Raw genomic sequence first — 57,010 nt, 5'->3', positions numbered from 1 at the left:
GTGCGTCTGCGCGACCGGCTTGATGATGGTCTCGTCGACCGACACATGCCCGGGCAGGGCGAGGATGTCGGTCATCACCTGGGCGACGTCGTCGGCCGAGAGGGGGTCCTGCACGTCCTTGTAGACGGCGTCGGCCTTCGCCCGGTCGCCGCCGAAGCGCACGAGGCTGAACTCCTCGGTCCACACCATCCCGGGCGCGACCTCCATCACCCGGATCGGCTCGCCGTGCAGCTCCAGCCGCAGCACGTCGACGAGCTGCTTCTCTGCCGACTTCGCGGCGTTGTAGCCGGAGCCGTTCTGGTACGCGACGGTCGCCGCGATCGACGTGACGACCATGATCTCGGCGTAGCCGCCATCGGCCGTCGACGCGCGCAGCAGCGGCAGCACCGCGTCGATGACGCGCTTCGTGCCGATCACGTTCGCCTCGAACATCCACCGCCAGTCCTCGATCGTCGTCTCGCCGAGCGGCGCCGCGCCCTTCGCCCCGCCCGCGACCTGCACGAGCCCGGTGGGGCGGAACGCGGCAGCCGCGTGGGCGAGCCGCTCGATGTCGGCCTCGTCGGTCAGGTCGGCCGAGAGCACCTCGCAGCCGGTCTCCGCGCGCAGCGCCTCGAGCCGCTCCGCCCGGCGCGCGACGGCGAGCACCGTCCAGCCGCGCGCGACCGACTGCCGCACCACCGCCTCCCCGATGCCGCTCGACGCCCCCGTGATGATCAGCCGCTTCTCGCTCATGCCGCCATGCAAGCATCCGACGGCCGCCCGGCGCCACTCGGCGGCCCCGCCCGGCAGGACCGCGCCCGCGCCCGAGTGTTACGCCGCGCGTCGCACCCGCCTGGCGCGCAGCGCCCGGACGGCGCACGCTGGAGCACGACCTGAGCCCCAGCCCACCCGAGGAGACCGCGATGAGCGACTGGAAGTTCGAGACCCTGCAGGTGCACGCGGGCGCGCAGCCCGACCCCACCACCAAGGCGCGCATCACGCCCGTCTACCGCACCACCTCCTACGTGTTCGACAACGCCGACCACGCCGCCCGCCTGTTCGGCCTCGCCGAGTTCGGCAACATCTACTCGCGCATCATGAACCCGACCAACGAGGTCGTCGAGCAGCGCATCGCCGCGCTCGAAGGGGGCAGCGCCGCCCTCCTCCTCGCCTCGGGCCAGGCCGCGACCACCTACGCGATCCTCAACATCGCGAACGCCGGCGACCACATCGTCTCGTCGTCGTCGATCTACGGCGGCACCTACAACCTCTTCCACTTCACGCTGCGGAAGCTCGGCGTCGAGGTGACCTTCGTCGAGGACCAGGACGACCTCGACGAGTGGCGCCGCGCCATCCGCCCCAACACCAAGGCGCTGTTCGCCGAGACGATCGGCAACCCGCGCATCAACCTGCTCGACATCGCGGGCGTCTCGAGCGTCGCGCACGACGCCGGGGTGCCGCTCATCGTCGACAACACGATCGCGACGCCGTACCTCATCCGCCCGCTCGAGCACGGCGCCGACATCGTCGTGCACTCGGCGACGAAGTTCCTCGGCGGCCACGGCTCCGTCGTCGCCGGCGCCATCGTCGACGGCGGGCGCTTCGCGTGGTCGGCGTCGGACAAGTTCCCGGGCCTCACGACGCCCGACGAGTCGTACCACGGCGTCACCTTCACCGAGGCGCTCGGCGACGCGATCGCGTACATCATCAAGGCGCGCGTGACGCTGCTGCGCGACGTCGGCGCATCCTCCTCCCCCGACACCGCGTGGCAGCTGCTGCAGGGCATCGAGACGCTCTCGCTGCGCCTCGACCGCCACGTCGCGAACGCCACCGCCGTCGCGCAGTTCCTGCAGGCGCACCCGCAGGTGACGCAGGTGCACTACGCGGGCCTCCCGTCGAGCCCGTGGCACGAGCGCGGCCAGCAGATCGCGCCGCGCGGCACCGGCGCGGTGCTGTCGTTCGAGCTCGCCGGCGGCGTCGAGGCGGGCAAGGCGCTCGTCGAGTCGCTCGAGCTCTTCAGCCACCTGGCGAACATCGGCGACGTGCGCTCGCTCGTCATCCACCCCGCCTCGACGACCCACGCGCAGCTGACGCCCGAGCAGCAGCTCACCGCCGGTGTCACGCCGGGCCTCGTGCGCCTCTCGGTCGGCATCGAGCACGTCGACGACCTCATCGCCGACCTCGGCCGCGGCCTCGACGCGGCCGCCGCGAAGGCGGCGGAGCTCGACGCGGCCGCGGCCTGAGACCGGGCGGAGGCGGGCACCCGTGGACTGGCAGCTGAGCGACGACGCCCAGCCCGCCGCCAGGGTGCCCGCCTCCCGGCTCGTCGACCCCGCATCCACCCACGCCGCCGCGACCGACGCGCGCCCCGTGCCGGTCACGGGCGCCTGGCGGCCCGGCGACGACCCCGGCGACCGGCGCTTCGCCCGCATCGGCGACCTCGCGGTCGAGGCGGGCGGCACGGTGGCGGATGCGGTGCTCGCGTACGAGACGTGGGGTCGCCTCGACGAGCGGCGCGGCAACGCCGTGCTCGTGCTCCACGCGCTCACGGGCGACAGCCACGTCCGCGGCCCCGCCGGCCCCGGGCACGCGACCGCCGGCTGGTGGGAGGACGTCGTCGGCCCGGGCCTCGCGATCGACACCGACCGGTTCTTCGTCGTCGCCCCCAACATGCTCGGCGGCTGCCAGGGCTCCACCGGGCCCGCCTCGCTCGACCACGACGGCGTCGAGTGGGGCTCCCGCTTCCCGCGCGTCACGATCCGCGACCAGGTGGAGGCGCAGCGCCGCCTCGCCGACGCGCTCGGCATCGAGCGCTGGCACGCGGTCGTCGGCGGCTCGATGGGCGGCATGCACGCGCTCGAGTGGGCGATCGAGCACCCCGAGCGCGTCGACAGCGCGGCGCTGCTCGCCTCGAACGCGGCGACGAGCGCCGACCAGATCGCCCAGAACACGCTGCAGATCGAGGCCGTCACGACCGACCCGGGCTGGCTCGGCGGCGACTTCTACGACCTGCCCGGCCACGCGGGCCCCGCGCGCGGGCTCGCCCTCGCGCGCCGCATGGCGATGCTCGGCTACCGCTCGCCGCACGAGCTCAACGAGCGCTTCCGGCGCGAGTGGCAGTCGAGCGTCGACCCGCTCCACGGCGGCCGCTTCCAGGTCGAGTCGTACCTGGACGTGCACGGCAACCGCTTCACGCGCCGCTTCGACGCGGGCTCCTACGTGCGGCTCGTCGACGCGATGAGCACGCACGACGTCGGGCGCGGCCGCGGCGGCGTCGAGGCTGCGCTCGAGCGCGTCACCTCACCGGCGCTCGTCGTCGGCATCACGAGCGACCGCCTCTTCCCGGTCGCCGATCAGCAGCGGCTCGCGGCCGGGCTCCCCACGAGCGTCTCGGGCCCCGAGCCCGTCGTGCTCGAGAGCGGCTTCGGCCACGACGCCTTCCTCATCGAATCCCGCCGCGTGGGCGACCTGCTCGCGACGCTCCTCGGCTGAGACGGCGAACGGCCCGCGCCGCGCGGCCCGCAGCAGCATCCACACCGCGCCGACGAGGATGCCGACGTGCACGAGGTTCCGCACCGTGAGCAGCAGCACGGCGGCCGGATGCGCGACCACGAGCCAGTCGTAGGTCCAGGGGAACTGCACCTGGGTGAGCACCGCGACGAGCGCGATCGCCCCGACGCCCCGCCAGTGCCGGCGCGCGCCCGCCTCGGCGAGCAGCAGCGCGGGCACGACGAGCCACAGCACGAACTGCGGCGAGCCGACCTTGTTCGTGACGATGAGCGCAGCGACCATCGCCACCGCGAGCCACACGATCGCCTCGCGCCCGTGCGAGCGACGCACCGCGATCGCGCCGACCGCGCACAGCAGCACCACGACCGCCACGAGCACCGGCGTCGCGAGCGCCGAGACCGTGCGCACGCCGTCGCCGCCCACCTGGAACGTCCAGATCTGGCGGTCGAAGAACACGAGCGCCTCGTCGACCGTCGCGGCCCACATGTACGGGGTCGCCGCGATCGCCTCGATCTGCAGCCCGCGGTCCTCCTGCTGCGTCAGGAACGACAGCGGGTGCTCCGACCCCAGCAGGAGCGCGACGCCCAGCACGCCCGCCGACACGAGCGCGCCCGCGGCGAGCACGCGCATCCGCTCCCGCCGCGCGATGAGCATCGCGAGGTAGAGCACGCCGGGCCACACCTTCATCCACGCCGCGACGGTGAACGCCGCCGCCGCGATGCCCGGACGGCCCCCGCGCAGCACCGCGAGGCCGATGATGCAGACCGCGACCGCGACCGTGTCGATGCGGCCGAGCGCGACGGGACCGAGCGCGAGCTGCAGCCCGAGCCACGTCCACGCCATCGTGCGCCCGCGCGGCACGTCGAGCAGCATGCGCAGCGCGACCGCGTCGAGGGCCGTCACCATCAGCATCCACACGAGCGGCAGCGCATCCGGGCCCAGCACGTCGGCCACGAGGATCGGCGCCCACGCCAGCAGCGGGTACACCCACGGCACGTCGACCCCGAGCCACTCCCCCTGCTCGCCGCGCTCCACCCACGACGGGTAGACGTACAGCACGTCGCCGTAGGCGTCCGAGACGCTCGGGATGGAGAGGATCGCGAGCAGCGCGTGCACGCCCCCGAACGCGAGCCACAGCCACGCCCGGTCGCGCGTCAGAAGAGCCTCCTCGTGGCGTCGCGAACCTCGCCGACGAGCTCCTCGATGATGTCCTCGAGGAACAGCAGGCCGGTCGTCGCGCCCTCCGCGTCGAACGACCGCGCGATGTGCGCGCCCGTCGAGCGCATGATCGCGAGCGCGTCCTCGACGTCCGACTCCTCGTAGATCGAGGCGAGCTGGCGGATGCGCTTGGCCGGCACTGGCTCGTCGGCCTCCACGTCGTCGGCCCCCAGCACGTCCTTGATGTGCACGTAGCCGGTCGGGTGGCCCTCGGCGTCGGAGATCACGTAGCGCGAGAAGCCGCGCTCGCGCACCGCCGCCTCGACGTCGCCGGGCGTCGCGCCCGCGGGCAGCGTGACGATCTCGTCGAGCGGCAGCGCCACGTCGCGCACCCGGCGCTCGGTGAACTCGAACGTGCGCGAGATGGCGCCCGTCGGGTCGAACAGCAGCCCCTCGCGCTTCGAGGTCTCGACGATCGTCTCGACCTCGTCGATGGTGAAGGTGCTGGACGCCTCGTCGACCGGCTCGACGCGGAAGAGCCGCAGGATGCCGTTCGCGACCGCGTTCATCACCCAGATGACGGGCTTGAACACGCGCGAGATGAGCACGAGCGGCGGCGCGAGCAGCAGCACCGCGCGGTCGGGCACCGAGAACGCGGCGTTCTTCGGCACCATCTCGCCGAGGACGACGTGGAGGTACGTGACGAGCAGCAGCGCGATCACGAACGCCACGACCGAGACGACCTCGGGCGCGAGCCCGGTGAAGGCGAGCGGCCCCTCGAGCAGGTGGTGGATCGCCGGCTCGGAGACGTTGAGGATGAGCAGCGAGCAGATCGTGATGCCGAGCTGGCACATCGCCAGCATGAGCGAGACGTGCTCCATCGCCCACAGCGCGAGCTTCGCGGCGCGGTTGCCGCGGTCGGCGAGCGGCTCGATCTGGCTGCGCCGCGCCGAGATGACGGCGAACTCGGCGCCGACGAAGAAGGCGTTCGCGATCAGCAGGATCACGAGCCAGAGGATGCCCAGCCAGTCCTCGCTCATCGGTGCCCCTCCTCGGTCGCTTCCGGCCTCGCCGTGAACTTCACCCGGTCGACGCGGCGGCCGTCGACGCGCTCGACGCGCAGGCTGCCGCCCTCGATCTCGACCGTGTCGCCGACGACCGGCAGCGAGCCCAGCTCGGCCATGATGAAGCCGCCGACCGTCTCGTAGGGCCCGTCGGGCGGCACGGCGACGCGCGTGCGCTCGAGCAGCTCGTCGGGGCGCAGCGAGCCCGGGAACGTGACCCATCCGGGGCCCTGCACGACCTCGACGAGGTGTCGGTCGTGCTCGTCGGCGACCTCGCCGACGACCTCCTCGATGAGGTCCTCGAGGGTCGCGATGCCGGCGGTGCCGCCGTACTCGTCGACGATGATCGCCATCTGGTAGCCGCGCTCCTTGAGGTCCGACAGCAGCGCGTCGAGGTGCAGCGACTCCGGCACGCGGTGCGGCTCCTCGGCGATCGCGGCGACCGGCACGTCGGCGCGGCGCTCGCGCGGCACGGCGATCGCCTGCTTGATGTGGGCGATGCCCTGCACCTCGTCGAGGTCGCCGTCGATGACGGGGAACCGCGACAGGCCGGTCGCGTGCGCGAGGGCGACGAGGTCGGCCACCGACTCGGAGCGCTCGATCGCCTGCACGCGCGGGCGGGGCGTCATGACGTCGCCGGCGCTCAGCTCCGAGAAGCGGAGCGTGCGCGACAGCAGCGTGGCCGCCCCGGCGTCGAGCGCGCCCTCCATGGCGCTGCGCCGCACGAGCGTCGAGAGCTCCTCGGCGGTGCGGGCGCCCGAGAGCTCCTCCTTCGGCTCGAGGCCGATGGAGCGCAGGATGCCGTTGGCGGAGCCGTTGAGCGCCAGCACGGCGGGCTTGAAGATCGCGGTGAAGGCGCGCTGGAAGGGCGTGACGGCGATCGCCGTGCCGAGCGGCCGCGCGAGCGCGAAGTTCTTGGGCACGAGCTCGCCGACGATCATCGAGAGCACCGTGGCCCCCGTCATGGCGATCACGCTCGCGAGGGGCCCCGCGAAGCCCTCGTCGAGCCCCCACGAGACCAGCACGGGCGTGAGCTGGCGCGAGATCGCCGGCTCCATCGTGTAGCCGGTGAGCAGCGTCGTGAGCGTGATGCCCAGCTGCGCGCTCGAGAGGTGCGTGGACGTCTGGCGCAGCGCCTTGATCGTGCCCTCGAGCCGGCCCTCGCCGCGGGCGCGGCGCGCCTCGAGCTCGGAGCGGTCGAGGTTGACGAGCGCGAACTCGCTCGCCACGAAGAGGCCGGTCCCGATCGTGAGCACCACGCCGATGGAGATGAGGATCGCATCCATCAGCGGATCGGGTCCGGCGAGGGACTATGACTGTCGTCGTTCACCCGGGCATCCTACCTGGGCTCACCACGAGACCGGCAGCGCCTTGCCCTCCTCGTAGCCGGCGGCCGACTGCACGCCGACCCGCGCCCGCTCGCGGAACGCGGGCACCGTGTCGGCACCCGCGTACGTGAACGACGAGCGCACGCCGGCGGTGATCATGTCGACGAGGTCCTCGACGCTCGGCCGCTGCGGGTCGAGCAGGATCGTCGACGACGAGATGCCCTCGGCGAAGAGCCGCTTGCGCGCGAGCTCGTAGGCGTCGAGCTGGCCGAAGCGCCCGAGCACCGCGCGCGTCGAGGCCATGCCCCACGACTCCTTGTACAGGCGGCCCTGCCCGTCGCGCTGCAGCCTCCCGGGCGCCTCGATCGTGCCGGCGAACCACGAGCCGATCATGACGCTCGAGGCGCCGGCCGCGAGCGCGAGCGCCACGTCGCGCGGGTAGCGCACGCCGCCGTCGGCCCACACGCGCGCGCCGAGCTCGATGGCCGTCGCCGAGGTGTCGAGCACCGCCGAGAACTGCGGCCGCCCGACGGCGGTCATCATGCGCGTCGTGCACATGGCGCCGGGCCCGACGCCCACCTTCAGGATCGACGCGCCCGCCGCGACGAGGTCGCGGACGCCGTCGGAGGAGACGATGTTGCCCGCGGCGACCGGCACGTCGTCGCCCACCGCGGCGCGGACGGCCTCGAGCGCCCGCAGCATCCCCTCCTGGTGGCCGTGCGCCGTGTCGACGACGATCACGTCGGCCCCGGCGTCGACGAGCGCCTTCGCCTTCGCTCCCGGGTCGCCGTTGATGCCGACCGCGGCGGCGACACTCAAGCGGCCGGATGCGTCGAGGGCGGGACGGTAGATGTCGGAGCGGATGGCGCCGAGGCGCGAGGCGATCCCGATCGCCCTGCCCTCCTCGACGACCGGCGCGACGTCGACGCCCTCGCGCTCGAGCGCGGCGAACATGGCGCGGCCGTCGACCGCGTCCGCGGGCGACAGGTGCGGCAGGTGCGAGTGCAGCAGGTCGCCGAGCCGCGCGTCGCCGAGCGCCGAGCCGAGCCGCTCCGCCGGGATCGCGCCGAGCAGCGTGCCGTCGGCGTCCTCGACGGCCACCGCGTGCCCGGGCATCGCCGGCACCCGCTCGAGCACGTCCTGCACGACGTCGTCGGCGCTCGCCCGGTGCGGCGACTCGAGCCGCACCGGCTGCGCCTTCACCCAGTCGATCGACGCGACCGTCTCCTCGAGCGGCGGGTCCTGCGTGAGGACCGCCATGCCGCCGCGGCGCGCGAGCGTCGCCGCCATGCGCGGGCCGGTGACCGAGCTCATGTTCGACGCGACGATCGGCAGCGACGCGCTCGTGCCGTCGTCGGGCGACAGGTCGACGCTCATGCGGGAGCCGACGTCGCTGCGGCTGGGGACCAGGAACACGTCGGAGTAGGTGAGGTCGTGCTCCGGCAGGTCGTCGATGAAGCGCATGCCACCAGGGTAGATCCGTCAGTCCTTCGCCTGCCCCCAGTCGTCGACGACCGCGGTCTGCACCGGGAAGTCGACCGGGAAGTCGCCGAAGAGCACGCGGCCGGCGAGCGCCGCCGCCTCGCGCACCGACTCGGCCACCGCATCCGCGTGCTCGACCGGGGCCTGCACGATCACCTCGTCGTGCAGGAAGCACACGAGTGCCGCGCCCTCGACGTCGCGGATCGCGCGGCGCACGCCGGCCATCCAGGCGAGCGCCCACTCGGCGGCGGTGCCCTGCACGACGAAGTTGCGCGTGAACCGGCCCCAGGCGCGCGCCTGCCGGGCGCCGCGCTCGTCGTCGCGCCAGCGCGGCGGCAGCGGCGACGTGCGCCCGAGCCACGTGCGCACGCGCTCGCGCCGCTCGCCGGCCCGCGCCGCCTGCTCGACCGCCGCGAGCGCCTTCGGATAGGCGCGGGCGAGGCGCGGCAGCATCACCGCCGACTCGCCGGTCGTGCCGCCGTAGAGGGCGCCCAGCATGCCGAGCTTGCCGTGCTGGCGGCTGTCGACCACGCCCCGGTCGACGAGCCCCTGGTAGAGGTCGGCACCGCGCCCCGCCTCCGCGAGCGCCTCGTCGCGGGCGAGCGCGGCGAGCGCGCGCGGCTCGAGCTGGGCGGCGTCGGCGACCACGAGGCGCATGCCGGGCTCGGCCGCGACCGCGCCGCGGATCTGCCGCGCGATCTGCATCGCCCCCGAGCCCTCCGTCGCCCACCGGCCGGTGACGACGCCTCCCGGCACGTACTCGATCGCGAGCCGGCAGCGGCCCCGCTCGTCGACCCGCGCCCACCGCTGCGCCCACGCCCAGCCGTTGGCCGTGTGCAGCCGCGAGAGCCGCTTGTACGCCAGCAGCGGCCCGATCGCGGGGTGCTCGAGCTCGCGCAGCTCCCATCGCGCCGTCGAGGACGCGTCGAGGCCGGCGCGCCGCAGCGCCCGCAGCACCTCCTGCGGCGAGTCGGGGTTGAGGCCGGGCTCGCCGAGCGCGGCGCGCACCTCGCCGGCAAGCTGCTCCATGCGCCGCGGCCTGCCGCCGGCGCCGGCGCCGCGCTCGCCGAGCGCCTCGACGAGCAGCGCATCGTGCCTCGCGCGGTCGAACGGCAGGCCCTCGCGGCCGAGCTCGGTCGCGACCACCGCCCCCATCGACTCCGCCCCGGCCAGCATCGCGAGGCCCGTGTCGGCCCCGATCGCGCGCTCCTGGGCGCCGAGCTGCAGCGCGAGCTCGTCGAGCGGCTCGGCCTCGGGCGCGAGCGAGAAGAGGCCCTCGGCGTCGCGGCGCAGCGGGCGCGCCCAGCGCTCCTCGAACGGCAGCCCGCGCGCGTCGGCGAGGATGCGGTGCACGAGCCGCACGTCGCGCGCGCGCTCGATGCGCACCCCGGCCGCGAGCAGCGCCGGCACGACCGCGCGCGCGTCCTGCCAGACGAGGCGCACGCGTGCCCGCGCCAGGCGCTCGTCGTCGGCGATGCGCTGCGCGTCGTGGACGCGCACGTCGACGGCCCGCTCGGCGTCGAGCGTCGCCACCGCCATGCGCTCGCCGTGCGCCAGCGGCACGACCGCGACATCCATGGCCCGAGGCTACGCCGAGCCGCCCACGCGCTCGCGCGCCCATAGCCCCCGTTCACCGGCGTGGTGCACCATGTCCCTGGAGGCAGTGCGATGACCGCGCAGGTGGTGGTGCTCAACGCGACGCTCGAGCCGATCGGCGTCGCCTCGCTGCAGCGCGCCGTCGCGTTCATCGTCAAGGAGCGGGCGCAGATCATGCTCGCCGCCGACGGCACGATCCGGTCGAACTCCCTCGAGCTGCCCGTGCCGCGCGTCGTGGTCTTCAACGAGTACGTGCAGATCCCCCACACCCGGCTGTACGACCGCATGCCGTGGAGCAGGCGGGGCGTGCTCGACCGCGACCGCCGCCGCTGCGCCTACTGCGAAGGGCCGGGCGCGACGATCGACCACATCCACCCCGCCTCGCGCGGCGGCGCATCGACGTGGCTCAACACCATCACGGCGTGCGTGGCGTGCAACGGCGCGAAGGGCGACCGCACGCCGAGCGAGGCCGGCATGCCGCTGCGCTTCGAGCCGCGCGTCGTCTGGCGACGCGAGGTCATGCTGCTCGCCGTCGAGGCCGCCGGCGTCGACCTCACGGAGCTCGGCCTGCGGCACTGAGCGCGGCCGCGGCGCGACTATGCTGGAGGGCGATGTCGCCGCGGACTGCCTGCGGCATGCCCGAGAAGAACATCGGAAGAGGCGATCGATACCGTGTCCAGCCCGGCGGACGACAGTGACTTCGGAGCGAACGAGTGGCTCGTCGAGGAGCAGTACCAGCTCTTCGTGAAGGACAGGGGGTCGGTCGCCCAGTCGTGGTGGCCCATCCTCGAGCGGTACGCCGCGCAGCGTGACGGCGGCGGTGCCGCCACCGGCATGAGCGAGGCGCCGAAGGCTGCGACCGCGACCGCCACGGCAGAGCCGCCGAAGCCCGCGCCGGCGACGGACGCTCCCGCCGCTCCCGCCGCGACGCCCGCTCCGCCGAAGCAGCCCGCGCCGCCGCGGAAGCCCGTCCGTGCCGAGTCGCGCCCCGACCAGCCCGTCGACTCGGGCGAGGGCCAGCGCAACCAGGACGCGCCGCAGGAGAACACCGAGGGCCAGGCCGACACGCCCGCCCCCGCGAAGGCCGACGGCGGCATCGTCGCGCGCACGACGCGCCAGGCGGCGCGACCGAAGCCCGTGCCCGCCGACGCGCCGACCGCGAGCGACAAGCAGGCGGCCAAGGAGGCGAAGCCGACCGAGGAGCCGGTCGTCACGACCCTGCGCGGCATGCCGAAGTCGCTCGCCGCCAACATGGACAAGTCGCTGTCGGTGCCGACCGCGACGAGCGTGCGCACCGTGCCGGCGAAGCTGATGATCGACCAGCGCATCGTCATCAACAACCACCTGCGCCGCACGCGCGGCGGCAAGGTCTCGTTCACCCACATCATCGGCTACGCCCTCGTGCAGGCGCTCAAGGCCTTCCCGAGCCAGAACGTCTACTACGACGAGATCGACGGCAAGCCCGCGATGGTCGCGCCGCCGCACATCAACCTCGGCATCGCGATCGACATGCCGAAGCCCGACGGCTCGCGCGCGCTGCTCGTGCCGAGCATCAAGAGCTGCGAAACCATGGACTTCTCGGAGTTCGTGGGCGCGTACGAGGCGCTCGTCAAGAAGGCGCGGGCCAACAAGCTCGAGGCCGGCGACTTCGCCGGCACCACCATCTCGCTCACGAACCCGGGCGGCATCGGCACCGTGCACTCGGTGCCGCGCCTCATGCAGGGCCAGGGCGCCATCATCGGCGTCGGCGCGCTCGACTACCCGGCGGAGTTCATGGGCTCGAGCCCCGAGCGGCTCGCCGCGGCGGGCATCGGCAAGACGGTCACGATGACCTCGACCTACGACCACCGCGTGATCCAGGGCGCAGGCTCGGGCGAGTTCCTGAAGATCGTGCACGGGCTGCTCGTGGGCGAGCAGGACTTCTACCGCGGCATCTTCGCCGACCTGCGCATCCCCTACGAGCCGATCAAGTGGTCGACCGACGTCTCCGTGCGCGCCGCCGACGAGCTCTCGAAGCAGACGCGCGTCGCGCAGCTCATCAACTCGTTCCGCGTGCGCGGCCACCTCATGGCCGACATCGACCCGCTCGAGTACGTGCAGCGCACCCACCCCGACCTCGAGATCGAGCAGCACGGCCTGTCGTTCTGGGACCTCGACCGCGAGTTCGTCACCGGCGGCTTCGGCGGCAAGCGCTCGGCGCTGCTGCGCGACATCCTCGGCGTGCTGCGCGACACCTACTGCCGCACCATCGGCATCGAGTACATGCACATCGCCGACCCGGCGCAGCGCCAGTGGTTCCAGAGCCACCTCGAGGTGCCGTACGTCAAGCCCACGCACGACGAGCAGATGCGCATCCTGCGCAAGCTCAACGAGGCAGAGGCGTTCGAGACGTTCCTGCAGACGAAGTACGTGGGCCAGAAGCGCTTCTCGCTCGAGGGCGCCGAGTCGATGATCGCGTTCCTCGACGCCGTGCTCGCCGGCAGCGCCGAGGCGGGCCTCGAGGAGGTCGCGATCGGCATGCCGCACCGCGGCCGCCTCAACGTGCTCACCTCGATCGCGGGCAAGACCTACGGGCAGGTGTTCCAGGAGTTCGAGGGCGCCGCCGTGTTCCAGGGCTCCGGCGACGTGAAGTACCACCTGGGCAACCAGGGCGAGTTCACCGCGGCCGACGGCTCGACCGTGCCCGTCTACCTCGCCGCCAACCCCTCGCACCTCGAGGCGGTCAACGGCGTGCTCGAGGGCATCGTCCGCGCAAAGCAGGACCGCATCGGCGACGGCGAGCACTCGGTGCTGCCGATCCTCGTGCACGGCGATGCGGCGAACGCCGGCCAGGGTGTGGTCTTCGAGACGCACCAGCTGTCGCAGCTGCGGGCGTACCAGACCGGCGGCACCATCCACCTGGTCGTCAACAACCAGCTCGGCTTCACGACCCCGCCGAGCGAGTCGCGCTCCTCGACCTACGCGACCGACATCGCGAAGTCGATCCACGCGCCCGTGCTGCACGTGAACGGCGACGACCCCGAGGCCGTCGTGCGGGTCGCCGAGCTCGCGTTCCAGTACCGCCAGGAGTTCAAGCGCGACATCGTCGTCGACCTCATCTGCTACCGCCGCCGCGGGCACAACGAGGGCGACGACCCCACCATGACGCAGCCGCTCATGTACTCGCTCATCGAGGCCAAGCGCTCGGTGCGCACGCTCTACGCCGAGAACCTCGTCGGCCGCGGCGACATCACGAAGGACGAGTACGAGGCGGCGCAGGCCGACTTCCAGGGCAAGCTCGAGCAGGCGTTCATGGAGACGCACGCCGCGGCGACCGGCTCGATGCCCATCGTCACGCCGCACGCCGAGCAGGCGGTCGCGGGCGAGCCCGAGACGACCGGTGTCGACGCATCCGTCATCGCCGCCATCGGCGACGCGCACGGCAACGCTCCCGAGTCGTTCACGGTGCACCCGAAGGTCAAGCAGGTGCTCGACAAGCGCGTCAAGGCGAGTCGCGAGGGGGGCGTCGACTGGGCGTTCGGCGAGCTGCTCGCGCTCGGCTCGCTGCTGCTCGAGGGCACGCCGGTGCGCATGTCGGGCCAGGACACGCGTCGCGGCACGTTCGTGCAGCGGCACGCGGTCATGCACGACCGGCACAACGGCCAGGAGTGGCTGCCGCTCGCGAACCTCGGCGAGCAGCAGGGGCGCCTGTCGATCTACGACTCGCTGCTGAGCGAGTACGCGGCGATGGCGTTCGAGTACGGCTACTCTGTCGAGCGGCCCGACGCGCTCGTGCTGTGGGAGGCGCAGTTCGGCGACTTCGCCAACGGCGCGCAGATCGTGATCGACGAGTTCCTCGCCTCGGCCGAGCAGAAGTGGAACCAGCAGTCGTCGCTCGTGCTGCTGCTGCCGCACGGCTACGAGGGCGCCGGCCCCGACCACTCCTCGGCCCGCATCGAGCGGTTCCTGCAGCTGTCGGCCGAGAACAACATGACGATCGCCCGGCCGTCGACGCCCGCGAACCACTTCCACCTGCTGCGCCGCCAGGCGTACGCGCGTCCGCGCCGCCCGCTCGTGGTCTTCACGCCGAAGGCCATGCTGCGCCTGCGCGACGCGACGAGCGCGGTCGAGGACTTCACGAGCGGCCGCTTCCAGCCGGTGATCGACAACCAGCAGGTGCAGGACGCGGGCGCCGTCACGCGCGTGCTGCTGCACTCGGGCAAGATCCACTACGACCTGAAGGCCGAGCTCGCCAAGCGCGGTCGCAGCGACATCGCGCTCGTGCGGGTCGAGCAGCTCTACCCGCTGCCGGTGGACGAGATCAACGCCGCCGTCGACCGCTACCCGAACGCGCAGCTCGTCTGGGTGCAGGAGGAGCCGCTCAACCAGGGCGCGTGGCCGTTCGTGCACCTCGCGCTCCCCCGCCACCTGCACGGCCGCACGCTCAAGGTGGTCGGCCGCGCCGCATCCGCGAGCCCCGCGACGGGCTCCGCGAAGCGCTCGTCGCAGGAGCTGCAGGCGATCCTGGAGTCCTCGCTCGGCTGAGCATCCTTCGGCTGAGCAACGCCTCAGCGCCGCCTGACGATCCCCGCATGAGTCCGCTCATGCGGGGATCGTCGCTTGCCGCCCCCTCGACGCCGCGCATACTGTGTTCTAGAACGCTGTTATTGCAATCGAGCGGGTGGTGCAGGTGGTGCAGGTGCAGGGAGCGGCCGCTCCGCTCGGAGCCCGCGCGCGAGCGGTCGGGATCACGCTCCCCGGGGCGCAGTCGCCCCGGGCGACCAGCACCCTGACCCGCCGGCTGCAGTGGGAGCGGCGCAGCCGCACCCGCCTCGTGATCGCCGACACTGCCGTCGTGCTCGCCGCGACCCTGCTCGTCGCGCTCGGCGGCCTCGACACCGCCGCCATCGAGGTCGCCGCCTGGCCCGTGGAGCCGGCCCTCGCGGCGCCCCTCGCGACCATGGTCGCGTGGCTCGTCGCACTCGCGGCCTTCCACTCCCGTGACTCCGCGATCCTCGGCGGCGGCGCGACCGAGTACCGCCGCGTCGCCCACGCGACCGGCATCGCGTTCGCCGTGCTCGCGGCCGCTGCGCTCGTCGTCGAGTGGCCGGAGCTGCGGCTGCAGCTGCTGCTCGCGCTGCCGATCGGCCTCGTCGGCCTGCTCATCAGCCGCTGGCAGTGGCGGCGCTGGCTGCTCGCCCGGCGCCGCGAGGGCGAGTGGGCGTCGCGCACCATCATCATCGGCGACCGCGACGAGGTCCAGTACGTGCTCGAGCGGCTCGGCGGCACCCGCGACCTCGCGTACCGGGTGGTGGGCGCCGCGGTCACGGGCGACCCCGGCGACCCGCTCGAGCTCGACGGCCGGCCGGTGCCGGTGCTCACCTCGAAGGCCTCGCTCGCCGAGAGCGCGGAGCGGATGGGCGCCGACACCGTCATCCTCGCGGCGAAGCCGGACGCCGATCCCGAGTACCTGACGCGCGTCAGCAGGCAGCTGGAGGGGACGTGCGCCGAGCTCGTGCTCTTCAGCAGGCTCACCGACGTCGCCGGCCCCCGGATCTCGTTCCGGCCCGTCGACGGCCTGCCGCTCATCCAGGTGCGCATCCCCACGTTCGACGGCGGCCGCCACGTGCTGAAACGCGCGCTCGACATCGTCGTCGCGACCTGCGCGCTGCTCGCGATCGCCGTACTCGCGGTGCCGATCGCGATCGCCATCCGGCTCGACTCCCCCGGCCCGGTGCTGTTCCGCCAGCAGCGGGTGGGCCGCGACGGCCGCACGTTCGGCATGCTGAAGTTCCGCACCATGCACATCGACGCCGAGCAGCAGCTCGAGGCCCTCCGGGCGCAGAACGAGGGCGCCGGGCCGCTGTTCAAGCTGCGCAGCGACCCCCGAGTCACGCGTGTGGGCGCCGTGCTGCGCAAGTACTCCCTCGACGAGCTGCCGCAGTTCTGGAACGCGCTGAAGGGCGACATGAGCGTCGTCGGGCCGCGGCCGCCGCTGCCCGGCGAGGTCACCGCCTACGACGGCACCGTCATGCGCCGGCTCTACCTGAAGCCCGGCATCACCGGCCTCTGGCAGATCAGCGGGCGCAGCGACCTCTCGTGGGACGAGAGCGTGCGGCTCGACCTGCGCTACGTCGAGAACTGGTCGGTCATGCAGGACCTCATGATCATGGTCAAGACCGCCCGGGTGATGGTGCGCCCGGCCGGCGCGTACTGAGGCGGCCCCCGATGCGCATCGCGATGCTCGGCACCCGGGGCGTCCCCGCCGCCTACGGCGGCTTCGAGACGGCCGTCGAGGAGATCGGCTCGCGGCTGGCCGGGCGCGGGCACGAAGTCACCGTCTACGGCGACCGCGCGCATCCACGGCTCGACGAGCACCTCGGCATGCGCCTCGTGCACGTGCCGTCGCTGCCGGTGAAGCAGCTCGAGACCCTCAGCCGCACCGGGTTCGCGACGCTGCACGCGATCGCCGGCCCGCCGCCCGATGCCGCGTTCGTCTTCAACGCCGCGAACGCGCCGTACGTCTCGCTCCTGCGCGCCCGCGGCATCCCCGTCGCGGTGCACGTCGACGGGCTCGAGTGGCGGCGCGCGAAGTGGGGCGGCGCGGGCCGCGCCTACTACCGCTGGGCCGAGTCCCGCTCGGTGCGCACCGCCGACGCGCTCATCGCCGACGCGCCAGGCATCGCCGACTACTACCTCCGCGAGTTCCGGGTGCCGACCGAGCTCATCCGCTACGGCGCGCCCGTGCTGCACCGCTGCTCGACCGCACCGCTCAGGGCGCTGGGGCTCGATGCCGAGCGCTTCCACCTCGCCGTCGCGCGCTTCGAGCCCGAGAACCACGTGCTCGAGATCGTCGAGGGCTACCGGCGCAGCAGCGCGCGGCTGCCGCTCGCGGTGGTGGGATCCGCGCCCTACAGCGCCGACTACACGCGCGCGGTGCGTGACGCGGCCGCCGGTGACGACCGCATCCGGCTCCTCGGCGGCGTCTGGGATCAGGAGCTGCTCGACGCGCTCTACGCCCACGCCTACACCTACGTGCACGGGCATTCGGTCGGCGGCACGAACCCGTCGCTGCTGCGCGCGATGGGCGCCGGCACCGCGACGATCGCCTTCGACGTCGACTTCAACCGCGAGGTGCTCGCCGACGACGCGTGGACCTTCCGTGACCCCGAGCAGCTGGCCGCGGCGCTCGCGCGGGCGGAGGCCGACGAGCCGCTCGTCATCGCCCGGGGCCTCCGCGCCCGCGACCGCGCTGCACGCGCCTTCCGCTGGGAGGACGTCGCCGACGAGTACGAGCGGCTGGCCGAGGAGCTCGCGACGGGCGCGTCGATGCACGGCTTGGGCCGGACAGCCAGGAGGACGGTGCAGAATGCGAGGTGAGGCTCTGAGAGGGGGTCGCGTTGACGCTCCACGAGTACGCCGCAGCGCTGCGGAAGCACTGGCTGGTGATCGTGCTGCTCGCGGCGCTCGGAGCCGGGGCCGGGTGGGGCGTCTCGCAGCTCATGCCTGAGCGCTTCCGTGCCGAGACGACCGTCATGATCATCCCGGCGCGCGGCGACTCGACGACCGAGCTCGTGCAGGGCTCGAACTACGTGCAGAGCCTCGTGGAGACGTACACCGTGCTCGCGCGCTCCCCCGTGGTGCTCGAGCCCGTCATCGAGCAGATGGGGCTCGACGAGACCGCCGCGCGGCTCGCCGCCCGCACCGACGTCGACGCGCCGCTCAACACCGTCGTGATCGAGATCGGGGTGTCGGATGCGTCGGGCGAGCGCGCGAGGGACGTCGCCGACGCGATCGCCGTCGAGTTCGCGGACGCCGTCGCCGCGACCTCGCCGGAGGGCGCGGACGGCGAGCCCGCCGTGCGCGTGTCGGTGATCGCCCCCGCGCGCACGCCGCTCGCCGCGATCGCGCCCAACACGCGGCTCAACACCGTGCTCGGCGGCGGCGCGGGCCTCGTGCTCGGCGTGCTCGCCGCGCTCGGGCTGCGCCTGTTCGGCAGCCGGATGGGCACGGTCGAGGAGCTCCAGGAGGTGCTGGGCGAGACGCCGGTGCTCGGCACCGTCGGCCGCGCCGGCGCGGGCGGCGTCGCCGCGTCGCTGCGCGACCATCCCGGCGGACGCGTCGCCGAGACGCTCCGGCACACGACCGCCGCCTTGAAGTTCGTCGACATGGATCAGTCGCGGCGGGTGCTGCTCGTCTCGAGCGCCGCCGCAGGCGAGGGCAAGTCGTCGCTGAGCGTCGGCCTCGCGCTCACGCTCGCGGATGTCGGGCACCGGGTGCTGCTGGTCGAGGCCGACCTGCGGCGGCCGACGCTCGCCGAGACGACCGGCGTCGAGGGCGCGGTGGGACTGACGACCGTGCTCGTCGGCGACGCGACGCTCGTCGAGGCCGCGCAGCAGTGGGGCCACGCCCGGCTCTCGGTGCTGCCGAGCGGTCCGAAGCCGCCGAACCCCGGGCAGCTGTTCACGAGCGGCAGGCTGCGCGGCGTCATCGAGCAGGCGCGCGCCGCCTACGAGTACGTGATCATCGACGCGCCGCCCGTGCTCGCGGTGAGCGACGCGCTCTGGCTCGCGCCCGCCGCGGACGCCTCCATCCTCGTCGCGCGCGCCGACCGCACGAAGCGCGCGACCCTGCTGCGCGCGATCGCGGCGCTCGACGCGACGCCGGCGACGGTGCTCGGCGTGGTCCTGAACGCCGTCACGCTCTCGCGGAGCCCGTACGACAGCACGTCGTGAGCATGCCCACCTGCCTGTTCGCGCATCCGGGGGCCGAGCTGTTCGGCTCCGACCGGATGCTGCTCGAGAGCGTCGTCGCCGCCCGCGAGCAGGGCTGGCGGTGCGTGGTCGCGCTCCCCGAGCACGGCCCGCTCGTCGATGCGCTCCTCGGGGCGGGGGCGACGATCGTGATCGCGCCCTCGCTCGTGCTGCGGAAGGCGCTGCTGCGGCCGAACGGATGGCCGGCGCTCGTGCGCTCGACCCTCCGCGGCACCGCGGCGGCATGGCGGATCGTCGCTCGCGCTCGGCCGGACGCCGTGTACGTCAACACCATCACGATCCCCCTCTGGCCCGTGGTCGCCCGCCTGCGGCGCGTGCCCTCGATCAGCCACGTGCACGAGGCCGAGGCGTCGGGCTCGCGGCTGGTGAACGCGCTGCTCTATGCGCCGCACCTGCTGTCGCGCCGCGTGCTCGCGAACAGCGCGTTCAGCCTGCGGACGATCGCCGCGAGCCTGCCCGCGCTCGCCCGCAGGGCCGTCGTCGTCGCGAACGGCGTCGCCGCCCCGGCCGACCCCGCTCCCCCGCGCGCCCGCCTCGACGGCCCGCTGCGCGTGCTCTACCTCGGCCGGCTCTCGCCGCGCAAGGGGCCGCAGGTGCTCGTCGCCGCCGCACGGCTCCTGCGCGAGCGCGGCGTCGCCGCGCACGTGGGACTGCTCGGCTCGGCCTTCGCCGGCTACGAGTGGTTCGAGGACGAGCTGCGCGCCTCCGTGCGCGAGGCGGGGCTCGGCGACGCCGTCGCGTTCCACGGGTTCCACGATGACGTCTGGGCGTTCGTCGACGCCTGCGACGTGCTCGTCGTGCCGAGCACCATCGACGAGCCGTTCGGCAACACCGCGGTCGAGGGGATCCTGGCGCTCCGGCCGGTGGTCGCGAGCGACACGAGCGGGCTGCGCGAGGCCGCCGGCGGCTACCCGACCGCGACGCTCGTGCCGCCGGGCGACGCCACGGCCCTCGCGGACGCGCTCGCGGGGATCGTCGAGCGCTGGGACGAGGTCGTCAGCGGCGTCGCGGCGAGCGCGGCCCAGGCCCAGCGACGCCATGCGCCTGCCGCCTACCGTGCGACGGTCTCCGAGGCACTGCGCGCGGCAGCGCAGGCAGCAGCACCGCGAGGGCGAGCGGGAGCGTGACCATCGCGCTTGCGAACGGGCTGAAGGCCACGTCCCACACGCTCCTGATCGCCAGGAACAGCGCGACCGCCGAGATCGCGCCGCTCGCGATCCCGTGGCCAGCCGAGGCCACGACCGCGAGCAGCACGCACAGCGCCAGTGCCGCGCCGGCGAGGCCGTAGATCAGCCAGAGGTCGCCGAGCACGGAATGCACCTCGAGCCCGTTGCCGAACATGTAGTTGTGCACGTAGCCGTTGTCCGGGTCGTAGCCGAGCGCCCACATGCCCTCCGCGCCCAGGCGACGCTCGTCGTAGGTCACGAGGGCTCCCGAGCCGTAGCCGAGCGGCCGTTCGGCGATGAGCGACGCGGCGGCGCCCATCTCGGGGCGCCCTCCCACGATCGCGGTGCCGGATCGGTCGATCTGCAGCTCGGTGCGAGCGCGCGCCGCATCGCCCAGCACCCCCTCGAGGATCGCGGCCTGCACGGCGAAGTAGCCCGCGATGGCGATGACGCCGAGCCGCGCGATCGCGCCCCACGCGCTCCGCGCCCGGAGCACTCCGCCCCGTCCGCGCCGCTCGAGCAGGACGATGGCGGCCGCGATGACGAGCATCGCCGCGAGCGATCGCGAGTCGGCGAGGGCGGAGACGGCGGCCAGCGCGCCCAGGCTCAGGAGCTGCCGGCCCGTACTCGCCCACACCCATGGCAGGCTGAGGACGATCAGCGTCACCGGCACCGAGAACGAGAACTTCCAGACGTTGTCGAGGTTCACCCCCGTCACCGCGAGCGACGCGAGGCTGCCCAGCCCGAAGACGAGCACCAGCCGCTGCAGCCCGAGCACCGACCGCGCCCAGAGCAGGCTGGCGAGCACGAGCGGCAGCGCCAGCACGCGCACGGTCTGGACGGTCCGGAGCGCGTCGCTCACGGCCACGGTCCCGGAGCGCGCTTCGGTGATGATCGCCCCGCTGAGGGCGGCGAGCAGGGCGAGCGCCGCGAGCACGGCGGCTCCGCGGTGCCGCAGCAGGAGTCCGGCCGTCATCGGCAGGATCGCGATCGAGATGAGGAAGCTGATGGGCACGTCGGGCGAGAACCTGTAGCGGATCGCGATGGCGAAGACCACCAGCCCGGCGACCGCGAGCTCGGCGGTCGCGCGCCGTCGGGAGTCGGTCGCGTCGACGCGCGTCCTCGTCTCCAGTGCGTGGGCCATCACTGCGCCGTCTGGGCGGCGCGGCGGTCTCGGAGGTCGCGCGCCACGTAGGAGACGTTCGGCAGCACCTGGCAGACGACGACCGCCGCGGTCACCGCGATCACGCTGCCCGCAGCGCCGAGCACGGGGATGAGCCAGAGCGACATCCCGAGCCCGATCGGGATCATCATCAGCGTGGGCACCACCTGGAACCGCAGACCGCGCGCATCCGTCATGTACATGCCCAGCGGATACTTCGCCGCCTGCGCGGCGACGAACAGCACGAACGCCGCCAGCAGCAGCGGGTCGAGCGTCAGCTTCCCAGCAGACACGAGCTCGACGAGCCACGGCGCGAGCACGGCGACACCGCCGCCGAGCACCAGCCCTCCGCCGAGGAACCAGAGCGCGACGCTGCGCGGCGAGTCCACGCGATCCGCGGCGCGGGCGCGCGCGAAGATCGGCCACAGGGCGAGTCCCGCGGCTGCGATGGTCTGCAGGGCGATGCCGAAGAGCTGGGATGCGAGGTTGTAGTCCGCGAGCTCCTCGGCGCCGTCGAGGTGGCTGATGAGGATGCGCGCGGTGTGCATCGTCGCCGGCAGCGCGAGCATCTGCACGAGCATCGGGAGCGCGAGGTGCATGACCGGCACGCTCGGGGCCTGGCGGAGATGCGGCACCTCGCGTGCGGCGGCGCCAAGCTGCGGCGAGACGATGCGCGCCGCGACCACGAGGCTCGTGGAGGCGACCGCGGCGCTCGCCATGTAGGCGAAGACCGCCAGCTGCTGGCCGGCGGGGACGCCGAGCAGCGCGCACCCGCCGATGAACACCAGGATGAGCGGGGCGGTCAGCGCCTGCGTGAAGATCTGCGTCGTGTTGCGCCCGAGCCCGACCAGCAGGCGAGCGCCGATCGTCAGCGGCAGCGTCAGGCCGAAGATCGCCATGCACGCGGCCGCCACCCAGCCGCCGCCGGACATGAGCCCGGGGCCGAGGATCGCGGGCCACGCGTCGAACGCGCCCAGCAGCAAGGAGGCGGCCGCGATGATGCCGCCCGCGACGAGCAGGATGCGCAGCGCGCTCGTGATGGTGCGCCGCAGCAGCGCGTCCCGGCGCGGATCCTCCGACTCGGCTGCCGCGTTGATCAGCACGGCGGCGATGCCGAGGTCCGCGAAGGGCAGCAGCGCCGGGAGGCTCGCCAGCAGTCCGTACTGCGCGTACGCCTCGACGCCGAATCCGTCGAGGATGATGCGGCTGGTGACGAGGCCGACGATGCCGGTGAGCGCCATGACGACCACCTTCGCGGCTGCCGCCGAGCCGACCTGGTGCCACCGGCCCCGCGTGCGCCGCGCCGGCCGCGCGCGAGTCGCGCCGATCATCGCAGGCCCTCGTACATCCAGTCCTGCGCAGCTCGTCTCCCGTCCGCCGCCGGGAGGTCCGTGACCACGCCCTCCGGTGTCCGAGCGCTCGTGAGGGCACGCACGAGCGCCGCCGCCAGCGCGTCATGCGCGTCTGCCGGCACGACCTCGTGCCCGTGCTGCTGCAGCCAGCTCGCGAGCCCGGTCTCGCTCGTCGTCACCACGATGCACCCGGAGGCGAGGGCCTCGACGATCGGCAGCCCGACCTGCTCTCGCCAGAGCGGCGTGCGCCGAGAGGGCAGCACCAGGACCTTGCTGCGCTCGAGCGTCTCGAAGATGCTGGCGCGGGGCGGGTCGAGCCGCACGACGACGCGGTCGTCGGCCGCCGCCAGCGCCATGGCGGCTGCCGCCCCGGATCCGCGCCCGAGGATGGCCAGCCGCGCCTCGGGCAGCGCGGCTCGGACCGCAGGCCAGACGTCGAGCACTGCGGGGAAGCCCTTGCGCTCCGCCATGTCGCCGAGGAACACCAGGTGCGGCGGGCGCGGCACCGACGCCGGCGCGACGAGCCTCGACACGGGCAGCGCGGGAATCACGCGGTGCTCCGGCCATCGCGCGGGGAACGCCGAGCGGTACACCTGCTCCGAGAGGGCTGTGCCGAACGCGATGCGGTCGAGCACGCGCCATACGATCGGCTGCAGCGGCGCGAGCAGCGCATGCCGCAGTCGTGCCCTGAGCGGCAGGTTGGCGACTGCCTCCGCGAGCGGCATGGCCTCGATCGCGTACGTCACGACGCGAGCCGGACGCTCCCCGCGCACGAGCGAGCGGATGCGGTTGCCCAGCACGGCGCTGAGCGTGCGCAGCGACGCGGCGGCCATGAGCGGCTCACTCACCTCGATGACCGCCACCGGGTGCGACAGCGTCCACCGCAGGGTCCCGAGCGCGCCGGCCCGCTGCACGTCGAGCGCGGCGGCGAGCGCGCGGTCGAAGTCGTAGCGCCGCGCGCGGAACAGGATCGTGACCCGGCGGTCACCGGCGAGCCGCTCGAGGTGCGCCGTGCGCACCTCGTCGTACAGCTGCAGTGCGCGACCTTCGACTGCCTCGACCGCATCAGCCGTCGACAAGGCTCCGGTCGTCGCCGCGTGCTCGCTGTGCGCTGCCATCGGATCGGCCTCGTGACGGCCGGCTCATCCCCCGAGGGCGGGGTCGGAGACGGTGATGCTGTCGAAGGCGACTGCGCCGCCGCCTGGGTTGTTCGGCACGTAGGTGAACACCGACACCGCACCCGCCGTCTGCAGCGCTGCGAGCGAGTTCGTGCCCTCGCGCATCCAGCCCGGCTCCGCCTGACCGACCTCCCACAGCTTCGCCCGCACTGTGGTGGGCGACGTGCCCGTCACCTCCATGCTGAACGCGTACTGCTCCCCCGGCACGATCGTGATCGGCACCTGCAGCATCGGCGCGATCGCCGTCGCCCCGTCCTGCAGCAGGTACAGCCGCACACCGCCATCGGCCTGCAGCCGCAGTCTCGCGATGTAGTTCGTCGAGCCCACCCGGCGACCCACCAGCGAGACGTACTGCGCCTCAACCAGCGAATCCACGCTGAACACCGCATCGATCCGCGTGCTCGCGCTCGACACCCCGTTCAGATCCGCGTACACCGTCTGCGACGTCGACGCCGGGATCGTCATCCGACCCTCGCCATCCGCCACCGAGAACCGGCTCGCCGTCCCCCGCAGGGACCACGGCCCGCCGACATCCGCAGTGCCCCAGCCGTTCGACACCGTCCGGTCGAACCCATCCTGCGCCAGCACACCCGCACCCGGCTCGGCGACCGTGATGGACCGTTCCGCGGTCGCGGTCGCGCCGTCGTCGTCCGTCACGCGCAGCCGCACGGGATAGCTGCCGGCGGCGGAGAACTCGTGCGTCGCGGTGGCGCCGCCCTCGACGAACCCGCTGCCGAAGTCCCACGCGTACGACTCGATGGAGCCGTCGGGGTCGGAGGAGCCGGAGGCGTCCACCGACACGACCAGGCCCGAGCTCGAGCTCGTGAAGGACGCCGTGGGCGCGACGTTCGGCGCCGGTGCGCCGCCGGCGGGGTCGGAGACGGTGATGCTGTCGAAGGCGACTGCGCCGCCGCCTGGGTTGTTCGGCACGTAGGTGAACACCGACACCGCACCCGCCGTCTGCAGCGCTGCGAGCGAGTTCGTGCCCTCGCGCATCCAGCCCGGCTCCGCCTGACCGACCTCCCACAGCTTCGCCCGCACTGTGGTGGGCGACGTGCCCGTCACCTCCATGCTGAACGCGTACTGCTCCCCCGGCACGATCGTGATCGGCACCTGCAGCATCGGCGCGATCGCCGTCGCCCCGTCCTGCAGCAGGTACAGCCGCACACCGCCATCGGCCTGCAGCCGCAGTCTCGCGATGTAGTTCGTCGAGCCCACCCGGCGACCCACCAGCGAGACGTACTGCGCCTCAACCAGCGAATCCACGCTGAACACCGCATCGATCCGCGTGCTCGCGCTCGACACCCCGTTCAGATCCGCGTACACCGTCTGCGACGTCGACGCCGGGATCGTCATCCGACCCTCGCCATCCGCCACCGAGAACCGGCTCGCCGTCCCCCGCAGGGACCACGGCCCGCCGACATCCGCAGTGCCCCAGCCGTTCGACACCGTCCGGTCGAACCCATCCTGCGCCAGCACACCCGCACCCGGCTCGATGACCGTCACGCTCTGCTCGTCGACGTCCGTCGCGCCGTCGTCATCGGTGACGCGCAGCCGCACGGGATAGGTCCCCGCCGAGCCGAACTCATGCGAGGCGGTCGCGGCGCCTGCGGCGAAGCCGGCGCCGAAGTCCCACTCGTACGATGCCACCGAGCCGTCCGGGTCGGACGAGGACGAGCCGTCCACCGAGACCTCCAGGCCCTGCGACTGGATGGTGAACGACGCGCTCGGCGCCGCGTTCGGCACCGGCTCCACCGTCACCTGGGTGGTGGCGGTGCCGGTGGCGCCGTCGTCGTCCGTCACCGTCAGGGTGACGTCGTACGTGCCGGCCGTCGAGTAGGTCTTCGTCACCGACGCCCCGGTGCCCGTCGAGCCGTCGCCGAAGCTCCAGGCGTAGGACACCACCGTGCCGTCGGCGTCGGTGGCGGAGCCGCTGAAGCCCACCTGCAGCCCGTCGACCGAGGGCGTGCCGATCGCGGCGCTCGGGGGCGTGTTGGGGGCGACGCCCGTCGTGCCCGCCTCGTAGTGCGCCTGGACGCGGTCCGCGGAGAGCGGCCGGTCGTAGATCGCGACCTCGTCGAGCAGGCCTTCGAACTGCCTCGATCCCGGCGCGCTGGTCCACGAGTTCAGGTTGTCGTTGGCGATGCGCCAGTAGCCCTGGTACGCCTGCGCGGATGTGACGTCGTTCCGCTGCGCGCGCAGCTGCCCATCGACGTACAGCCGCATGCCCTCGCTGCCGAGGGTCGCCACCGCGTGGTGCCACTCGCCGTCCCGGTAGGTGCCCGGTGTGGTGATGACCTGTACGGACCCGGGGTACACGCCGAAGAGCAGCTGACCGGCGTTGTTCATGTAGAGGTGCCGGTCGTAGGAGGTGGACGAGCCGGTCCGCGCGTTGCCGAATCCGACGAGCTTTCCTCCGCTCGTCGTGCTGGTGCGGAACCATGTCTCGATGGAGAAGCGCTGAGGGCCCGCGATGCGCGTCGTCGACCCGCCGCTGCCGTCGTTCTGCGAGTTCGTGGTCGCCGTGTTGAAGCGGATCGCGGCATCGGCGTCGGAGGCCAGCGCACCCGGTTCGCCGTACGTCATGCGGCCGCTCAGCTGCATGTCGGAGCCGCCGAAGAGGTCGACGGAGGAGCCGCTCGCCTCGCCGAGGCGCCACATGCTGACGACGTCGTCCTGCGCAACGCTCTCGAGGTAGGCGGAGATGGCTCCGCTCGACACCGTCGCGGTCGCCCACTCCGAGCGGAAGACATTCCCACCCGGATCGCGCGCCACGACGCGTACCTGATGCGTCGACCCCGGCTCGAGGCCGGAGATCAGTGTGCGCACAGTCTGGACGTCCCAGAACTTGTTCGACATGGTCTGCTCGCCCACGAGGCCGGCGGTCGTCTCCGAGTCGAGGTACACGCGGTAGGTCAGCGCCTGGTCGTCGCGATCGAAGATCGTCGGGAACGAGACCCGGAGCGAGCCGGGGATGACGGCGCTGACAGACGGCGTCCACCAGGCGTTCGGAGTGATGCCGGCCGCGATGGCGAGCCGATCCTGATCCTGCGAGAGGCGCGGCCCCTGGTTGTCCGGCGCATTCTGGCGCAGGGTGTAGCGCACGAGCCCCTGCTGCGTAGCGCCGTTCACCCGGGGGAACTCGCCGCCGTAGACCAGGTACTGGTCGTTGCCGTCGAGTGCCCAGACCGCCTGGTTCTTGCCGGTGAACGTGCCGATGTCCGTCTGCGGGTACCAGTTGAGGATCTCCGGGCGTGGGCGGCCAGGGTGGTCGGGGTAGCCGTAGATGTCGGGCGTGTTGGCGCCGTGGACCTCGGTGGTGACCGCGGTCGAGTGGTAGAAGGTCCACGGATCGGACTGCGGGAATCCGCCGCTGTTGCCGCAGTAGTGCTTGTGGCTGGCCATGTACACCTGGCCGGCGACCGCAGCCGCGTCGTAGGTGTCGCCGTGGCAGTCCTCGATCCAGACCATCTCGCCGTCCGACCAGCGCGCCTGGAACGCGCCCTCCATGTTGCCGCCGCGGCCGTAGTGCCAGCCGACGCCGTAGAAGTTGACGCCGTCGGTGCTCAGCTTCGTGACGCCCGAGTTGTCGCCCGCGTTGCGCACGATCGAGTTCACGGGCAGCGGCAGCTGCGCGCCGGTGGAGGCGTCGACCATGGACAGCCCGTACCCTGGCTCGCTCTGCCCGCCGGCGACCGAGGTGAAGTTGCCCGAGAGCATCACCTTCGTCGCGTCGGGTCCGACCGCGAGCGCCTGCACCATGCCGTTGTCGACGATGGGGCGGAACGGCAGCACCGCGCCGTTGGAGGCGTTGACCGCGCCGATGCGCGCCCGGGCACTGCCGTTGACGGCGCTGAAGTAGCCGCCCACGTAGACGGTCGAGTTGGTCGCCGCCACGGACTGCGTGGTGCCGTTGATGTTCGGCACCACCGTGGTGCTGAGTGTGTGGCCGGGCAGGTCGAAGACGGCGATGCGATTGCGCGTCTGGCCGTTGACCGCGGTGAACGCGCCCACGACGTAGAGCCGCCTGCCGTCGGGGGAGACCGCGATGTCGTTGACCCGTCCGTTGAAGGAGGGCGCGAAGGACGTGACCTGACCGGTCTGCACGTCGAACGCGAGGAAGTTGCTGCGGGGGATGAGATTGGTGCCGGGGGCCGCGCCTGCCGGGCGGGCGTTCGAGAACTGTCCTCCGGCGTAGGCGATGTTGCCCGCGACGTGCACGTCCCACACCACGCCTTGGTCGATCTGCACCGTCGGCAACGCGTCGGCGGACATGCTCGCCTCGTGGGGCAGTGCCGACGCCTCGAGCGCTGCAGGCTCGATGACCGGATCGGCCGCCACGGCCGCGCTCGGTGCGCTGACCAGGATCGCGGCGCCGACCGCGATCGCTCCGACGGCGGCGACGTGCGTGCGGATCAGCGTGCGGATCGGTGTCGAGGTGCGCATGTGACGTTCCTGTCCTCAGTGCCAGCGGACCGCATCCCATGACACCGTCCAGTAACGGCGTTATCGTACGCCCGGCCATGGACCGCGGAGGGCTTCCGCGCTGAGACTGCGGGAATCCTGAGGTCTCGCGCGCGGCTCAGCGCGCGGCGCCCTCGAAGAGCACCACGGGCTCACCCGCCTGCAGCACCACCTCGATGCCGATGAGGCCGCGCTGGTCGTGCGGCACCGTGAAGAGGTAGACGCCCGAGCTCGAGCCGCCTGCCGGTATCGACGCGGGGAACGCTCGGCCGCCGGGCTCCCGGATCTCGTTCGCCGGCAGCCGGTCCTCGCCGATGTAGAGGTTGACCACGACGACGGGCGTCGGGAACGGATCGTCGCCCGTGTTCGTCGCCTCGACGGTGACTCGGATCGCCGGTCCGGCGATCTCGCCGGCGATGTTGGCCTCGCCGTCGACCGACTCGAGCGACGCCAGCTCCAGCTCGACGTCGGCGGTAGGCTCGACGACCGCGTCCAGCGGCACCGGCGCGAGCGTCTCGGTCGGCAGGGATCCGGGAGGCGACCCCGGGTGCGCCGTCGCACCCGCGGAGGTCGCGGGCGCCGACGGGAGCGCGCTCGGTGCCGCGGAGCCCGACGGCGTCGGTGTCGACGTGGGCGCAGTCGACGGCAGCGATGTCGAGGTGCCGGGCGTCGACGACGGCGAGCCGCTCGCCGTGCCCGGCTGCTCGGCGTCGCCCGCCCCGCTCGCGCTGAGGACGCCCCAGAGCACGAGCCCGACGACCGTCACCCCGCCCAGCACGAGCGCGGCTCGGCCGCGAGGCGTCGACGCACTCCGCTGCTCGCTCGTCATGGGCACACTGTACGTGCGGCGGGTTCAGCGCACGCCAGCCGATTCGCGCACGATTCGCCGAGCATCAACCACGCCTCGCAACGCGGCGCGCACCGGCGCCGGCGACCGCAGCAGCTGTCGGCGCCCGCTTCTGCCGAGCACCTCCCATGCCGCGCCCAGCACGCCGCGCCGCCATCGCCGCACGCCCTGCGCATCCAGGTGCTTGACCGCGAACAGCATGCGGTTGCGGATGTTGTAGTACGTGTAGACGCTCGACTTGCCGCGCCCGAGCTGACCACGCTCGCGGTGAGTGCCGCCCTCGTCGTGCACCGCGACGGCGTCCTCGACGACGCGGAGCCGGCCGCCGCGCTCCACGAGGCGCCGCGACAGGTCCACGTCCTCCCAGTAGAGGAAGTAGTCCTCGTCGAACCCGCCGACGAGCTCCCACGCCTCCTCCGGGATCCACAGGCACGCGCCGCTCAGCCACTCCCAGCGCTCGGCGTCGGCGTGCGCGGCGCGGCGTGCGCGGCCCCGGGTCGCACCATCGGCGACATAGAGATCGGATCCGGCCGACCACGTGCCGCCCTGCGGATCGCGGATCACGGGCGCGAGCACCGCGAGCCCGTCCGCGTCGGCGGCCGCGCGCAGCGCAGCGACCGCGGCCGACTCGATCTGCGCATCCGGGTTCAGCACGAGCAGGTCGCGGGCTCCGAGCGCGCGGGCCCTGGCGACGCCGCAGTTGACGCCGCCGCCGAAGCCCAGGTTGCGCTCCGGCGTCACGACCTGCCAGCCGTGCCGCTGCGCGAGCGCCAGGACCCGCTCCCGCTCATCGGAGGACGAGAGGTTGTCGACGACCACCACCAGCTCGGGCGCGACGCTCCGGGCCGAGGCGACCAGGTGCTCGGAGAGCAGCCCGGACGACGCGTAGCTGACGACGACGATCGCGAGCGGACGCCGAGGCTCAGCCGACATGGCGCATCTCACGGAACCACTTGACCGCCGCCAGCGCCAGGAAGGCCGTCTGCAGCAGGAGCAGCAGCGCGTACGCGGGGAGGAAGAGGGCGGGCCATCCCCACAGCACCATCAGCCAGCACACGACGCCGAAGTCGGTCGGCAGCAGCAGCATCGAGCGCCCGAGCGAGCCTCCGCCGCGCGCGTGGGTCGACGGCACACCCCTCGCACCGCGCAGCAGGTCGTTGAGGATCATGCCGAAGAAGGTGACGGTCGCGACCACCGAGAACGCGATCGGCAGCAGCAGCACCGGCTCCGGGAGCCCGGGCGCGCCTCGGTAGAGCCCGACGAGCAGCGCCAGGTGCAGCGAGGCGATCTTGAGCGCGTCCACGAAGTGGTCGAGCCACTCCCCCGCGAGCGAGCCGCCGCCGCGCAGGCGCGCCACCTGGCCGTCGGCGGAGTCCCACGCATATCCGAGGGCGAGCAGGACCGCCGCGACGATGCCGGTCCAAGACTCGACGGGCGCGACGGCGAGCAGCGCGATGGCGGCGAAGGTGTGCACCGCGCTGATGGCGGTGACCTGGTTCGGCGTCAGGCCGGCGGCGTGGGCCGCGGCGGCCAACGCACGGCCGATCCGGCGGTTGACGTACACCGAGTAGGCGGGCGCTCCCCTGGCGTGCCCCTTCTGCGCCGAGGACAGGCGCGCGTGCGCGGCGCGGATGCCGAGCGTCGCTCCAGTCATGGCTCGCCCTCCACCCTCGTCGCCGGGCGTCTGCCCGGATTGATGTAACGATGTTACGATACTCCCGCGAGTCGGACTCGCAAGCCGCGCAGGTCACGAGAGCGGAGCACGAGATGCCCACAGCCGAGGGTCGGCGGCCGGAGATGACCCGCCTCCGCATCCTCGTCGGCGCGTACGCCTGCGGGCCGTCCGACGAGCCCGAGGCGAGCGCCGGCTGGGCGTTCGCGACCGCGGCCGCGGCGACCCACGACGTCTGGGTCATCACGCGCCGCCGCTTCGCGCCGGCCATCGCCGCGGCGCTCGCCGCCGACCGGGAGCTCGCACGCCACCTGCACGTCGTCGCGATCGACCTGCCCGAGCGCGTCATGGCGCGCAAGCGCCGCCCCCGCGACCTCTACTGGTATTACGCGCTCTGGCAGGCGAAGCTCGCGCGCACCGCGGTGCGCCTCCACGCCCGCCACCGGTTCGACGTCGCGCACCACGTGACCTTCGCGAACGACTGGCTGCCGTGCGGGCTCACCGCCCTGCGCGACGTGCCGCTCGTGTGGGGCCCGGTCGGCGGCGCGACCCGCATCCCGGTCTGGCGGCTCCGCCGCTGGCTCGGCGCCAGGGGTGTCGCGACCGAGCTGGCCCGCACCGTCGCCACCACGCTGCCCCGCGCGATCTTCGGCGACGGCACCGCCCGGCGCGCGGCACTCGTGGTCGCGCAGAACGGCGACGTCGCGCAGCGGTTCCGCCGCGCGCGGCGGGTGGTGGTCGAGCCCAACGCGGCGCTCGACCTCGCGGCGCTGCCGGCACGAGCACGCCGCGAGCCGGAGGGGCGGATGCGCGAGGCCGTCGCCGTCGGACGCCTCATCCCGCTCAAGGGCGTCTCGATCGCGCTCGCCGCGCTCGCCCGGCCCGCGGCCTCGCACTGGCGCCTCACCCTGTACGGCGACGGGCCGCTGCGCCGCGCGCTCGAGGCGGAGGCGGAGCGCCTCGGCCTCGGCGACCGGGTGCGGTTCGCCGGCCACGTGCCGCGCCGCGAGGCACTCGAGGCGATGGCGCGCGCGGACGCGCTGCTCTTCCCCTCGATGCACGACCAGGCGGGCTGGGCGGTCGCGGAGGCGAGCTCGATGGGCACGCCCGTCGTCTGCCTGCCGCTCGGCGGCCCACCGCTGCTCGCCCAGCCCAACGGCTTCGTCGCGAGCCTCGAGGGCGACGTCGTCGCGAGCGTCGTCGAGCAGCTCGCGCTCGCGGGCGACGCCACCGGCGTCCCGCACGAGCGCTGGTCGCGGGAGCGGCTCGCGCCCCTCGTCGACGGCTGGTACCGCGGCGCCGCGAGCCCCGCCCGGCACCGGCCGGTCCGCGTCCTCGAGTCGGTCAAGGCCATCCGTCCCACCACCAACCCCTACCTCGCGCAGCTGCTCGCCGAGCTCGACGGCCGCCCCGATGCGGCCGTCGAGACCTTCAGCTACCCGCGCGCGCTCCTCGGCCGCTACGACGTCTTCCACGTCCACTGGCCCGAGGTGCTGTTCGGCGGGCATCGCACCGCCGGCCGCCTCGCGCGCAGGAGCCTCACGACCCTGCTGCTCGCGCGCCTGACGCTCACGCGCACGCCCATCGTGCGCACGTGGCACAACACCGAGCGCCCCCAGGAGCTGTCGCGCTGGGACCACGCGCTGCTCGACGCCGTCGACCAGCGCACGACCGGGGTCATCCGGCTCAACGAGACGACCGCGGTGCCGCTGCGCGTGCCCGTCCACACCATCCCCCACGCGCACTTCCGGGACTGGTTCGGCGAGCACGAGACGCTGCCGGCGACGCCGGGCCGGCTGGTGTCGGTCGGGCTGATCCGCCGGTACAAGGGCACCGAGCAGCTGCTCCGCGCCTTCCGCGAGTGCCGCACGCCCGGCGCGACGCTGGCGATCGCCGGCAGGCCGACCTCCGACGACCTCGCGCGCACGCTCGAGGAGCTCGCCGCAGGCGACGACCGCATCGAGCTCTCGCTGCGCTTCCTCGACGACGCCGACTTCGTGCGCGCCATCACCGGTGCATCCCTCGTCGTGCTGCCGTACCTGCACATGCACAACTCGAGCGCGGCCCTCGCGGGCCTCTCGCTCGACCGCCCGGTGCTCGTGCCCGACAACGCCGTCAACCGCGCGCTGGCCGACGAGGTAGGACCGGGGTGGGTGCACCGCTTCGAGGGCACGCTGACCGGTGCCGCGATCGATGCCACGCTCGCCGAGCTCGCCGCTCATCCGCCCGCGGAGCCGCCCCGGCTGGCGGCCCGCACCTGGTCGTCGAGCGCCGACGCGCACGTCGAGGCCTTCCGCACCGCGGCGGGGCTCCGATGACGGTGCAGCGCGTCCGCGGGCGCCTCGAGCAGGCCGAGGCGGCGGCCCCCCGCGCCCGGCACGCCGCGCCCCTGGGTCGGCCCATGCTGACCGTCGCCATCCTGACCTTCCGGCGACCCGAGCAGCTGCGCGCCAACCTGCAGGCGGTGAGCCTGCGGGTGCGGGAGGCGCTCGAGGCCGTGGAGCCGCGCATCCTCGTGGTCGACAACGACCCGGTGGGCTCGGCCCGGCCCGTCGTCGACGCGGTGCGGCGCGACGCCGAGGCATCCCACGGCATCCGCATCGCCTATGCGCACGAGGCGCGCCCGGGCATCCCCGCCGCCCGCAACCGGGCGCTCGACGAGAGCGCCGGCTCGCGGCTGCTCGCGTTCATCGACGACGACGAGATCCCCCAGCCGGGCTGGCTCACGGCCCTCGTCGACGTCTGGCGCGAGTCGGAGGCGGATGCGGTGATGGGCCGGGTGGTCGCGCAGCTGCCCGAGGGCGTCGAGCCGTGGGTCGCCTCGAGCGAGTTCTTCCACCGCGCCTCCCGCGAGACCGGCACCCTGCTGCCCGCCGCCGCCACCGGCAACCTGCTCCTCGACCTCCGCTCGGTGCGGCGCGCGGGCCTGCGGTTCGACGAGTCGCTCGGCCTGACCGGCGGCGAGGACACCATCTTCACCCGCCTGCTCGTGCGCGCCGGCGGCCGGATCGTCTGGTGCCAGGAGTCGGTGACCCTCGACCCGGTCGTCCCGGAGCGCACGACGCGCGACTGGGTGCGGCGGCGCGCGTTCGCGCACGGGAACACGCTGCAGCACACGCGGGAGCGACTCGCCCCCACGCCCGCGCTGCGCGTGCGCGCGCGCCTCGGGGGCCTCGCCGGCGGTCCCGCGCGCATCGTGCTCGGCACGGCCAGGCTCGCCTGGGGCGTGTGCACGCGCGACCCGGTGCGGCAGCAGCGCGGCGAGAGCCAGGTGCGCCGCGGGTGGGGCGTGCTGACGGCAGCGATGGGCCACCGATTCGAGGAGTACCGCAGGCGGGAGGCGGAGCGATGAGCGTGGGAGCTGCCGTGCACGGGGTGCTGCGCCGCCACGTGCGGGCGATGGGCTCGGTGGTCGGCGTCGACACCGACCAGCCGGTGGTGGTGCTGACCTACGACGACGGCCCGGAGCCGCCGCAGACCGAGCGGGTGCTCGACGCCCTGGCCGAGCGCGGCGCGCACGCGACCTTCTTCATGCTGAGCGCGAGGGCGCGGCGCCTGCCGTGGCTCGTGCGGGCGGTCATCGCGGAGGGCCACGAGGTGGCGCTGCACGGCATCGACCACCGGCCGCTCAGCGGGCTCACCCCCGAGGAGATCACGCGCCGGACGCTCGACGGCAAGGCCCAGCTCGAGGACGTCGCCGGCGCGCCCGTGCGGTGGATGCGGCCGCCGTACGGCCGGCAGTCGCCGCGCGCCTACCACGCCATCCGGCGGGCGGGCGTGATGCCTGTGCTCTGGGGCGGCACGAGCCTCGACAGCGCCGACACCACGACCGACGGGCGGGTGGCGAGCGCCATGCGCAACGCCCGACCGGGCCTCATCCTGCTCGGGCACGACGGCCGGGCCGGCGTGGACGACGGCGTCGACGACGGCAACATCCCGGCGTTCGACCGCGGCGCGCTCACCGCTCGGCTGCTGGCGGGCTTCGCCGAGCGCGGGCTGTCGGGCACGTCGCTCGAGCGCGCGCTCGAGCGCGGCCGGCCTCGGCTCGGGGCGTGGTTCGCGTGAGGCGCTCGCGTCCCGCCCGTGCGTGCCCTACGCTGATGTAACACTGTTTGCAAACGGAGATCGGAGGAGCGGATGAGCCAGCGCATCGGCTACGCCGCAGGCGCCTTCGACCTGTTCCACGTCGGCCACCTCAACGTGCTGCGGCACGCGCGCGAGCACTGCGACGTGCTCATCGCCGGCGTCGTGAGCGACGAGATGCTGCTGCAGGTGAAGGGCGTCGAGCCCGTGATCCCCACGCTCGAGCGCGTCGAGATCGTGCGCTCCATCCGCTTCGTCGACCGCGTGCACGTCGAGACGGTGCCCGACAAGCTCGACACGTGGCGCGAGGTCGGGTTCACGCACTTCTTCAAGGGCGACGACTGGCGGGGCACCGAGCGGGGCCTGCGGCTCGAGCGCGAGCTCGGCGCGGTGGGCGTCGAGGTCGTCTACTTCCCCTACACGGCGCACACGTCGAGCACGGCCCTGCGGCGCGCGCTCAGCCTGCTCGAGGGCACGGCGGATGCGTCGCCCGCCCTCGCCCAGCACTCCTGAGGCCGGGGGCTACGCCCGCGACGCGAGGAAGCTGTAGACCTCGGTCTCGTCGACGCCCGGGAAGGCACCCGGCGGCAGCGCGGCGAGCAGGTGCGAGTGCGCCCGCGCGCTCGGCCACGCCTGCCCGGCCCAGGCCTCGGCGAGATCGGCAGGCGGCGTGCGGCAGCACGAGGGGTCGGGGCAGCCCGAGATCGACCGCTCCTTCGTGCCCCTCCCCCGGAACCACTTCGCCTGCGCGAACGGCACGCCGATCGAGAGCGAGAACTCCCCCGACGTGCTGCGCTCGGTCATCGCCGTGCACCAGAAGGTGCCCGCCGGCGTCTCGGTGTACTGCTCGAAGGCGTTGACCTTGTCGGCGACGTCGAACACCTCGCGGCTCGTCCAGCGCTTGCAGACCGGCTGCCCCTCGATGGCGCCGGTGTGATCGGAGGGGAAGGTCACGCCGTCGTTCTCGTAGGCCTTGTAGATGATCCCCGACTCGTGCACCTTCTGGAAGTGCAGCGGGATCCCGAGGTGCACGGTCGCGAGGTTCGTCAGCCGGTGCGCGGCGGTCTCGTACGAGACGGCGAAGGCGTCGCGCAGGTCCTCGACCGCGAGCTGCCGCTCCTCCTTCGCGGCGCGCAGGAACTCGACGGCGGTGCGCTCGGGCATGAGCAGGGCCGCCGCGAAGTAGTTCGTCTCGATGCGCTGGCGCAGGAAGGCGCCGTAGTCGGCGGGCACCGAGTGCCCGAGCACGTGGTGCCCGAGCGCCTGCAGGAGCACCGACCGCGGGTCGTGGCCGATGCGGGAGGAGCGCGAGAGGTAGATGCGCCGGCGCTTGAGGTCGGTCACCGAGCGCGTCGAGTGCGGCAGGTCGCCGACGTGGTGCACGGTGAAGCCGAGCCGCTCGACGATCGCCGCGATGAGGTGCTGCGAGAGCGGCCCCGACTGGTAGCCGACCTTCTCGAGCATGCGCGCCGCCGCAGCCTCGATCTCGGGGAAGTGGTTGTCGCGCGCGCGCATCTCGGCCCGCAGCTGCGTGTTGGCGCGCCGTGCCTCCTCGGGCGTCGCGACCCGCTCCTCGGCGACGCGGTCGAGCTCGTCGACGAGCGCGAGCATCGTCTCGAGCACGTCGTCGGGCGTGCGCGGGCCGATGCGCATCGTCGGCAGCCGCTTCTGCTGCCAGGTCGACGACTGCATGGCGCGCTCGAGCCGCAGCTCGAGCTCGGCGCGCCGCGACGGCGGCTCGGTGCCCGTGAGCTGCTCGAGGCTGACGCCGTAGAGGGCGGCGAGCTGCTGCAGCTGCGAGAAGCGCGCCTCGCGCTTGCCCGTCTCGAAGCCCGACAGCTGCGACGGCGCGAGGCCGATAGCGTCGTGCACGGCGTCGAGCGTGAGCCCGGCCTGCTTGCGCGCGTGCCGCAGCGCCTTGCCGAGCTGCAGCGCGTCGACCTGCGTCGGCGCGGGCGCCGAGCGCGCGGGTCGGTCCCAGGTGGCGGATGCGGTGCCTCGCTCGGTCATGCGAGCACCATACGCCAGTTCTGCGGAATCTGGCAGAAGTGATGATCTTCACCGTGCAAATCGCCGCTCGCAGTGCAGTTCTGCACGCACAGTGGTGGCACGACCGGACGCCGAGGGCGCAGGAGCCCCGGCGCGACAGCAGGAGGACACCATGACCGAGCAGCACGACACGACGATGGCCACCGAGGCGGCCGAGCTCGAGCTCGAGTGGGCGGCGGACGCCCGCTGGAGCGGCATCGCCCGCGACTACAGCGCCGCCGACGTCATCCGCCTCCGGGGCTCCGTCGTCGAGGAGCACACGCTCGCCCGCCGCGGCGCGGAGCGCCTCTTCGACCGGCTGCACGCCGACGAGCAGCCGGTGCGCGCGCTCGGCGCCCTCACCGGCAACCAGGCTGTGCAGCAGGTGCGCGCGGGCCTCGAGGCCATCTACCTCTCGGGCTGGCAGGTCGCGGCCGACGCCAACCTGTCGGGCCAGACCTACCCCGACCAGTCGCTCTACCCCGCCAACTCGGTGCCCGCGGTGGTGCGCCGCATCAACAACGCGCTGCAGCGCGCCGACCAGATCGAGCGCAGCGAGGGCCGCCGGGCCGTCGACGACTGGCTCGTGCCGATCGTCGCCGACGCGGAGGCTGGCTTCGGCGGACCGCTCAACGCGTTCGAGCTCATGCGCTCGATGATCACCGCCGGCGCCGCGGGCGTGCACTGGGAGGACCAGCTCGCGAGCGAGAAGAAGTGCGGGCACCTCGGCGGCAAGGTGCTCATCCCCACCCAGCAGCACGTGCGCACGCTCAACGCCGCACGCCTCGCGGCCGACGTCGAGGACGTGCCGACCGTCATCATCGCCCGCACCGACGCCGAGGCGGCGACGCTCCTGACGAGCGACGTCGACGAGCGCGACCGCCCGTTCCTCACCGGCGAGCGCACGAGCGAGGGCTTCTACGAGGTGCGCAACGGCATCGAGCCGTGCATCGCCCGCGGCCGCGCCTACGCCGAGTACGCCGACCTGCTCTGGATGGAGACCGGCAAGCCCGACCTCGAGGTGGCCCGCCGCTTCGCGGAGGGCATCAAGGCCGAGTTCCCCGACCAGCTGCTCGCCTACAACTGCTCGCCGTCGTTCAACTGGCGCAAGCACCTCGACGACGACCAGATCGCCGCGTTCCAGCGCGAGCTCGGCGCCATGGGGTTCCGCTTCCAGTTCATCACCCTCGCGGGCTTCCACGCCCTCAACCACTCCATGTTCGACCTGGCGAAGGGCTACGCCGAGCACCACATGACGGCCTACGTCGACCTGCAGGAGCGCGAGTTCGCGGCGGAGGCCGACGGCTACACCGCCACGAAGCACCAGCGCGAGGTCGGCACCGGGTGGTTCGACCTCGTCGCCACCGCCCTCAACCCGAGCTCCGGCACGCTCGCGCTCGCCGGCTCGACCGAGTCCGAGCAGTTCCACTGATCCGCACCCACGTCAGGAGCCAGACCATGGACACCACGCGCATCCGCATCACCGCCCACGCCCCCGGTCAGGACCGGGTGCTCACCGACGAGGCGCTCGGCTTCCTGCTGCAGCTGCACGACGCGTTCGAGTGCACGCGCCAGCAGCTGCTGCAGGACCGCCGCCGGCGCCGCGCCGCGTTCGCCGACGGCGACAGCCCCCGCTTCCTCGAGTCGACGCGGCGCATCCGCGAGGACGCGAGCTGGCGGGTCGCCCCGCCCGCTCCCGGCCTCGAGGACCGCCGCGTCGAGATCACCGGCCCCATCGAGCGCAAGATGACCATCAACGCGCTCAACTCGGGCGCGAAGGTGTGGCTCGCCGACTGCGAGGACGCCTCGAGCCCCCTGTGGCGCAACGTCATCGCGAGCCAGGTGAACCTGCAGGACGCGATCCGCGGCAGCATCGCCTTCACGAGCCCCGAGGGCAAGGAGTACAAGGTGACGGCCCCCGAGACGCCGACGATCGTCGTGCGGCCGCGGGGCTGGCACCTCGACGAGCACCGCATCCTCGTCGACGGCAGGCCCATGTCGGGATCGCTCGTCGACTTCGGGCTCCACGTGCTCCACAACGCCGACGACCTCATCGCCGCCGGCCGGGGCCCGTACTTCTACCTGCCGAAGCTCGAGAGCCACCACGAGGCGCGGCTCTGGAACGACGTGTTCGTCATGGCGCAGCAGCTGCTCGTGCTGCCGCAGGGCACGATCCGGGCCACCGTGCTCATCGAGACGATCACGGCGGCGTTCGAGATGGAGGAGATCCTCTTCGAGCTGCGCGAGCACTCGGCGGGCCTCAACGCCGGCCGCTGGGACTACCTGTTCTCGATGATCAAGGCGTTCCGGCTCCGCGGGCCGGAGTTCGTGCTCCCCGACCGTGCCCGGCTCACGATGACGGCGCCGTTCATGCGCGCCTACACCGAGCAGCTGGTGCGCGCGTGCCACCGACGCGGCGCGCACGCGATCGGCGGCATGGCCGCCTTCGTGCCGAGCGCGAAGGACCCGGAGGCGACCGAGCGCGCGCTCGCGGCGGTCGCGAGCGACAAGGCGCGCGAGGCGGGCGACGGCTTCGACGGCTCGTGGGTCGCGCACCCCGGCCTCGTCGAGACCTGCCGGAGCGCGTTCGACGCGGTGCTCGGCGACCGCCCCAACCAGCTCGAGCGCACCCGCGAGGACGTGCCCGTCGACGGCGCGGCGCTCATCGACCTCTCGACCACCGAGGGCGACATCACCGAGGCGGGGCTCCGCTCGAACATCGAGATCGGCATCCGCTACATGGAGGCGTGGCTGCGCGGCCACGGCGCCGTCGCGATCCACTCGCTCATGGAGGACGCCGCGACCGCCGAGATCTCGCGCTCGCAGGTGTGGCAGTGGATCCACAACGAGTCGGCCACCGCCGACGGCCGCACCATCACGCGCGAGCGCTGCGAGGCCATCGTCGACGAGCTGGCCGCGGGCTTCGACCGGAGCCCGGGCAACCGCTACCGCGAGGCGATCGCGCTGTTCCGCGAGATCGCGCTCGAGGAGACCTACCCGGCCTTCCTCACGCTCGCCGGCACCGAGCGCTACCTGGGCGACGGGGCCGAGCGGCCGATCACCGGTCCCATCCCGGTGCAGGAGCGCGTCGCGGCCTGAGCGGCGCGGGTGCGGACCGGCGACGGATGCGCGGGGCGGGGTCCGAGGGATCCCGCCCCGTCGCGTTTCGTGTCAGGCGTGGCTCGCCTTCGCGGCCCGCAGGCTCTCGAGCAGCTTCGCTCGCAGCTCCTCGGGGGCGCGGTCCTTGCAGGCGCCCTGCAGGGCGGCGGTCAGCATCTCGCCGACGTGGTGCTCGGCCGAGCACTCCTCGCACTCCGCCAGGTGCGCACGCACATCCGCGGCGTCCTCGGCGCAGAGCTCGTGGTGCAGGTACTCCTCGAGGGCGGCACGGGCCTCGGTGCAGTCCTTCTTGGCCTCAAGCGTCTCGCTCACGGCTTCTTCTCCTTCACGATGGTGTCCTGCACGGCGATGCCCTGCTCCCGGGCGTAGTCGGCCAGCAGGCCTCGCAGCAGCTTGCGGCCTCGGTGCAGGCGGCTCATGACGGTGCCGACGGGGGTCTCCATGACCTCGGCGGTCTCGGCGTAGCTGAGCCCCTCGACGTCGACCCAGTAGACCGCCATGCGGAAGTCGACGGGCACCTGCTGCAGCGCGTCCTTCACGATCCCGGAGGGCATCCGGTGGATCGCCTCGGCCTCGGCGCTGCGCGACGACATGGCGGTGAACGACTCGGCGTCGCCGATCTGCCACTCCTCCAGGTCGTCGAGGGGCGCCTCGAACGGCCTGCGCTGCTGCTTGCGGTAGGTGTTGATGTAGGTGTTGGTCTGGATGCGGTACAGCCACGCCCGCAGGTTCGTGCCCTGCTGGAACGAGTCGTACGCGGCGTAGGCCTTGAGCAGGGTCTCCTGCACGAGGTCGGCGGCGTCGGCCGGGTTGCGCGTCATGCGCATGGCGGCCGCGTAGAGCTGGTCGGCGTACTGCATCGCCTGCTCCACGAAGTCGTCGCGCTTGGCCTCGTCACGCTGCTCGTCCATCGCGGGCGAGTCTAGTGTCGCCGTCGGCGCCATGACCGTCGTCCCTGCCACCAGCCCCTCCTCTGCTGTCGCTGCCCGACCGATAGATTGCAACCGATGAGCCCGCTCGAGCATTCCCGCCCCTGGACCGCGCCGACCGCGACCGCGCGCCTCGACGCCCGCGTGCAGCTGCCCGGCTCGAAGAGCCTCACGAACCGCGCGCTGCTGCTGGCGGCCCTCGCCGACGCGCCCTCGACGCTGCACCGGCCGCTGCGCAGCCGCGACGCGCAGCTCATGACCGCGGGGCTGCGCGCGCTCGGCGCCGACATCCGAGAGGCGCCCGGCGACGGCCGATTCGGCCCCGACCTCGTCGTCGCCCCCGGCCCCGTCGTGGGCGGCGCATCCATCGACTGCGGACTCGCCGGCACGGCGATGCGATTCCTGCCGATCATGGCGGCGCTCGGCGACGGCCGGGTCGCGTTCGACGGCGACCCGCACGCGCGGAAGCGCCCCATGGAGCAGACGATCGAGAGCCTGCGCGGCCTCGGCGTGCGGGTCGACGCCGACGAGCCCCGCCTCCCGTTCACCGTGCACGGCGCGGGCGGGGTGCGCGGCGGCGAGCTCGAGATCGACGCGAGCGCCTCGAGCCAGTTCGTGTCGGCGCTGCTGCTCGTCGCCGCCCGCTTCGACGAGGGCCTCACGCTGCACCACCGGGGCGAGCGGCTGCCGTCGCTGCCGCACATCGAGATGACGCTCGCGGCGCTGCGGCAGCGCGGCGTCGACGCCCGCGCGGTCGGCGAGGCCTCGTGGCGGGTCGAGCCCGGCCCGATCGGGGCGCTCGACGAGCGCATCGAGCCCGACCTGTCGAACGCCGCGCCGTTCCTCGCGGCCGTGGTCGCGGCGGGCGGCCGGGTCGTGCTCGACGGCTGGCCGGACGGGACGACGCAGGTGGGGCGGCTGCTGCCCGAGCTGCTCGCCCCGTTCGGCGCGACGTCGTCGGTCGCCGACGGCTCGCTCACGATCGAGGCCGTCGGCGGCGAGATCCCCGGCGCGACGCTCGACATGCACGCCGCGGGCGAGCTCGCGCCGACCATCGTCGCGCTCGGCGCGCTCGCGTCGGGCCCGGTCGAGGTGACCGGCATCGGCCACATCCGCGGGCACGAGACCGACCGGATCCAGGCCCTCGTCGACGACATCGCCGCGCTCGGCGGCACCGCGACGGCGCTGCCCGACGGCATCCGCGTGGACCCGGCCCCGCTGACCGGCGGCCCGTGGCGCGCCTACGACGACCACCGCATCGCGACCGCCGGCGCGGTCGTGGGCCTCCGCGTGCCGGGCGTCGAGGTCGACGACATCGGCGCGACGGCGAAGACCATCCCGGAGTTCCCGGAGCTGTGGGCCGCGATGCTCGCGGGAGAGCTGGGGTGAGCCGCGCATGAGCTGGATGACCGAGCACGAGGACCCGTACGAGCAGTACGACGAGTCGAGCGTGCGCGAGCGCCCGAACCCGAAGGCCAACCGGCCGCGATCGAAGCAGCGCCCCGAGCACGAGGACGCCGTCACCGGCATCGTCACCGCCGTCGACCGCGGCCGGTACACGCTCGCGGTGCGGATCGACGAGCAGGACGAGGCGATCGTCACCGCCGCCCGCGCGCGCGAGCTGCGCAAGCAGGCGATCGTCGCCGGCGACCGCGTCGACGTCGTGGGCGACACGACCGGCGAGACGGGCTCGCTCGCCCGCATCGTGCGCATCCAGCCGCGCACGACCGTGCTGCGCCGCTCCGCCGACGACACCGACGTGGTCGAGCGGGTCATCGTCGCGAACGCCGACGTGCTGCTCATGGTCGTCGCCGCCGCCGACCCCGAGCCGCGGCCTCGGCTCGTCGACCGCTACCTGGTCGCCGCGCTCGACGCCGGCATCACGCCGATCATGGTCGTGACGAAGACGGATGTCGCCGACCCCGAGCCGTTCCTCGCGAACTTCGCCGGGCTCGACATCGAGGTGTGGCGCTCGTCGATCGACGATCCGCCCGTCGAGGCGCTCCGCGAGCGGCTCGACGGCCACACGACCGTCGCGGTGGGGCACTCGGGCGTCGGCAAGTCGACGCTGGTCAACGCGCTCGTGCCGGATGCCAAGCGCGCCGTCGGCCATGTGAACGCCGTCACGGGCCGCGGCCGCCACACCTCGTCGTCGACGGTGTCGTTCAAGCTCGGCTCCGGCTGGATCATCGACACCCCGGGCGTGCGCTCCTTCGGGCTCGGCCACGTCGCCACCGCGAACGTGCTGCGTGGCTTCCCCGACCTCGCCGAGGTCGCCGAGGACTGCCCGCGCGGCTGCACGCACCTCGTCGACGAGCAGTACTGCGAGCTCGCGATCGCGGCCGCGGACGGCCGCCTCGAGCCGCGCCGGGTCGACTCGATGCAGCGCATGCTCGGCACGCTCGTCGCCGCGCGCGAGCAGCGTCACCAGGAGTGACGCGCCGCCGTACGCTGGGATCGTGACCGGCTACGACGACGACCTCGACCTCGCCCTGCGGCTGGCGGATGCCGCCGACGCCATCTCGATGGAGCGCTTCGGCGCGCAGGACCTCGAGGTGACGACGAAGGCCGACACCACCCACGTCACCGACGCCGACCGCTCGGTCGAGCAGCGCATCCGCGCCCTGCTCGCCGAGGAGCGCCCCGACGACGCGATCTTCGGCGAGGAGTTCGGCACCTCGGGCGACGCGAGCCGGCAGTGGATCATCGACCCGATCGACGGCACCGCGCACTTCCTGCGCGGCGCGCCCATCTGGGCGACGCTCATCGCGCTCGCGGTCGACGGCCGCCCGGTCGTGGGCGTCGTCTCCTCCCCCGCGCTCGGCGCGCGCTGGTGGGCCGCCGAGGGGCAGGGCGCCTGGACCGACCCCGCGCGGCCGCGGCCCATCCGGGTCTCGGGCGTCGGCGCGCTGTCGGACGCGGTGCTGTCGTACAACGCGATCCAGGGCTGGGACGGCGCGGGCCGGATCGACGACCTCGTCGCGCTGCAGCGCGACGTCTGGCGCGCCCGCTCCTACGGCGACGCGTGGAGCTACATGCTCCTCGCGGAGGGCAAGGTGGATGCGGTGGCGGAGTTCGACCTGAAGCCCTACGACATGGCCGCGCTCGTGCCCGTCGTGCAGGAGGCCGGCGGCACCTTCACCTCGGTCGACGGGCAGCCGGGCCCCTGGCACGGCTCGGCACTCGCCACCAACGGACGCCTGCACGACGCGCTGCTGGAGCGGCTCGCGCGCTGAGGCGAGGGGCTGTCGCGCGGGCCGCGGCGCGCGCATACTGGCGCCATGGCCGAGTGCTGCGACTCGCGCGGGTGCGCCGAGGAGTTCGACGCCGCGTTCGCCGAGCGGATGGCGGCGCGCTACCGCCGGCGCGGCCTCACCCTCGCCGAGCGGCGCCTCGTCGACTTCCTCGCGGCCGACGGCGTGCGCGGCGCGACGGTGCTCGAGATCGGCGGCGGCGTGGGCGAGATCGGGCTCGAGCTGCTGCGCCGCGGCGCCGAGCGCTGCACGACGCTCGAGCTGTCGTCGGCCTACGACGAGCAGGCGGCGCGGCTCGCCGCCGATGCGGGCGTGGCGGACCGGGTGCGGCGGCGCATCGTCGACCTCGCCGCCGAGCCCGAGGCGGTCGAGCGGGCCGACCTCGTGGTGCTGCACCGGGTCGTGTGCTGCTACCCCGACGCCGGGCGACTGCTCGCGGCCGCGGCCGGCCGCTGCCGCCGGCGGCTCGCGTTCACGCATCCGAGCCGCGATCCCGCGTCGCGCGTCGTCTCGGCGATCGAGAACGCGCTCGCGGGCGCCCGCAGCATCCGCTACCGCTCCTTCCTGCACGCGCCGAGCGCCATGCTGCGCGCGCTCGAGGAGGGCGGGATGCGTCCGGTGCTGCCCGGCCGCGGGTGGCCGTGGCGGCTGCAGGGCCTCGTCGCGGCCTGAGTCAGCCCGCGGCGGCCGCCTGGAGCGCCGCGACGTCGAGCTTCTGCATCGTGAGCATCGCGCGGGTGACCCCCGCTGAGCGCGGCGTCTGCATGAGCTCGCCGAGCTGCTTCGGGATGACCTGCCACGAGACGCCGAAGCGGTCGCGGCACCAGCCGCACTGCGACTCGGCGCCGCCGTCGGCGATCAGCCCGTCCCAGAGCCGGTCGACCTCCTCCTGCCCGTCGACGGTGACCGAGATCGACACCGCCTCGGACTGCGGGAACTGCGGCCCGCCGTTCAGCAGCTGGAAGGGGGCGCCGCCGATCGTCAGGTCGACCGTGAGGGCCTCGCCCGCGGGCGCGTCGCCGGGCCATGGGTTGTCGCCGGCCGGGATCCGCAGCACGTCGGTGATCTGCGAGCCCGGCACGAGCGAGACGTAGAGCTCGGCGGCCTCCTCGATGCGGCCGTGGAACCAGAGCACTGTGCGCACGTCGGTCATGGGGGCCATGATGCTCCTCGGCGCGCGCCTTGGGTAGCCTCGGATCCATGCGCGAGATCACGCCCGCCGAGGCCGCAGCCCTGCCGATCGTCGACGTGCGCGAGCCGCACGAGTGGCAGGCGGGGCACGCCGACGGCGCCATCCACATCCCGATGACCGAGATCGTCGCCCGCGTGGCCGAGGTGCCCGACGGCGCGGCGATCATCTGCCGCTCCGGCGCCCGCAGCGCCCAGGTGGTCGCCTACCTCGCGCAGCAGGGGCTCGATGCGGCGAACGTCGAGGGCGGCACGCTGCGCTGGGCCGCCGAGGGCCGGCCGATGACCGGCCCCGTCGTCTGAGGTGGCGCGCTCCCCCGTCGACTCCGACGCGATCGCCCGGGCCGCGGCCCGGCTGTTCGTCGACCGCGGCTACGCCGCGACGACCGTGCGCGACATCGCGGCCGCGGCCGACGTCGATCCCGCGGTCGTCATCCGCCGCTTCGGCTCGAAGGAGTCGCTGTTCCTGCGCACCACGGAGTCGGAGGAGCTCGCGCGGGCATGGCGGGCGACGCTCGACGGCCCGCTCGGCACCTTCGGCGAGCGGTGCGCCGCCGCGCTGCTCGACAGCCGCCAGGACACCCGGGGCGTCTTCCTCGCGCTGCTGCGCGCGAGCGACGCCGAGGGCATCGGCTCTCGGCTGCGCGACGCGCACGAGGAGCGCTTCGTGGCGCCGCTGCGCGAGCGGCTGGGCGGCGGCGATGCCGCCGACCTCCGCGCGCGGCTCGCCGCGGCCGCGGCCGGCGGGCTGCTCTACGCCCTGTGGGCGGTGGGCGACGAGGCGCTCGACGCCGATCGGGACGCGCTCGTGCGCCGCTACGGCGCGGTGATCCAGGCAGCGATCGCGTAGCATCGTCTCGAGGTGTCAACTTAGTTGACGACCGACTCGAGGAGGAGACCCATGGAGATCACCGATCGCACCTTCGTCGTGACCGGCGGCGGCAACGGCATCGGCCGCGAGGTCGTGCTGCAGCTGCTGCGCCGCGGCGCGCGCGTCGCAGCCGTCGACCTGAGCGAGGAGGGCCTCGCCGAGACCGCACGGCTCGGCGCCGCGGGCGCACGGCTCTCCACGCACCGGCTCAGCGTCGCCGACCGCGCCGCCGTCGAGGCGCTGCCCGAGGCGGTGCTCGCCGCGCACGGCCAGGTCGACGGGCTGCTCAACGTCGCCGGCATCATCCAGCCGTTCCAGCGCATCGGCGAGCTGCCCTTCGAGCAGATCGAGCGCGTCATGCAGGTGAACTTCTGGGGCGTCGTGCACACCGTGAGCGCGTTCCTGCCCCTCCTGCGCGCGCGGCCCGCCGCGTCTGTCGTCAACGTCTCGAGCATGGGCGCGCTCGCGCCGGTGCCCGGCCAGTCGGCGTACGGCGCCAGCAAGGCGGCCGTCAAGCTGCTCACCGAGGGCATGCACGCCGAGCTCGAGGGCACACCGGTCGCCGTCACGGTCGTCTTCCCCGGCGGCGTCGGCACGAACATCACCGGCAACTCGGGCGTCACCATGCGGCGCACCGCCGATGCCTCGGCGTCGGCCGGCTCGCTCACGAGCCCCGAGGACGCCGCGCGGCAGATCGTCGATGCCGTGGCCTCCGGCGCGCCCCGCGTCGTCATCGGCAAGGACGCCCGGGCGCTCGACCGGCTCGCGCGCCTCATGCCCGCGAAGGTCGGCGGCATCATCGCCAAGAAGATGCGGGGCCTGCTCGACTGAGCAGACCCCGCAGCGCTCGCGCCGGCTCAGCCGACGACGAGCTTCTTGTTCATGAACTCCTCCATGCCGTGCGGGCCGAGCTCGCGGCCGAAGCCCGAGCGCTTCGTGCCGCCGAAGGGCATGTCGACGTCCTCGGAGCCGGCGCCGTTGATCGACACCATGCCGGCGTCGAGCCGGTCGGCGACCGCGAGGGCGAGCTCGGGGTCGGTGCACCAGACGCGCGCGCCGAGGCCGAAGGGCGTGCCGTTCGCGGTGCGCACGGCGTCGTCGACGTCCTTCGCGCGGTAGACGGTGCCGACGGGCCCGAAGAGCTCCTCGCGGTAGGCCTGCATCTGCTCGGTCACACCGCCGAGCAGCGCGGGGGCGACGCGGGCGTCGCCGCCGTCGTCGAGCGAGCCGGCGAGCACCTCGGCGCCCTCGGCGACGGCCGACGCCGTCTGCTGGCGCAGCCGCTCGGCGGCGGCCTGCGACGACAGGGGGCCCACGAGGGCGTCCTCGTCGCCGGGCTCCCCCACCGGCACCGCGGCGATCGCGGCGCCGAGCCGCGACGCGAAGTCGTCGTAGAGCTCGTCGAGCACGATGAAGCGCTTCGACGCGTTGCAGGACTGGCCCGAGTTCTCGAGCCGCGTGTCGACCGCCGCCTGCACCACCGCATCCATGTCGTCCGCCGACAGCACCACGAAGGGGTCGGAGCCGCCGAGCTCGAGCACGACCTTCTTGAGGTGGCGGCCGGCGACCTCGGCGACGGCCGCGCCGGCGCGCTCCGAGCCGGTCAGCGAGACGCCGCGCACGCGCGGGTCGGGGATGACGATGTCGGCGATCTGCTCGTTCGTCGCGAAGATGTTCTCGTACGCGCCGGCCGGCAGGCCCGCCTCGGCGAGGATCTCGGCGATCGCGGTGGCCGACCACGGGCACTGCGGCGCGTGCTTCAGGAGCACCGTGTTGCCGAGCATGAGGTTCGGGAAGGCGAAGCGCGCGACCTGGTAGTACGGGAAGTTCCACGGCATGATGCCGAGGATCACGCCCTGCGCCGACTTGCGGATGCGCGCGTCGACGCCGGAGCGCACCTCGAGCACCTCGTCGGCGAGGAAGGCCTCGGCGTTGTCGACGTAGTACTGCACGATCTCGCCCGAGAACTCCGCCTCGGCGATGCCCTGCCCGAGCGGCTTGCCCATCTCGGTGCGGATGATCTCGGCGAGCTCCCGCGAGCGCGACGCGAACGCGTCGGCCGCCCGGCCGAGGATCGCCGCGCGCTCGGCCATCGGCGTCGTGCGCCACGGCTCGTACGCCGCGTCGGCGCGCTCGATCGCGGCGCGGATCTCCTCGTCGGTCGCCGTCGGGAACTCCTTGACGACCTGGCCGGTGTAGGGGTCGGTGACCCGGTACTCGCTCACGCTGCCTCCTCGCAGGATCGGATGATCCCAGCGTAATGGGGCGGCGGCGACGGACTCTCACAGCGTGCGACTCGACCGATGGTGGAGATGGGGGGAATCGAACCCCCGTCCAACGCTCGGACCGTGCGGCTTCTCCGGGTGCAGCTCAGGGGTGGCGTTCTGCTCGGCTCCGACCTTTGTCCTGAGCACCTAGGTCGACGAGCCCAGTCACAGCGAAAGTCCCGCGATGCCCTGTGACGCAGCATCGCAGCAAGCCCTCTTCATGACGCCAGGGTCCGGAGCGAGGGCGTCTCCGGTCTGACGGACTTCAGGCTCGCTTAGGCAGCGAGGGCGAAGTCGGTGCGCTTTGCGTTGGCACCTATGGGTTTGCAGGGGGCGTTGAAGAGATGACCCTGCATCCTCTACCCGCTTCCCGCAGCGACTGAGACGATGTCGAAACCGATCATCCCCGTGCTGGGTGCGAGTCGCACGCTGTGGAGTTGTCAAGGCCGGATGCGTCCGGCGCGCTGGCGGGGCCAGCCCACCATGGTACCGCGTCGGGCCGTCGCCCGGCAAGCGTCAGCCGAACAGCAGCTCCGCCTCGCGGTAGCGGTGGTCGGGCACGCGCTTGAGGTCGCCGAGCGCATCCGCCATCCGCACGCGCACGATGTCGGTGCCGCGCAGCGAGACCATCGAGCCCCACGCCTCATCGGTGATCGCGTCGATCGCGGCGAGGCCGAAGCGGGTCGCGAGCACCCGGTCGGCACCGCTCGGCGCGCCGCCGCGCTGGATGTGGCCGAGCACGGTCGCGCGCGACTCGATGCCGGTGCGCTCCTCGATCATCGGCGCGATGACCTCGCCGATGCCGCCGAGGCGAGGACGGTTGAAGGCGTCGAGCCCCTTGCGCGAGTACTCCTCCTCCATCCCCTCGAGCTTGAAGCCCTCGGAGACGACGACGAGCGGCGCGCGCCGGCGGTCGTAGACCGACTGCACGTACTCGCAGATCCACTCGATCGAGCGCGGCTGCTCGGGGATGAGGGTGACGTGCGCGCCGGTCGCGATGCCGGTGTGCAGCGCGATCCAGCCGACGTGCCGGCCCATCACCTCGAGCACCATGCAGCGCATGTGCGAGTCGCCGGTGGTTCGCAGGCGGTCGCCCGCCTCCGTGGCGATCTGCACGGCGGTGTCGAAGCCGAACGTGTAGTCGGTGGCGTCGAGGTCGTTGTCGATCGTCTTCGGCACGCCCACGATCGGGATGCCGTCCTCGGCGAGGCGGTTGGCCGCCGCGAGGGTGCCCTCGCCGCCGATCGCGATCACCGCGTCGATGCCGAGCCGCTCGAGCGTCGCGGCGATCTTCACCGGCCCCCCGTTGGGGCCCTCGTAGGGGTTCGTGCGGCTCGTGCCGAGGATCGTGCCGCCGATGCGCGACGTGCCGCGCACCGACGAGCGGTTGAGCACGCGCACATCGCCCTCGACGAGGCCGCGGTAGCCGTCGCGGAAGCCCACGAACTCGAGGCCGTGGTGCACCATGCCGGTGAGCACGGCAGCGCGGATGACTGCGTTGAGTCCGGGGCAGTCGCCGCCGGACGTGAGGATGCCGACTCGCATTTCGCCTTCCACCGGAGGGCCCTGGGTGAATCCTGCCGGTGCCGACCATTCAACCCGTCGGCGCATGGCGATGTCGAACCGGTGCCGCTATTCGTTGAGACGGTTCCTCGTGCGCATCGCCCGCTCGGCCTCGCGCTTGTCCTGCCGCTCGCGCAGCGCGTGGCGCTTGTCGTACTCCTTCTTGCCCTTCGCCACGGCGAGCTCGACCTTCGCCCGGCCGTCGGAGAAGTAGAGCGACAGCGGCACGAGCGTGTAGCCGCCCTGCGCCACCTTGGCGGCGAGCTTGTCGATCTCGTCGCGGTGCAGCAGCAGCTTGCGCTTGCGGCGCGGCGGGTGGTTCGTCCAGGTGCCCTGGCCGTACTCGGGGATGTGCACGGCGTCGAGCCATGCCTCGCCGCGGTCGACGTAGGCGTAGCCGTCGACGAGCGACGCGCGCCCGGCCCGCAGCGACTTCACCTCGGTGCCGGTGAGCACGAGGCCCGCCTCGATGCGGTCCTCGATCGTGTAGTCGTGGCGCGCCTTGCGGTTCTGCGCCACGACCTTCTGGCCCTGTTCGCGAGGCATGGCGTGCTCCTGGGGTGTGCGGTCGTCGGATGCCCGGACGGGCAGCCGACCAGTCTAGCGCGCGATCAGATCCTGAGGTACCGCCGGATCGCGACCGCTGCGGCCACCCCGGCGAAGAGCACGCCGATCCCGACGAGCACGGGCGCCACCACGAGCGCGTCGTCGATCGTGACGATCGCGATCGTCTGCAGCATCGGCGCCACGTAGCCCTGCAGGAAGAAGTGCACGAGGGCGACCACCGATCCGGCGGCGAGCACCGCTCCGATGAGCGCCGCGACCACCCCCTCGATGATGAACGGCGTCTGGATGAACCGGTTCGACGCGCCCACCAGTCGCATGATGCCGAGCTCCCGCTTGCGCGAGAAGGCGGAGAGGCGGATGGTCGTGGAGATCAGGAGCACGGCCGCGACGAGCATGAGCACAGCCACGCCGATCGCTGCGAGGCTCGCGGTGTTGAGCACCTGGAAGATCGGCTCGAGCAGCGCGCGCTGGTCGCGCACCTCCAGCACCCCCGGGAGCGCCGAGGTCGCCTCCCGGATGAGGTCGGCGTCCTGCGGCGAGGTCGGGCGCACCCACAGCGCCTCGTTCATGGTCTCGGGGCTCGCGAACTCGGCGCTCGCGGTGCCGCCGAACTGCTCCATGAAGTGCTCGTAGGCGAGCTGGCGGTCCTCGAACTCGACTGCGGCGACGTACGGCTCGATCGCGCCGCTGTCGAGCACGTCGCGCACCGCCTGCACCTGCTCCTCCGTGGCGGCGGTCTGCGTGCAGGTCGCGGTCGAGTCGACCGGCCCGCAGAAGTAGATCCCCACCTGCGCCCGGTCGTACCAGAAGCCCTTCATCTGGTTGATCTGCATCTGCAGCAGGATCGCGGCGCCCACGAACGAGAGCGAGATGAACGTGACGAGCACGACCGAGACGACGACCGAGAGGTTGCGGCGCAGACCGTTCCAGACCTCGTTGGCGATCAGCTGGAGCCTCACGCGGTCTCCTCCTCGAGCTCGTCGACGCGCAGCTCCTCGAGGTGCCGGCGGTAGCTACCGTGGGCCTCGTCGCGCATGATGCGGCCGGCGTCGAGCTCGACGACGCGCTTCTGCAGCTCGTCGACGATCGACGCCTCGTGCGTGGCCATGACGACCGTCGTGCCGCCCTCGTTGATGCGGGCGAGCAGCGCCATGATGCCCGCGCTCGTCGAGGGGTCGAGGTTGCCGGTGGGCTCGTCGGCGAGCAGGATCGGCGGGCGGTTCACGACGGCGCGGGCGATCGCCACGCGCTGCTGCTCGCCGCCCGAGAGCTCGTGCGGCAGACGGCTCGCCTTGCCGGCGAGGCCGACGATCTTGAGCACGTCGGGCACCGCCTCCGAGATGAAGCCGCGGCTCTTGCCGATCACCTGCAGCGTGAACGCGACGTTCTCGTACACCGTCTTGTTGTTCAGCAGACGGAAGTCCTGGAAGACGACGCCGAGGTTGCGGCGGAAGAAGGGCACGCGGCGGCTCGGCAGGGCCTTCAGCCGCTGGCCGAGCACGTGCACCTCGCCGCTCGTGGGGCTCTCCTCGCGCAGCACCATGCGGATGAGGGTGCTCTTGCCGGAACCGGAGGCGCCGACGAGGAAGACGAACTCGCCCTTGAGGATCTCCAAGGAGACGCCGTCGAGGGCTGGCCGGGCCTTGCGGGAGTAGGTCTTCGAGACCTCGTCGAAGCGGATCATGGCCTGTCGAGGGTATGGGCGGGCCCGGCCCGCGGCCGCGCACCGCCTCGGCGCGGCGCTAGTTCCGCCAGGCGTCGAGGCGCCCGGTCGCGCGGGCGTGCCCCAGGATGCCGACGTGGGTGCGCTCCGGCTGACCCCAGTGGCTGCGCTCGTAGAGCTCGTGCCGGGCGCCGAAGCCCGAGGCGACCGCGTCCCACAGCGCGCCGAAGACGGCCAGCCGCTCCGACGCATCCGCCCCGCCGGAGCCGCGCAGCAGCCGCGCCGCATCGGGGTGGTCGGCGAGCGCGCCGGCGGGCAGCGGCAGGTGCGCGAGGCCCGACGCGAGCGCCGTCTGCAGCAGCGCGCGCATGCGGCCGTAGGCGTCGGGCGCGAGCGCCGAGAAGGCGAGCGCCGGCTCGACCGCCGGTCCCCAGGCGCGCCCGGCAGGGTCGTCGTCGCCGACCGGCCCCGCCTGCTCGATCATCGCGTCGCGCAGCCCCGCGACCGTGTGCCGCAGCGCGATGACCTCGCCGAGCGCCGCCTGCACGCCGCGCAGCTCGCCCGTGCCCATGATCTCCGTCGCCCGCACCGCGAGCCCCGCGATCCACTCGAGCTTGGCCTCGAGCCGCGTCGCCGACTGGAAGGCCAGCCGCGCGTTCCAGCCGACGGCGCCGCGGTTGTGGCCGAGCATCGTCTCGGCGTCGCGGATGAGCACGTCCTCCCACGGCACGAGCACGTCGTCGAAGACGACGAGCGCGTCGTGCTCGGCGAAGCGCGTCGCGAGCGGCTGGTCGTCGCGCGCGGGCGTGCCGCGCGTGTAGAGCGTGATGCCGGGCGCGCCGACCGGCACCGTCGCGGCGATCGCGAAGTCGTCGTCCTGCACCTCGCCGCCGAAGTGCGACACGAGCAGCCGCTGCGCGGTCGCGGCGCCGGTGACGACCGCCTTCGCGCCGCGCAGCACGACGCCCTCGTCGGTCTCGCGCACGACGTGCAGGAAGATGTCGCCGACCTCGTCGGGCGGCAGGTCGCGGTCGACGGGCGGGTTGACGAGCGCCTGCGCGTAGTGCGTGACCGCGGCGGCGTCGCGCGCGAGCGTGCCGCGCACGCCGTCGGCGAAGCGGCCGTAGGACGAGGCGTGCGCGGCCATCGACGTGAGCACCGACGCGAGCGTCTCGGGCGTGCGGCCCATCCACCCGTGCGTCGTGCGCTGCCAGGCGCGGATCGCGTCGCGCTGCCCCCGGAGGTCGTCGTGCGAGCGCGGGATCGCGTAGAACGCATGGGTGCGCACGCCGTCGACGACCGTCGTCAGCGCATCCGCCTCATCGCCGTGCAGGCGGTCGTAGAGCGAGGCGATGGTGGATGCGGCGCCGGCGAAGGCGGGATGGTCGGCGACGCGCTCGACGCGCGCGCCGTCGTGGACGACCGCCCGCCCGTCGTCGAGGCTCGCGAGGTAGTCGCTGCCTGTCTGCGGCTCGGTCATGGCGCTCCCCTCCCGCTCGGCCTAGTCGTCGGCGAGCTGCTGCTGCTTGCGCCAGCGGATGCCGGCGGCGATGAAGCCGTCGAGGTCGCCGTCGAAGACCGCGCTCGGGTTGTTGACCTCGTGCAGCGTGCGGAGGTCCTTGACCATCTGGTACGGCGCGAGCACGTAGGAGCGCATCTGGTCGCCCCAGCTCGCGCTGATGGTGCCGGCGAGCTCCTTCTTGCGTGCCGCCTCCTCCTCGCGCTTGAGCAGCATCAGGCGGCTCTGCAGCACGCGCATGGCGGCGGCGCGGTTCTGGATCTGGCTCTTCTCGTTCTGCATCGAGACGACCGTGCCGGTCGGGAGGTGCGTGATGCGGACGGCGGAGTCGGTGGTGTTGACGCTCTGGCCGCCGGGGCCCGACGAGCGGAACACGTCGACGCGGATGTCGCTCTCGGGCACCTCGACCTCGTCGACCTGCTCGAAGAGCGGCACGACCTCGACGGCCGCGAACGAGGTCTGGCGCTTGCCCGCGGCGCCGAACGGGCTCATGCGCACCAAGCGGTGCGTGCCCGCCTCGACCGACATGTTGCCGAAGGCGTAGGGGGCGCTCAGCTCGAACGAGGCCGACTTGATGCCCGCCTCCTCCGCGTAGCTCGTCTCGTAGACGGTGACGGGCATGCCGTGCTGCTCGGCGTAGCGCAGGTACATGCGCAGCAGCATCTCGGCGAAGTCGGAGGCGTCGACGCCGCCGGCGCCGGCGCGGATCGTGACGACGGCCGGGAGCGGGTCGAACTCGCCGTCGAGGAGCGTCTGGATCTCCATGTCGGCGACGATGCGCTGGATCGCGGCGAGCTCCTTCTTGGCCTCCTGCTGTGTCTCCTCGTCGCCCTCCTCGTTGGCCATCTCGACGAGCACCTCGAGGTCGTCGATGCGCGACTCGGTCTCGGTGATGCGCTTGAGGTCGGTCTGCGCGTGGCTCAGCTGGCTCGTGACCTTCTGGGCGGCGTCGGGGTCGTCCCAGAGGTCGGGGGCGCCGGCCTCCTCGGAGAGCCGCTCGATGTCGGCGGCGAGCCTGTCGACGTCGGCCACCGCCTTGATGTCGGCGAAGGTGGAGCGGAGGGCGGCGATGTCGCCGGCGATGTCGAGATCGGCCATGGTCCCCCCAGCCTACCGACGAGCGACCGCCCGGCCGCCCCGCGCATCCGCCGTAGGCTCGGATGGTGAGCGGCGTCGACCAGTCCGAGCGGTTCCCCTGGCGCAGGGTCGCCGGCGCCGCCTATGTGCCCACCGCCGCGTTCGCGATCGGCGAGGGCGCGGTCATCCCCTACATCCCGCTGATCGCCGGCGACCTGGGCGCGTCGCTCGCGGTCGCGGCGGTCGTCGCCGCGATGCTGACGGTCGGCCAGCTCGCGGGCGACGTGCCGGGCGGCGCGGTCGTGGGGCGCTTCGGCGAGCGCCCGACGATGATCGGCGCCGGCCTGCTCGTGCTCGTCGCGCTCGCGCTGGCCTTCGTCGCGAGCGAGGTGTGGATGCTCGGGGTCGCGATCTTCGTGCTCGGCCTCGGCCACGCGGTCTTCGGGCTCGCCCGCCACGCGTTCATGACGACGTACGTGCCGCTGCGCTACCGCGCCCGCGCGCTGTCGACGCTCGGCGGCATCTTCCGCATGGGCATGTTCGTCGGCCCGCTGATCGGCTCGGCCGTGCTCGGGCTCGGGCTCGGGCTCGGCGCCGTGTGGGTCGTGTGCGCGATCGGCACGGTGATCGCGATCGCCGTGCTCGTGGTGCTGCCCGACCCGACGTCGGTCTTCGAGCGCACGCCCGCGACGACCGGCGTGATCGAGCTCGCGTCGGAGCGCGCCGGCGTGTGGCAGGTGGTGCGCGAGCACGCGCGCGTGCTCGGCACGGTCGGCGTGGGGGCGGCGATGCTGTCGCTCGCCCGCTCGGCGCGCAGCGTGCTGCTGCCGCTGTGGGCGGTGTCGATCGGGCTCGACGGCGTCACCACGGGCCTCGTGATCGGCATCGCTGGCGGCGTCGACTTCGCGCTGTTCTTCGTCTCGGGCTGGGTGATGGATCGATTCGGCCGACTGTGGAGCGTCGTGCCGTCGCTGTCGATCATGGCGATCGCGTTCGTGCTGCTCGCCGGGTCGCACGACCTCGACGCGGCCACGACCTGGTTCATCGCCGCGGCGATCGTGCTCGCGCTCGGCAACGGGCTCGGCTCCGGCATCCTCATGACGCTCGGCGCCGACCTCGCCGACCGGCAGAACCCGGCGTCGTTCCTCGGCGCCTGGCGCCTCACCGTCGACCTCGGGGGCGCGGCCGCGCCGCTGCTCATCTCGCTGCTGGTCTCGGTCGCGTCGATCGCGTGGGCTGCGGGCGGCCTCGCCGTGCTGTGCGTCGCGGGGGCGGGGATGCTGCTGCGCTGGCTGCCGCGGAAGCCGCGGGAGTAGCCAGCCCTACGGCTCGTCGCGGCGGAGCTCCTGCCGGGCCGCGAGGTCGTGCGCGATCGAGGTGGCCTCCTCGCGCAGCTCGTCGTCGCCGAGCTCGCCGGCCTGCACCTGCTGCACGAGCTGCCGGAACCCCGGGTGCTCCATCAGGGCGCGCAGGCCCTCGGCTGCGCGCTCGGGTTGGTCGGTCGGCAGGCTCGCCGCCACGGCGTCGACGTCGAACGGCAGCTCGTCGGGGTTCGGGCTCATGCCCGCGAGGCTACCGGGCACCCCTTGTCGCCGTCCGGCGCCGGTGGGATCATGCGCGTCAGGGAGCCCCACCCAGCCGCTCCCACGATCCGCTTGGCGTCACGGGCCGGTTCTGGAGCACACCGTCGCGCGTCGACCCCTCTCCCGCACGACGAGCTTCGGCTGCGCGGTCATCGCCGCGATGGTGCTGAGCCTGACGGTGCCGATCGCCGCCTCGGCCGCGCCGCCCGCCGCCCCCCTGCTGGTGGCTCCCGCCGACGGCAGCACCACCGCATCCGTCAGCCCGACGCTGAGCGTGGCCGCGAGCGACCCGGACGGGGGCAGCGTCGACGTCGCGTTCGAGGGGCGCGAGCGCGGCGCGACCGTGCCGAGCGACCCCGCCGCCGAGGGCTTCACGGTCGTCGTGGTGCCCGACACGCAGAACTACAGCGACGGGAAGCAGGCGCTGCTGCAGCAGCTGACCTGGGTGCGCGACAGCCGCGACGCGCTCGACACCGCGTTCGTGATCCAGCTCGGCGACCTCGTCAACGACCGAGGTGCCTCATGTCAATATGCCCGCGTGCGTGAAGCGGTGCCTCACGTAGGAATGCCCGCGTGTGTGGTCAGCT

General features: G+C 73.2%; 46 protein-coding genes, 1 other RNA gene and 1 pseudogene (1 of these 48 cut by a window edge). 23 read left to right on the top strand and 25 right to left on the bottom strand.

The features are described from left to right. On the bottom strand, positions 1-732 hold the 5' portion of the coding sequence (locus tag AC1RNL_RS12175) for an SDR family NAD(P)-dependent oxidoreductase (RefSeq protein ID WP_400529875.1). Its footprint begins 42 nt before the window's first position; 732 of the gene's 774 nt are visible here — the first part of the coding sequence; the start codon lies at positions 730-732; the stop codon falls past the left edge of the window. Positions 733-902: 170 nt separating this feature from the next. Here AC1RNL_RS12175 and AC1RNL_RS12170 point away from each other — a divergent pair, with 170 nt between their 5' ends. Both AC1RNL_RS12170 and metX read left to right on the top strand, forming a co-directional pair. Further along, complete coding sequence (locus AC1RNL_RS12170) at positions 903-2,222, top strand: bifunctional o-acetylhomoserine/o-acetylserine sulfhydrylase (protein ID WP_492935378.1); 1,320 nt, start codon at positions 903-905, stop codon at positions 2,220-2,222. A gap of 22 nt (positions 2,223-2,244) precedes the next feature. Further along, a complete protein-coding gene (gene metX, locus AC1RNL_RS12165) occupies positions 2,245-3,471 on the top strand; it encodes a homoserine O-acetyltransferase MetX (RefSeq protein ID WP_492935377.1) in 1,227 nt (408 codons plus the stop codon). A 294-nt stretch (positions 3,472-3,765) separates the two neighbouring features. Here the strand turns inward: metX and AC1RNL_RS12160 are convergent. From AC1RNL_RS12160 to AC1RNL_RS12140, 5 genes and pseudogenes are all read right to left on the bottom strand, one after another. After that, positions 3,766-4,476 (bottom strand): annotated as a pseudogene (locus tag AC1RNL_RS12160) (glycosyltransferase 87 family protein); the annotation flags it as partial. Positions 4,477-4,643: 167 nt separating this feature from the next. Further along, positions 4,644-5,687: a hemolysin family protein gene (locus tag AC1RNL_RS12155; RefSeq protein WP_492935376.1), complete on the bottom strand. Its 1,044-nt coding sequence runs from the start codon at positions 5,685-5,687 to the stop codon at positions 4,644-4,646. Continuing rightward, on the bottom strand, positions 5,684-6,997 hold the full coding sequence (locus AC1RNL_RS12150; protein ID WP_492935375.1) for a hemolysin family protein: 1,314 nt from the start codon (positions 6,995-6,997) through the stop codon (positions 5,684-5,686). Before AC1RNL_RS12150 ends, AC1RNL_RS12155 begins: the two co-directional genes overlap by 4 nt. Before the next feature lie 63 nt (positions 6,998-7,060). Next, a complete protein-coding gene (guaB1, locus tag AC1RNL_RS12145) occupies positions 7,061-8,503 on the bottom strand; it encodes a GMP reductase (RefSeq protein WP_492935374.1) in 1,443 nt (480 codons plus the stop codon). An 18-nt stretch (positions 8,504-8,521) separates the two neighbouring features. Then, positions 8,522-10,099 carry a bifunctional 3'-5' exonuclease/DNA polymerase gene (locus AC1RNL_RS12140; RefSeq protein WP_492935373.1) on the bottom strand — a complete coding sequence of 526 codons (1,578 nt, stop codon included), beginning with the start codon at positions 10,097-10,099 and terminating at the stop codon, positions 8,522-8,524. Between the two features lie 90 nt (positions 10,100-10,189). Between AC1RNL_RS12140 and AC1RNL_RS12135 the strand changes: the two genes are divergently transcribed. The 6 genes from AC1RNL_RS12135 to AC1RNL_RS12110 all read left to right on the top strand — a co-directional run bounded on the left by AC1RNL_RS12135 (position 10,190) and on the right by AC1RNL_RS12110 (position 19,997). Further along, positions 10,190-10,696, top strand: coding sequence for an HNH endonuclease (locus tag AC1RNL_RS12135; RefSeq protein WP_310124510.1), 507 nt, complete (start codon positions 10,190-10,192; stop codon positions 10,694-10,696). Positions 10,697-10,789: 93 nt separating this feature from the next. Beyond that, positions 10,790-14,641 (top strand): multifunctional oxoglutarate decarboxylase/oxoglutarate dehydrogenase thiamine pyrophosphate-binding subunit/dihydrolipoyllysine-residue succinyltransferase subunit, encoded by a 3,852-nt coding sequence (locus AC1RNL_RS12130; RefSeq protein WP_492935372.1) that lies wholly within the window; start codon positions 10,790-10,792, stop codon positions 14,639-14,641. Between the two features lie 136 nt (positions 14,642-14,777). After that, positions 14,778-16,313 carry a sugar transferase gene (locus AC1RNL_RS12125; RefSeq protein ID WP_492935371.1) on the top strand — a complete coding sequence of 512 codons (1,536 nt, stop codon included), beginning with the start codon at positions 14,778-14,780 and terminating at the stop codon, positions 16,311-16,313. Between the two features lie 11 nt (positions 16,314-16,324). Next, on the top strand, positions 16,325-17,476 hold the full coding sequence (locus AC1RNL_RS12120; protein ID WP_492935370.1) for a glycosyltransferase: 1,152 nt from the start codon (positions 16,325-16,327) through the stop codon (positions 17,474-17,476). A 20-nt stretch (positions 17,477-17,496) separates the two neighbouring features. Further along, complete coding sequence (locus tag AC1RNL_RS12115) at positions 17,497-18,831, top strand: tyrosine-protein kinase domain-containing protein (protein WP_492935369.1); 1,335 nt, start codon at positions 17,497-17,499, stop codon at positions 18,829-18,831. A gap of 2 nt (positions 18,832-18,833) precedes the next feature. Beyond that, positions 18,834-19,997 carry a glycosyltransferase gene (locus AC1RNL_RS12110; RefSeq protein ID WP_492935390.1) on the top strand — a complete coding sequence of 388 codons (1,164 nt, stop codon included), beginning with the start codon at positions 18,834-18,836 and terminating at the stop codon, positions 19,995-19,997. A 1,182-nt stretch (positions 19,998-21,179) separates the two neighbouring features. Here AC1RNL_RS12110 and AC1RNL_RS12105 read toward each other — a convergent pair. The 6 genes from AC1RNL_RS12105 to AC1RNL_RS12080 form a co-directional block, all read right to left on the bottom strand. After that, complete coding sequence (locus AC1RNL_RS12105) at positions 21,180-22,529, bottom strand: lipopolysaccharide biosynthesis protein (RefSeq protein WP_492935368.1); 1,350 nt, start codon at positions 22,527-22,529, stop codon at positions 21,180-21,182. Continuing rightward, positions 22,526-23,668 carry a glycosyltransferase gene (locus AC1RNL_RS12100; RefSeq protein WP_492935367.1) on the bottom strand — a complete coding sequence of 381 codons (1,143 nt, stop codon included), beginning with the start codon at positions 23,666-23,668 and terminating at the stop codon, positions 22,526-22,528. Before AC1RNL_RS12100 ends, AC1RNL_RS12105 begins: the two co-directional genes overlap by 4 nt. 24 nt (positions 23,669-23,692) lie before the next feature. After that, positions 23,693-28,174, bottom strand: coding sequence for a PKD domain-containing protein (locus tag AC1RNL_RS12095; protein WP_364196066.1), 4,482 nt, complete (start codon positions 28,172-28,174; stop codon positions 23,693-23,695). A gap of 136 nt (positions 28,175-28,310) precedes the next feature. Next, a complete protein-coding gene (locus tag AC1RNL_RS12090; RefSeq protein WP_492935366.1) occupies positions 28,311-29,021 on the bottom strand; it encodes a hypothetical protein in 711 nt (236 codons plus the stop codon). Between the two features lie 24 nt (positions 29,022-29,045). Further along, positions 29,046-29,972, bottom strand: a complete 927-nt coding sequence (locus tag AC1RNL_RS12085) for a glycosyltransferase (RefSeq protein WP_400529845.1) — start codon at positions 29,970-29,972, stop codon at positions 29,046-29,048. Then, a complete protein-coding gene (locus AC1RNL_RS12080; protein WP_128188481.1) occupies positions 29,962-30,693 on the bottom strand; it encodes a CDP-alcohol phosphatidyltransferase family protein in 732 nt (243 codons plus the stop codon). Before AC1RNL_RS12080 ends, AC1RNL_RS12085 begins: the two co-directional genes overlap by 11 nt. Positions 30,694-30,836: 143 nt before the next feature. Between AC1RNL_RS12080 and AC1RNL_RS12075 the strand changes: the two genes are divergently transcribed. The 4 genes from AC1RNL_RS12075 (at position 30,837) to AC1RNL_RS12060 (ending at position 35,307) form a co-directional block, all read left to right on the top strand. Then, positions 30,837-33,029, top strand: coding sequence for a glycosyltransferase (locus AC1RNL_RS12075; protein WP_492935365.1), 2,193 nt, complete (start codon positions 30,837-30,839; stop codon positions 33,027-33,029). A gap of 83 nt (positions 33,030-33,112) precedes the next feature. Then, a complete protein-coding gene (locus AC1RNL_RS12070; protein WP_492935364.1) occupies positions 33,113-34,063 on the top strand; it encodes a glycosyltransferase family 2 protein in 951 nt (316 codons plus the stop codon). Then, positions 34,060-34,776 (top strand): polysaccharide deacetylase family protein, encoded by a 717-nt coding sequence (locus AC1RNL_RS12065; protein ID WP_492935363.1) that lies wholly within the window; start codon positions 34,060-34,062, stop codon positions 34,774-34,776. Before AC1RNL_RS12070 ends, AC1RNL_RS12065 begins: the two co-directional genes overlap by 4 nt. 72 nt (positions 34,777-34,848) lie before the next feature. Continuing rightward, entirely contained in the window at positions 34,849-35,307 is a 459-nt protein-coding gene (locus AC1RNL_RS12060; protein ID WP_246991582.1) for an FAD synthase family protein, read from the top strand. A gap of 9 nt (positions 35,308-35,316) precedes the next feature. Here AC1RNL_RS12060 and AC1RNL_RS12055 read toward each other — a convergent pair whose 3' ends face one another. Further along, positions 35,317-36,804, bottom strand: a complete 1,488-nt coding sequence (locus AC1RNL_RS12055; RefSeq protein ID WP_492935362.1) for a helix-turn-helix domain-containing protein — start codon at positions 36,802-36,804, stop codon at positions 35,317-35,319. Positions 36,805-36,955: 151 nt separating this feature from the next. Between AC1RNL_RS12055 and aceA the strand changes: the two genes are divergently transcribed. Both aceA and aceB read left to right on the top strand, forming a co-directional pair. Then, on the top strand, positions 36,956-38,254 hold the full coding sequence (gene aceA / locus AC1RNL_RS12050; RefSeq protein WP_364196084.1) for an isocitrate lyase: 1,299 nt from the start codon (positions 36,956-36,958) through the stop codon (positions 38,252-38,254). A 26-nt stretch (positions 38,255-38,280) separates the two neighbouring features. Beyond that, positions 38,281-39,921, top strand: a complete 1,641-nt coding sequence (gene aceB, locus AC1RNL_RS12045) for a malate synthase A (protein ID WP_492935361.1) — start codon at positions 38,281-38,283, stop codon at positions 39,919-39,921. A gap of 72 nt (positions 39,922-39,993) precedes the next feature. On the opposite strand, the gene AC1RNL_RS12040 is transcribed toward aceB, so the two are convergent. Further along, positions 39,994-40,254, bottom strand: coding sequence for a zf-HC2 domain-containing protein (locus tag AC1RNL_RS12040; protein WP_310124462.1), 261 nt, complete (start codon positions 40,252-40,254; stop codon positions 39,994-39,996). After that, a complete protein-coding gene (locus AC1RNL_RS12035; protein ID WP_146356973.1) occupies positions 40,251-40,886 on the bottom strand; it encodes a sigma-70 family RNA polymerase sigma factor in 636 nt (211 codons plus the stop codon). The genes AC1RNL_RS12040 and AC1RNL_RS12035 overlap by 4 nt, the downstream gene beginning before the upstream one ends. Before the next feature lie 63 nt (positions 40,887-40,949). Between AC1RNL_RS12035 and aroA the strand changes: the two genes are divergently transcribed. The 4 genes from aroA to AC1RNL_RS12015 are packed head-to-tail and all read left to right on the top strand — an operon-like array spanning position 40,950 to position 44,797. Then, positions 40,950-42,260, top strand: coding sequence for a 3-phosphoshikimate 1-carboxyvinyltransferase (aroA, locus tag AC1RNL_RS12030; RefSeq protein WP_492935360.1), 1,311 nt, complete (start codon positions 40,950-40,952; stop codon positions 42,258-42,260). Positions 42,261-42,267: 7 nt separating this feature from the next. Next, the gene (rsgA, locus tag AC1RNL_RS12025; protein ID WP_246991592.1) at positions 42,268-43,308 is read left to right on the top strand and encodes a ribosome small subunit-dependent GTPase A; all 1,041 of its coding nucleotides are present in this window, start codon (positions 42,268-42,270) and stop codon (positions 43,306-43,308) included. 22 nt (positions 43,309-43,330) lie between these two features. Beyond that, complete coding sequence (gene hisN, locus AC1RNL_RS12020) at positions 43,331-44,107, top strand: histidinol-phosphatase (protein WP_492935359.1); 777 nt, start codon at positions 43,331-43,333, stop codon at positions 44,105-44,107. Between the two features lie 45 nt (positions 44,108-44,152). Beyond that, positions 44,153-44,797 (top strand): methyltransferase domain-containing protein, encoded by a 645-nt coding sequence (locus AC1RNL_RS12015; RefSeq protein ID WP_492935358.1) that lies wholly within the window; start codon positions 44,153-44,155, stop codon positions 44,795-44,797. Between the two features lies 1 nt (position 44,798). Here the strand turns inward: AC1RNL_RS12015 and AC1RNL_RS12010 are convergent, their stop codons facing one another. Beyond that, positions 44,799-45,278: a VOC family protein gene (locus AC1RNL_RS12010; RefSeq protein ID WP_492935357.1), complete on the bottom strand. Its 480-nt coding sequence runs from the start codon at positions 45,276-45,278 to the stop codon at positions 44,799-44,801. A 47-nt stretch (positions 45,279-45,325) separates the two neighbouring features. Here AC1RNL_RS12010 and AC1RNL_RS12005 point away from each other — a divergent pair, with 47 nt between their 5' ends. The 3 genes from AC1RNL_RS12005 to AC1RNL_RS11995 are packed head-to-tail and all read left to right on the top strand — an operon-like array spanning position 45,326 to position 47,015. After that, complete coding sequence (locus tag AC1RNL_RS12005; protein ID WP_246991600.1) at positions 45,326-45,616, top strand: rhodanese-like domain-containing protein; 291 nt, start codon at positions 45,326-45,328, stop codon at positions 45,614-45,616. A gap of 1 nt (position 45,617) precedes the next feature. Further along, a complete protein-coding gene (locus tag AC1RNL_RS12000; RefSeq protein ID WP_492935356.1) occupies positions 45,618-46,163 on the top strand; it encodes a TetR/AcrR family transcriptional regulator in 546 nt (181 codons plus the stop codon). 51 nt (positions 46,164-46,214) lie between these two features. Beyond that, positions 46,215-47,015: an SDR family NAD(P)-dependent oxidoreductase gene (locus tag AC1RNL_RS11995; protein ID WP_492935355.1), complete on the top strand. Its 801-nt coding sequence runs from the start codon at positions 46,215-46,217 to the stop codon at positions 47,013-47,015. Positions 47,016-47,041: 26 nt separating this feature from the next. Here the strand turns inward: AC1RNL_RS11995 and AC1RNL_RS11990 are convergent, their stop codons facing one another. The 8 genes from AC1RNL_RS11990 to prfB form a co-directional block, all read right to left on the bottom strand. Then, positions 47,042-48,409 carry an aldehyde dehydrogenase family protein gene (locus tag AC1RNL_RS11990; protein WP_492935354.1) on the bottom strand — a complete coding sequence of 456 codons (1,368 nt, stop codon included), beginning with the start codon at positions 48,407-48,409 and terminating at the stop codon, positions 47,042-47,044. A 79-nt stretch (positions 48,410-48,488) separates the two neighbouring features. Next, positions 48,489-48,859, bottom strand: a transfer-messenger RNA (tmRNA) gene (gene ssrA, locus AC1RNL_RS11985). 108 nt (positions 48,860-48,967) lie between these two features. Beyond that, positions 48,968-49,996: a 6-phosphofructokinase gene (locus AC1RNL_RS11980; RefSeq protein ID WP_492935353.1), complete on the bottom strand. Its 1,029-nt coding sequence runs from the start codon at positions 49,994-49,996 to the stop codon at positions 48,968-48,970. 87 nt (positions 49,997-50,083) lie between these two features. Further along, positions 50,084-50,560, bottom strand: a complete 477-nt coding sequence (smpB, locus tag AC1RNL_RS11975) for an SsrA-binding protein SmpB (RefSeq protein ID WP_128188461.1) — start codon at positions 50,558-50,560, stop codon at positions 50,084-50,086. A gap of 65 nt (positions 50,561-50,625) precedes the next feature. Continuing rightward, positions 50,626-51,540: a permease-like cell division protein FtsX gene (gene ftsX, locus AC1RNL_RS11970; protein ID WP_128188460.1), complete on the bottom strand. Its 915-nt coding sequence runs from the start codon at positions 51,538-51,540 to the stop codon at positions 50,626-50,628. Then, positions 51,537-52,265 (bottom strand): cell division ATP-binding protein FtsE, encoded by a 729-nt coding sequence (gene ftsE, locus AC1RNL_RS11965; RefSeq protein WP_128188459.1) that lies wholly within the window; start codon positions 52,263-52,265, stop codon positions 51,537-51,539. Before ftsE ends, ftsX begins: the two co-directional genes overlap by 4 nt. Positions 52,266-52,323: 58 nt before the next feature. Then, a complete protein-coding gene (locus tag AC1RNL_RS11960; protein ID WP_492935352.1) occupies positions 52,324-53,724 on the bottom strand; it encodes a 4-hydroxyphenylacetate 3-hydroxylase N-terminal domain-containing protein in 1,401 nt (466 codons plus the stop codon). A gap of 21 nt (positions 53,725-53,745) precedes the next feature. Continuing rightward, positions 53,746-54,861 carry a peptide chain release factor 2 gene (gene prfB / locus AC1RNL_RS11955; protein WP_128188457.1) on the bottom strand — a complete coding sequence of 372 codons (1,116 nt, stop codon included), beginning with the start codon at positions 54,859-54,861 and terminating at the stop codon, positions 53,746-53,748. Between the two features lie 65 nt (positions 54,862-54,926). On the opposite strand from prfB, the gene AC1RNL_RS11950 reads away from it, so the two are divergent. Continuing rightward, positions 54,927-56,156, top strand: coding sequence for an MFS transporter (locus AC1RNL_RS11950; RefSeq protein ID WP_492935351.1), 1,230 nt, complete (start codon positions 54,927-54,929; stop codon positions 56,154-56,156). 6 nt (positions 56,157-56,162) lie between these two features. Here AC1RNL_RS11950 and AC1RNL_RS11945 read toward each other — a convergent pair whose 3' ends face one another. Beyond that, the gene (locus tag AC1RNL_RS11945; RefSeq protein WP_128188455.1) at positions 56,163-56,402 is read right to left on the bottom strand and encodes a hypothetical protein; all 240 of its coding nucleotides are present in this window, start codon (positions 56,400-56,402) and stop codon (positions 56,163-56,165) included. 181 nt (positions 56,403-56,583) lie between these two features. Between AC1RNL_RS11945 and AC1RNL_RS11940 the strand changes: the two genes are divergently transcribed. Then, positions 56,584-57,010 (top strand): hypothetical protein (locus AC1RNL_RS11940; protein ID WP_492935350.1); only part of this gene is annotated, 427 nt, incomplete at its 3' end.

Source organism: Agrococcus sp. GW821-FHT14H11 (genome assembly GCF_058803545.1).
This window is presented reverse-complemented; position numbering and strand designations above follow the sequence as displayed.

Excerpts from the sequence above, each read along its gene's own strand:
- AC1RNL_RS12170 (WP_492935378.1), top strand. The coding sequence starts at position 903 with ATGAGCGACTGGAAGTTCGAGACCCTGCAGGTGCACGCGGGCGCGCAG.
- AC1RNL_RS12155 (WP_492935376.1), bottom strand. The coding sequence starts at position 5,687 with ATGAGCGAGGACTGGCTGGGCATCCTCTGGCTCGTGATCCTGCTGATC.
- AC1RNL_RS12150 (WP_492935375.1), bottom strand. The coding sequence starts at position 6,997 with ATGGATGCGATCCTCATCTCCATCGGCGTGGTGCTCACGATCGGGACC.
- guaB1 (WP_492935374.1), bottom strand. The coding sequence starts at position 8,503 with ATGCGCTTCATCGACGACCTGCCGGAGCACGACCTCACCTACTCCGAC.
- AC1RNL_RS12140 (WP_492935373.1), bottom strand. The coding sequence starts at position 10,099 with ATGGATGTCGCGGTCGTGCCGCTGGCGCACGGCGAGCGCATGGCGGTG.
- AC1RNL_RS12135 (WP_310124510.1), top strand. The coding sequence starts at position 10,190 with ATGACCGCGCAGGTGGTGGTGCTCAACGCGACGCTCGAGCCGATCGGC.
- AC1RNL_RS12120 (WP_492935370.1), top strand. The coding sequence starts at position 16,325 with ATGCGCATCGCGATGCTCGGCACCCGGGGCGTCCCCGCCGCCTACGGC.
- AC1RNL_RS12110 (WP_492935390.1), top strand. The coding sequence starts at position 18,834 with ATGCCCACCTGCCTGTTCGCGCATCCGGGGGCCGAGCTGTTCGGCTCC.
- AC1RNL_RS12105 (WP_492935368.1), bottom strand. The coding sequence starts at position 22,529 with ATGATCGGCGCGACTCGCGCGCGGCCGGCGCGGCGCACGCGGGGCCGG.
- AC1RNL_RS12100 (WP_492935367.1), bottom strand. The coding sequence starts at position 23,668 with ATGGCAGCGCACAGCGAGCACGCGGCGACGACCGGAGCCTTGTCGACG.
- AC1RNL_RS12095 (WP_364196066.1), bottom strand. The coding sequence starts at position 28,174 with ATGCGCACCTCGACACCGATCCGCACGCTGATCCGCACGCACGTCGCC.
- AC1RNL_RS12090 (WP_492935366.1), bottom strand. The coding sequence starts at position 29,021 with ATGACGAGCGAGCAGCGGAGTGCGTCGACGCCTCGCGGCCGAGCCGCG.
- AC1RNL_RS12085 (WP_400529845.1), bottom strand. The coding sequence starts at position 29,972 with ATGTCGGCTGAGCCTCGGCGTCCGCTCGCGATCGTCGTCGTCAGCTAC.
- AC1RNL_RS12080 (WP_128188481.1), bottom strand. The coding sequence starts at position 30,693 with ATGACTGGAGCGACGCTCGGCATCCGCGCCGCGCACGCGCGCCTGTCC.
- AC1RNL_RS12075 (WP_492935365.1), top strand. The coding sequence starts at position 30,837 with ATGACCCGCCTCCGCATCCTCGTCGGCGCGTACGCCTGCGGGCCGTCC.
- AC1RNL_RS12070 (WP_492935364.1), top strand. The coding sequence starts at position 33,113 with ATGCTGACCGTCGCCATCCTGACCTTCCGGCGACCCGAGCAGCTGCGC.
- AC1RNL_RS12065 (WP_492935363.1), top strand. The coding sequence starts at position 34,060 with ATGAGCGTGGGAGCTGCCGTGCACGGGGTGCTGCGCCGCCACGTGCGG.
- AC1RNL_RS12060 (WP_246991582.1), top strand. The coding sequence starts at position 34,849 with ATGAGCCAGCGCATCGGCTACGCCGCAGGCGCCTTCGACCTGTTCCAC.
- AC1RNL_RS12055 (WP_492935362.1), bottom strand. The coding sequence starts at position 36,804 with ATGACCGAGCGAGGCACCGCATCCGCCACCTGGGACCGACCCGCGCGC.
- aceA (WP_364196084.1), top strand. The coding sequence starts at position 36,956 with ATGACCGAGCAGCACGACACGACGATGGCCACCGAGGCGGCCGAGCTC.
- aceB (WP_492935361.1), top strand. The coding sequence starts at position 38,281 with ATGGACACCACGCGCATCCGCATCACCGCCCACGCCCCCGGTCAGGAC.
- AC1RNL_RS12035 (WP_146356973.1), bottom strand. The coding sequence starts at position 40,886 with ATGGCGCCGACGGCGACACTAGACTCGCCCGCGATGGACGAGCAGCGT.
- aroA (WP_492935360.1), top strand. The coding sequence starts at position 40,950 with ATGAGCCCGCTCGAGCATTCCCGCCCCTGGACCGCGCCGACCGCGACC.
- rsgA (WP_246991592.1), top strand. The coding sequence starts at position 42,268 with ATGAGCTGGATGACCGAGCACGAGGACCCGTACGAGCAGTACGACGAG.
- AC1RNL_RS12015 (WP_492935358.1), top strand. The coding sequence starts at position 44,153 with ATGGCCGAGTGCTGCGACTCGCGCGGGTGCGCCGAGGAGTTCGACGCC.
- AC1RNL_RS12010 (WP_492935357.1), bottom strand. The coding sequence starts at position 45,278 with ATGACCGACGTGCGCACAGTGCTCTGGTTCCACGGCCGCATCGAGGAG.
- AC1RNL_RS12005 (WP_246991600.1), top strand. The coding sequence starts at position 45,326 with ATGCGCGAGATCACGCCCGCCGAGGCCGCAGCCCTGCCGATCGTCGAC.
- AC1RNL_RS11995 (WP_492935355.1), top strand. The coding sequence starts at position 46,215 with ATGGAGATCACCGATCGCACCTTCGTCGTGACCGGCGGCGGCAACGGC.
- AC1RNL_RS11980 (WP_492935353.1), bottom strand. The coding sequence starts at position 49,996 with ATGCGAGTCGGCATCCTCACGTCCGGCGGCGACTGCCCCGGACTCAAC.
- smpB (WP_128188461.1), bottom strand. The coding sequence starts at position 50,560 with ATGCCTCGCGAACAGGGCCAGAAGGTCGTGGCGCAGAACCGCAAGGCG.
- ftsE (WP_128188459.1), bottom strand. The coding sequence starts at position 52,265 with ATGATCCGCTTCGACGAGGTCTCGAAGACCTACTCCCGCAAGGCCCGG.
- AC1RNL_RS11960 (WP_492935352.1), bottom strand. The coding sequence starts at position 53,724 with ATGACCGAGCCGCAGACAGGCAGCGACTACCTCGCGAGCCTCGACGAC.
- prfB (WP_128188457.1), bottom strand. The coding sequence starts at position 54,861 with ATGGCCGATCTCGACATCGCCGGCGACATCGCCGCCCTCCGCTCCACC.
- AC1RNL_RS11945 (WP_128188455.1), bottom strand. The coding sequence starts at position 56,402 with ATGAGCCCGAACCCCGACGAGCTGCCGTTCGACGTCGACGCCGTGGCG.